This window comes from Streptomyces phaeochromogenes (assembly GCF_001418655.1).
Classification (GTDB): Bacteria; Actinomycetota; Actinomycetes; order Streptomycetales; family Streptomycetaceae; genus Streptomyces; species Streptomyces phaeochromogenes.
The window spans coordinates 1-57,671 of the sequence record NZ_LIQZ01000117.1 but is presented as its reverse complement, the minus strand read 5'-3'; the positions used below and the strand labels follow the sequence as shown (position 1 = coordinate 57,671).

Here is a 57,671-nt window from a genome sequence, read left to right as displayed (position 1 = left end):
GGTCCGGGCAGGCGCCGTAGCCGAGGGAGAAGCGGGCGCCGCGGTACTTGAGCGCGAACATGTCCTCGACGGCGGCCGGGTCCTCCCCCGCGAAGCCGAGTTCGGAACGCACGCGCGCGTGCCAGTACTCGGCGAGTGCCTCGGCCAACTGCACGGACAGGCCGTGCAGTTCGAGGTAGTCGCGGTAGGAGTTCGCCTCGAAGAGCTTGGCCGTCTCCTCGCCGATCCGGGAGCCGACGGTGACCACCTGGAGCCCGACGACGTCCGTCTCGCCGGACTCCTCCGGCCGGAAGAAGTCGGCGAGGCACAGCCGGCGTCCGCGGCGCTGGCGCGGGAAGGTGAAGCGGGTGCGCTCGTTGCCCTGCTCGTCCAGGAGGATCAGGTCGTCGTCCTTGGACACGCACGGGAAGTAGCCGTAGACGACGGCCGCCTCCAGCAGGTTCCCGGTCTGCAGCTGGTCCAGGAGCCCGCGCAGCCGCGGCCGGCCCTCGGTCTCCACCAGCTCCTCGTACGTCGGCCCGTCGCCCGTACGCGCCTGCTTGAGGCCCCACTGGCCCTTGAACAGCGCGCCCTCGTCGAGCCAGGAGGCGTACTCCTTGAGCTGGATGCCCTTGATGACACGGGTGCCCCAGAACGGCGGCTCGGGGATCGGGTTGTCGATGGACACGTCGGAGCGGACCGAGCCCTCCTCGGGGCGCTCCTCGACGACCGTCTGGGCGGTGGCCCTGACCCGGCGCTGCTTCAGCTCGGGCAGGCTCGCGCCGGGCACGCCTCGCTTGACCGCGATCAGCGCGTCCATCAGGCGCAGGCCCTCGAACGCGTCGCGGGCGTAGCGGACTTCGCCCTCGTAGATCTCGTGCAGGTCCTGCTCCACGTACGCCCTGGTGAGGGCCGCGCCGCCGAGGATGACCGGGTAGTCGGCGGCCAGCTTGCGCTGGTTGAGCTCCTCCAGGTTCTCCTTCATGATCACCGTGGACTTGACCAGCAGGCCCGACATGCCGATGACGTCGGCGCGGTGCTCCTCGGCGGCCTCCAGGATCGCGGAGACGGGCTGCTTGATGCCGAGGTTGACGACGGTGTAGCCGTTGTTGGACAGGATGATGTCGACGAGGTTCTTGCCGATGTCGTGGACGTCGCCGCGGACGGTGGCCAGCACGATGGTGCCCTTGCCCTCGTCGTCGGTCTTCTCCATGTGCGGTTCGAGATGGGCCACGGCGGTCTTCATGACCTCGGCCGACTGGAGCACGAACGGCAACTGCATCTGGCCGGAACCGAACAGCTCGCCGACGACCTTCATGCCGTCCAGGAGTGTCTCGTTGACGATGTCGAGGGCCGGGCGGGTCTGGAGTGCCTCGTCGAGGTCGGCCTCCAGGCCGTTCTTCTCGCCGTCGATGATGCGCCGCTTGAGCCGCTCGTCCAGGGGCAGCGCGGCCAGTTCCTCGGCCCGGCCGGCCTTCAGGGACTTGGTGGTGGCGCCCTCGAACAGTGCCATCAGCTTCTGCAGCGGGTCGTAGCCCTCCGCGCGCCGGTCGTAGATCAGGTCGAGGGCCGTGTTGACCTGCTCGTCGTCGAAGCGGGCGATCGGCAGGATCTTCGACGCGTGGACGATCGCCGAGTCGAGGCCCGCCTTGACGCACTCGTCGAGGAAGACGGAGTTGAGCAGGACACGGGCTGCCGGGTTGAGGCCGAAGGAGATGTTCGACAGACCGAGGGTGGTCTGCACGTCCGGGTGACGCCGCTTCAGTTCGCGGATCGCCCCGATCGTGGCGATACCGTCGCCCCGGGACTCCTCCTGGCCCGTGCAGATCGTGAAGGTCAGGGTGTCGATGAGGATGTCCGACTCGTGGATGCCCCAGTTCTCCGTGAGGTCCTCGATCAGCCGCTCGGCGATGGCGACCTTGTGCTCGACGGTGCGGGCCTGGCCCTCCTCGTCGATGGTCAGCGCGATCAGCGCGGCGCCGTGCTCCTGGGCGAGCGTGGTGACCTTCGCGAAGCGGGACTCCGGGCCGTCGCCGTCCTCGTAGTTGACGGAGTTGATGACCGCACGGCCGCCGAGCTTCTCCAGGCCGGCCCGGATGACGGGGACCTCGGTGGAGTCGAGCACGATCGGCAGGGTGGAGGCGGTGGCGAAGCGGCCGGCCAGCTCCTCCATGTCGGCGACGCCGTCGCGGCCCACGTAGTCGACGCACAGGTCCAGCATGTGCGCGCCCTCGCGGATCTGGTCGCGGGCCATCTCCACGCAGTCGTCCCAGCGGCCGTCCAGCATGGCCTCGCGGAACTTCTTCGAGCCGTTGGCGTTCGTCCGCTCGCCGATCGCCATGTACGCGGTGTCCTGGCGGAACGGCACGGTCTGGTAGAGCGAGGCGGCGCCGGGCTCGGGGCGCGGGTCGCGCACGGCCGGCGTCAGGTCGCGTACCCGCTCGACGACCTGGCGCAGGTGCTCCGGGGTCGTGCCGCAGCAGCCGCCGATCAGGGAGAGGCCGTACTCGCGTACGAAGGTCTCCTGGGCGTCGGCCAGCTCGGGGGCCGTCAGCGGGTAGTGGGCGCCGTTCTTGCCGAGGACGGGGAGGCCCGCGTTCGGCATGCAGGACAGCGGGATGCGGGAGTGGCGGGCCAGATAGCGCAGGTGCTCGCTCATCTCGGCGGGCCCGGTGGCGCAGTTCAGGCCGATCATGTCGATGCCGAGCGGCTCCAGCGCGGTGAGCGCGGCGCCGATCTCCGAGCCGAGCAGCATGGTGCCGGTGGTCTCGACGGTCACCGAGACGATCAGCGGCAGGTCGACGCCGAGGGCGTCCAGGGCCTTGCGGGCACCGATGACCGACGCCTTGGTCTGCAGCAGGTCCTGGGTGGTCTCCACGAGCAGCGCGTCGGCGCCGCCGGCGATCATGCCCTCCGCGTTCCGCTGGTAGGCGTCGCGCAGCAGGGTGTACGGGGCGTGGCCGAGGGTCGGCAGCTTGGTGCCGGGGCCCATGGAGCCGAGCACCCAGCGCTGCTGACCGGTCGAGGCGGTGAACTCGTCGGCGACCTCGCGGGCGATGCGGGCACCCGACTCGGAGAGCTCGAAGACGCGCTCGGCGATGTCGTACTCGGCGAGGGCCGCGTGGTTGGCGCCGAAGGTGTTGGTCTCGACGCAGTCGACGCCCACGGCGAAGTATTCCTCGTGGACGGAGCGGACGATGTCCGGCCGCGTGAGGTTCAGGATCTCGTTGCAGCCTTCGAGATTCTCGAAGTCCTCCATCGTCGGGTCCTGTGCCTGCAGCATCGTGCCCATCGCACCGTCGGCCACCACCACGCGGGTGGCGAGTGCCTCGCGGAGGGCATCGGTTCGGGTCCTGCTGTAGGCGGAGGAGGACGAGAGGGACGGGTTTGGCGACGAGGCCATGGAAGATGCTCCCTGAAGTGCGACGGCTGTCGGCTTTGCGCTTCTCATGGAAGGCGCACGCCGCAAGGGTAGCCCGCGACGGCCCGCCGGGTCAGGGGAGTCCACGGGGCGGACGGGCGACACTCACGCGACCTGCGGTGGGGATCGCGTGATCTGTGGTGGGGATGCGGCCCGGCGGCACCGGGGGTGTTGCGGCCGCAACACATCACTGCAACTCATCCCGCACACCCATTAGCGGGACGTCGACGACGACCGGTAGTGTTCGACATTGCCGAACGGTGGCAGCGAAGCGCCGACCGACGGTCCAAGGGGACGGAGGGCAGGACGGCGATGGCACGGAACATCCAGTCGCTCGAACGGGCGGCCGCGATGCTGCGGCTGCTCGCGGGCGGCGAGCGACGGCTCGGTCTGTCGGACATCGCCTCGTCGCTCGGCCTGGCCAAGGGTACGGCCCACGGCATTCTGCGCACGCTGCAGCAGGAGGGCTTCGTCGAGCAGGACGCGGCGTCCGGGCGCTACCAGCTGGGCGCCGAACTGCTGCGCCTGGGCACCACGTATCTCGACGTCCACGAGCTGCGGGCGCGCGCCCTGGTGTGGACCGACGACCTGGCCCGGTCGAGCGGCGAGAGCGTCTACCTGGGCGTCCTTCACCAGCAGGGCGTACTGATCGTGCACCACGTCTTCCGGCCCGACGACAGCCGGCAGGTGCTGGAGGTCGGCGCCATGCAGCCGCTGCACTCCACGGCGCTTGGCAAGGTCCTGTCGGCCTACGACCCGGTGGCACACAGTGAGGTCCTGGAGGCCGAGCGCAAGGAGTTCACGGTCCGCACGATAAGCGCGGCGGACGCGTTCGAGACCGTCCTCGACCTGACGCGCGCGCGGGGGTACGCGGCCGATGTCGAGGAGACCTGGACGGGCGTGGCCTCGGTGGCCGCGCCGATCCACAACCAGCGGCGGATGCCGGTCGGCGCGGTGGGTGTCACGGGGGCGGTGGAGCGCGTCTGCAAGGACGGCGAGCTGCGCCCCGAGCTGATCGCGGCGGTCCGCGACTGCGCCCGCGCGGTCTCCCGCGACCTGGGCGCCGGGCGGTTCTGAGGTTCACGGGGACGCGGGCTGAGGTTCGCGGGGACCTCGCACGGAAACAAGGCCGGTACGTCGACGACGTACCGGCCCTTTTTCATGCCCTCGCGACCACGGAACGTGCCAGCTCGCACGCGGTGCGCGGCCTTCCCAAGATCGATGTTTCGCGGCAATGAATAACGATCGCGTTTTCGACAACGGAAGCCTTGACGGGGTGGTAACGGGAGAGCGAGACTCGCGTCCATCGGTCGGCATTGTCGAACACCTACCGGCAATACGCGTTAGAGTGTGACAACGCCAAGGGCCGCAACGACCTCACCTGAGGTCGCGAACCACCGGAGGGACCCGGGGTTCGGCTTCCCCTGGACGAAGGACAAAGGAGTCGCGGGTGTCCAGCTCCGACATCTTCATCGGCGAGACCATCGGTACCGCCATACTCATCCTGCTCGGCGGCGGTGTCTGTGCCGCCGTCACGCTGAAGGCCTCCAAGGCACGCAACGCCGGGTGGCTCGCCATCACCTTCGGGTGGGGTTTCGCGGTACTGACCGCCGTGTACACCTCGGCGCCTCTCTCCGGTGCCCATCTGAACCCGGCAGTGACTCTCGCGATCGCCATCAAGGACGACGCCTGGAGCAACGTCCTGACCTACTGGTCGGGCCAGCTCCTCGGCGCCATGATCGGCGCGGCGCTGGTGTGGGTCGCCTACTACGGACAGTTCCACGCGCACCTCACCGACCGCGAGATCGTGGGCGGTCCCGGTGCGCAGGACACCAAGTCCGTGGAGGCCCGGGAGGCCAAGGCCGGCCCGGTGCTCGGCATCTTCTCCACCGGCCCGGAGGTCCGGGTCGCGTGGCAGAACCTCGCCACGGAGATCATCGGCACGGTCGTGCTGGTGCTCGCGATCCTCACGCAAGGGCTCAACGACAGCGGCAAGGGTCTCGGCACCCTGGGCGCGCTGATCACCGCCCTCGTGGTCGTCAGCATCGGCCTCTCCCTCGGTGGTCCGACGGGGTACGCCATCAACCCGGCCCGTGACCTCGGTCCGCGTATCGTGCACGCCCTCCTGCCCCTGCCCAACAAGGGCGGGTCCGACTGGAGCTATGCCTGGATCCCGGTCGTCGGTCCGCTGATCGGCGGAGCGATCGCCGCAGGCCTCTACAACGTCGCTTTTGCTTAGAGCCGTACGTCCGCTCGGGGTCGATGTCCGTCCGGTACGGGACGGACGTCGGCTCGGAGCCGAGAGCAATACGCCGTAAGCCAGCCCCTTATCCACGGACTTTCAGGAGCACACCGTGACCGACGCGCACACCGCCGCCACGCATTCCCACGGCGCAGGGCCGTTCATCGCAGCCATCGACCAGGGCACCACCTCCAGCCGCTGCATCGTCTTCGACCGCGACGGGCGCATCGTCTCCGTCGACCAGAAGGAGCACGAGCAGATCTTCCCGAAGCCGGGCTGGGTCGAGCACAACGCCACCGAGATCTGGACCAACGTCGAGGAGGTCGTCGCCTCGGCCATCGCGAAGGCCGGCATCACCCGCGACGACATCAAGGCCATCGGCATCACCAACCAGCGCGAGACGACGCTGCTGTGGGACAAGAACACCGGTGAGCCCGTCCACAACGCGCTCGTCTGGCAGGACACCCGCACCGACGCGCTCTGCAAGGAGCTCGGCCGCAACGTCGGCCAGGACCGCTTCCGCCGCGAGACGGGCCTGCCGCTCGCGTCGTACTTCGCCGGTCCGAAGGCCCGCTGGCTGCTCGACAACGTCGAGGGCCTGCGCGAGCGTGCCGAGGCCGGCGACATCCTCTTCGGCACCATGGACAGCTGGGTCATCTGGAACCTGACGGGCGGTGTGAACGGCGGCCGGCACGTCACCGACGTCACCAACGCCTCCCGCACCATGCTGATGAACCTGCACACCATGCAGTGGGACCCGAAGATCGCCGAGTCCATCGGCGTTCCGCTGGCGATGCTGCCCGAGATCCGCTCCTCCGCCGAGGTCTACGGCGAGATCACCGGCGGCAAGCTGGGCGACCTGCTCGGCGGCATCCCGGTCGCCTCCGCGCTCGGCGACCAGCAGGCGGCCCTCTTCGGCCAGACCTGTTTCTCCGAGGGCGAGGCCAAGTCCACGTACGGCACCGGCACGTTCATGCTGATGAACACCGGTGACAAGCTCATCAACTCCTACAGCGGGCTGCTGACCACCGTCGGCTACCAGATCGGCGAGCAGAAGCCGGTCTACGCCCTTGAGGGTTCGATCGCCGTCACCGGCTCGCTCGTCCAGTGGATGCGCGACCAGATGGGCCTGATCAAGTCCGCCGCCGAGATCGAGACGCTCGCGCTGTCGGTCGAGGACAACGGCGGCGCGTACTTCGTGCCGGCCTTCTCCGGTCTGTTCGCCCCGTACTGGCGTCCCGACGCCCGCGGTGTGATCGCCGGTCTGACCCGGTACGTCACCAAGGCGCACATCGCGCGCGCCGTCCTGGAGGCCACGGCCTGGCAGACCCGTGAGATCAGCGACGCCATGACGAAGGACTCCGGCGTCGAGCTCACGGCCCTCAAGGTCGACGGCGGCATGACCTCCAACAACCTGCTGATGCAGACCCTGGCCGACGTCCTGGACGCCCCCGTGGTGCGCCCGATGGTCGCCGAGACCACCTGCCTCGGCGCCGCCTACGCCGCCGGTCTCGCCGTCGGCTTCTGGAACAACACCGAGGACCTGCGCGCCAACTGGCGCAGGGCCGCCGAGTGGACCCCGAACATGGCCGCGGAGACCCGCGACCGTGAGTACAAGAGCTGGCTCAAGGCCGTCGAGCGGACCATGGGCTGGCTCGAAGACGACGCTGACGAGGAGTAATTCGCAATGACCACCCTGCAGAGTGTCCCGGCTCTTGGGACGCGCCCGGCCAACGGCTCCGCCGCCTACGGTTTCAAGGCAGTGAGCCGTGCCGAGACCCGGGAGCAGCTGTCCAAGGCGACATATGACCTCCTGGTGATCGGTGGCGGGATTCTGGGCATCTCCACCGCCTGGCATGCCGCACAGTCGGGCCTGCGGGTGGCCCTGGTCGACGCCGGCGACTTCGCCGGCGCGACCTCCTCCGCCTCCTCCAAGCTGCTCCACGGCGGTCTGCGCTATCTGCAGACCGGCGCGGTGAAGCTGGTGGCGGAGAACCACTTCGAGCGCCGTGCGGTCTCCCGTCAGGTGGCCCCCCACCTGGCGAATCCGCTCACGTTCTACCTCCCCGTGTACAAGGGCGGGCCGCACGGCGCGGCGAAGCTGGGCGCGGGTGTCTTCGCGTACTCGGCGCTGTCGGCCTTCGGTGACGGCGTGGGGCATCTGCTCTCGCCGTCGAAGGCCGCTCAGGACGTGCCCGAGCTGCGTACGGACAACCTCAAGGCCGTGGCCGTGTACGGCGACGACCAGATGAACGACTCCCGGATGGCGCTGATGACGGTCCGCGGGGCCGTCGAGTCCGGTGCCACCGTGCTCAACCACGCCGCGGTCACCGGCCTGCGCTTCACCCGGGGCCGGGTGACCGGCGCGGAGCTGAAGGACACGCTCTCCGGTGACGAGTTCGGCGTGTCGGCCCGCCTGGTGCTGAACGCGACCGGGCCGTGGGTCGACCACCTGCGGAAGATGGAGGACGAGCACGCGGCGCCGTCCATCCGCCTGTCGAAGGGCGCGCACCTGGTCCTCAAGCGCACCTCCCCCTGGAAGGCCGCGCTGGCGACCCCGATCGACAAGTACCGCATCACCTTCGCCCTCCCCTGGGAGGACATGCTGCTGCTCGGCACGACCGACGAGGAGTACGAGGGGGACCCGGCGGACGTCGCGGTCACCGAGAAGGACATATCCCAGATCCTGGACGAGGCCGCGTTCTCCATCCGCGACCAGCAGTTGTCCCGTGACCTGATCACGTACTCCTTCGCGGGTCTGCGGGTGCTGCCGGGCGGTCCCGGCAGCACGTCGAAGGCCAAGCGGGAGACGGTCGTCACCGAGGGCCGGGGCGGCATGCTGTCCGTCGCGGGCGGCAAGTGGACGACCTTCCGGCACATCGGCCGTACGGTGATGAAGAAGCTGGAGTCGCTGCCGGGCCGTCCGCTCGGCGAGGACTTCGAGCCGATCTCCGAGCTGCCGAAGAAGCTGCCGCTGCCAGGTGTCGCCAACCCGCGCGCGGTCGCGCACCGGCTCCTGGTCGACGGTCCGGCACCCGGCCCGCGGATGGGCGCCGACACCGCCAGGCACCTCTCCACGCACTACGGCTCGCTGGCCTTCGACATCGCGCGGCTGGCCAACGACAACCCGGAGCTGGCCGAGCGCGTCCACCCGGACGCCCCCGAGATCTGGGCGCAGGTCGTGTACGCGCGTGACAACGAGTGGGCCGAGACGGCGGACGACGTACTGCGCCGCCGTACGACGCTGACGATCCGCGGTCTCGCGACGGACGAGGTACGGGGCAAGGTGCAGGACCTGCTCGACGAGAAGTAGCCGCACTGCCGCACCACGTCCGAAGGGCGGCTCCCACGGGGGGAGCCGCCCTTCGGCCTGTCCGTCTCGGCCTGTCCGTCTCGGCCCGGCCGGTCAGCGGGCCAGTTCCTCGATGTCCTCCGTACGGGTCAACTCGGCCCTCCGCACGATGAGTTCGCGCCCGAGCAGCAGTGCACTGCGTGAGGCCGGCACCGGGTCGGGCAGGGTCGTCAGGTCGGTGAGGTGGGCGAAGCCGATGACGCGGCGGACGATCTCGGTGCCGGCGAAGCCCGCCGAGTCGCTCCGGACCCGGGCCAGGAAGCGGTCGAGATACGCGTCGTCGAAGAAGGTGTCGACGCGGGCCGGCCAGAGGCGGCGGAACTCCGTCTCGAACCCCTCCCAGGTGAGCCGGAGTTGGGCCGCGTGGTCGGTGACCGTGCCGAGAGCCCGCGCCCGTGCCTGGGCGACGAGGACGTTCGCCCAGTACAGGCCGAGGTCGTAGCCGATCGGGCCGACGAAGGAGAACTCGGGGTCGAAGACCCGTACGACGGGGGCGTCTTCGCGTTCGCCGACCATGATGCTGCCGGTGTGCAGGTCGCCGTGGAGCAGTGCCTGGGCGGAGGTCATGAAGGTGTGGCGGAGGTCGGCGACCTCGGTGCGCAGACGGGTGTCGGCGCGGAACTCGGCGGCCAGGGCGTCGAGTCCGGGGTGCCAGTGGTTGTGCTCGTGCTCGACGTACGGCTCGGAGAGGACGACGTCCTCGGTGATCCTGCACAGCTCGGGGCTGACCGAGGCGGCGATCAGGGCCTTGCGTTCGGCCGACTCCATGCCGAAGTCACTGGTGGCGAAGGTGAGTTGGGCGACGAACTCACCGATGCGGCGCGAGGTGTCCGGGCCGTAGGAGCCGCCCTCGTTGAGGACCGTGCGCAGCACCTGGAGGTCGGACATGTCCTCCATGACGAGGGCGTAGTTGTCGGCGTCGTAGCCGTGGACCGCCGGGATCTTGTCCGGGGCGACCCTGGCGACCTGCTCGTAGGCGCGGGCCTCGGCGTCGGCGCGCTCGGGGCTCATCGGCCAGGAGGGGCCCGCGACGCGGACCCAGGGCAGGGCCTGCTTGACGGCGAGGCCGCGGGTGCCGTCACCGTTCGAGGCGAGGAACACGCGGTTCATGTTGCCGTCGGAGACCTCGCGGACACGGATGTCGTCCGTGTCGTCCCAGTGGCCGCGCTCGCGCAGGTACGCGGGCACGTCCTCGGTCTCCAGAATGCGGTAGCCCATGGGTGAACTCCCTTATGCGGTGCGGCGCTTGGACAGGGTGAAGCTGAAGACCAGGGCGAGGATGAGGACCGCGCCCTCGACGACGTCCTGTGTGTAGTAGGGCAGGCCCTTGATGGTCAGACCGGTGGTGATGATGCCGATCAGGACGGCGCCCAGGGCCGTGCCCCACACGTTCGGGCGGCCACGGCCGAGGACGGAGGTGCCGACCAGGGCCACCGCCACCGCTTCCAGCAGCTGGGACGTACCGGCCGAGACGTCGCCCTGGCCGATGCGGGACGCCAGGATCAGCCCGCCGATCGACGCGAGGACGCCGGACAGCACGTACGCCAGGGCCCGGTACGCGCCCACGCGGATGCCGGCCAGCCGGGAGGCCTCGGGGTTGGCGCCGATCGCGTAGAGGACACGGCCCCAGCGGGTGCGGGCGAGGAACACCCAGGCGACGACCGTGAGCGCGCCGAAGATCAGCACCGAGACGGGGACGCCGAGGACCGTGCCGCGGTCGATGCGCAGGAAGCCATCGGTGAACTTGCCGGGCGCGGTGGTGCCGTCGGACTGGGTCATGCCCGGGGTGATGGACTGGCCGTCGACCAGGATGAGTTTGGTGCCCTGGATCACGAACATGGTGCCGAGCGTGGCCAGCATGTCGGGGATCTTCAGGACGACGATCAGCAGCGCGTTGAGCAGTCCGGCCAGTGCGCCCGCCGCGACGACGGCGAGGATCGCGACCACGCCGACCTGGTTGTACGTGACCATCGTCTTGGCGGCGACCGTCACGCCGAGCCCGGCCACCGCGCCGACGGACATGTCCATTCCGCCGACGGCCATGGTGAGGGTGACGCCGAGGCCGAGGATCGCGGCGACCGAGACGTACCGGAGGGTGTCGAGGAGTGTCGCCGAGTCGCGGAAGGACGGCTCGCTCAGCGCGAAGTACGTGAAGAGCGTGACGGTGACGAAGATGAAGCCGTACTTGATGACGGCGCTCTGGACGCGCAGGCCGGTGGAGGTCGCGGGTGGGAGCGCCGCCTTGGTCGGCACCTCGGTGCTCTGGGTGGTGGTCATGGCGTGCTTCCTGGTGTGGCGTGCTGAGTGGCCGGCATCAGACGGACGCCGAGATGGACTGGATCACGCGGTCGCGCTCCGCGTCGTCGCCGTACGCGTCGAGGCGGATCTCGCCCGCGGTGAGGACGAGGACCCGGTCGGCGACCTCCAGGACCTCGTCCACGTCGGCCGACAGGACGAGGACCGCGGCTCCTTCGGCGGCCAGGGCGCGGGCCCGGCGGCCGATGTCGCGACGGGCGCCGATGTCCACGCCCCGGAACGGCTCGTCCAGGATGAGGACTCGGGGGCGTTCGGCGAGCCAGCGGCCGACGACGACCTTCTGCTGGTTGCCGCCGGACAGTTCCTCGACGGTGCTGTGCTCGTCGCGGGCGACCACGCCGAGCCGCTCGATGGTGGCGCGGCCGAGGGCGTCCTCCTTGGAGCGGTTCACCAGTCCGGCCGCGGACAAGGGGGCGAGGGACCTGAGGAACGGCAGGGAGATGTTCTGGGCCAGCGACCAGCCGGGGACGAGGGCGTCCGCGTGCCGGTCCTCGGGCACCAGGTGGACGCCGCTGCGGATGGCGTCGGCGGGGCGGCGCGGCGCGTAGGGCCTGCCGTCCAGTTCGAGGGCGCCCGCCGGGAACGGCTCGGCGCCGAAGAGGCCGCGGGCGAGTTCCGTCTTGCCCGCGCCCAACAGGCCGACGACGCCGGTGACTTCGCCCGCCCGGATGTCGAGGTCCTGCGGGGGATGGCCGTCGAACAGCGGCACCCCGCGCAGGGAGAGCGCGATCTCGCCCTGGTCCCCGGCCCGTTGGGGCCGTGCGGCCGTCGCCTCCTGGGCCTGGGCGAGCATCGCGCGCAGGGCGCTGTCCCAGTCGAAGGGCCTGGCCTGGTCCTCGGTGAGAAGGCCGTCCCGCAGGACGACCAGCCGGTCGGCGAGCGCGTCGATCTCGCCGAGCCGGTGGGAGACGTACAGCACCGCGATGCCGTCGTCCCGCATCCGCTCGACGAGCGCGAACAGGCGCTTGGCCTCGGCTGCGGAGAGCGCCGAGGTCGGCTCGTCGAGGACCAGCAGCCGGGGGCGGGTCGCCAGGGCTCGGGCCAGGATCAGCAACTGCCGGTCGGAGACGCCGAGTTCGGTGACATCGCGCCTGAGCACGGAGTCGCTCCAGTTGAGGTCGAGCGCCGACTGGATCTCGCGGGCCCGGGCGAGGAGGCGGCGCCCGTTGAGGAAGGGGTTGCCTCGTGCCTGGGCCAGTTCCTCGAAGACGAGGTTCTCGGCGACCGTGAGCCCGGGCACGATGCCCTCGCCGATGCGCTGGTGGACCGTCTGGATGCCCAACTGGCGGGCGGCGAGGGGCGACTGGAGCGCGGCGAGTGAGCCGTTCACCCGGACCTCACCGCCGTGGTCCGTGTGCACCCCGGACAGGATCTTGATCAGCGTGGACTTGCCTGCGCCGTTGGCACCGAGCAGCGCGACGACGCTGCCCGCGGCGATGTCCAGGGAGACGGAGGCGAGCACCGTCTTCCCGCCGAAGGCCATGCTGACGTCCCGCAGACCCACCGCGGGAATCGGCTCGGACGGCCTCACCGCGGGAGCCGGCTCAGTGGGCGACATTCGCGATCCAGTCCGCGGTGCTGACCTTGGAGAGGTTGAGCGCCGGCAGGGCCTTCCGCAGCTGGTCCATGTTCTCGATGCCCTTGCTCTTCAGGAAGTCCTGGGTGATGGCGACCGCCGGGAACTCCACGGAGGACTTGTTCAGCTGACCGGCGAGCTCCAGGGCGGTCGTACGGACGACGGCGGCACCGACCGCGGACGGGTCCGTGCCCGCCGTGGCCACCCACGGGCTGCCCTTCGCGGTCATGTTCTGGATGTCGGCGTTGGAGACGTCCGCGCCGAAGACCTTCACCTTGTCCTGGAGCTTCTTGTTCTGGACGGCGAGGACGGTGCCCTTGGCGAGTTCGTCGTACGGGGCGAAGACGCCGGCCACGTCGGAGTGCTGGGTGAGCGCGGCGCTGACCAGGGGCACGTTGTCGGTGGCCGTGGAGTCGGTCACCTTGCCGACCTTGAACTCCTGCTTCCAGCCGTTGGCGTCGGCCGTCTTCTTCCAGACGCTGTCGCGCTTGTCGAGGGCGGCGTACCCGGCGACGTTGACGTAGCCGACCTTCGCGTCCTTGCCGAGCTGGTCGCCCATCACGTCGAGGACGGCCTGGGCCATGCTGGCGTCGTCCTGCTTGGTGCTGATCACCGACTTGTTCGTCGTCTCGACGTCGTAGACGACGACCTTGATGCCCTTCTTCACGGCCTTGTCGATCTCCGGCTGGATCGTGGCGGGGAAGCCGTGGTCGACGATGATCGCCTTCGCCCCGGAGTTGATGGCCGCGGACAGGTCGGTGGCCTGCTTGGCGTTGTCCGCCTGGGCGTCGTACACGGTCAGGTCGATGCCGAGGGCCTTCGCCTGCGCCTTGGCGCCGTTGCCCCACTGCTCGAAGTAGTCGCCGGCGCCGCTCTGCCGGACCAGGGCGACCTTCACCTTGCCCTTGCTGAAGGGCGCGGGCTTCGTGCCGGTGGCCGCGGCGGCGGGGGCTGCCTTGTCGCCCGCGGCCTTGGAGGCGTCCGAGGACTGCGAGCAGCCCGCGAGGAGGAGCGCGGAGGCGGAGGCCAGGGAGAGCGCGGCCAGGGGCAGACGGGCACGGGACATGAGGGGCTCCAGGGGTGGCGCGGGAAGGGAGGAAAGGGAGGGGTGAGGAGGGCGTGCGGAGCCCGGAGCGCCGGGGCAAGAATCAGGCCATCGCCGCGCGGGGGTACGCCTCACCGGTCCCGGTGGAACTCGCGGTGGGCGCAGGCGCGGAGGGCACTCCGGGTCAGGTCAGCGACAGCGGGCTGTGGTCGACCGGAGCAAGTCCACGTACAGCCGCCGCACGAGCAGCAGCGTCTTCATACGCAGATCATGAGAACGTTTCCAGCCAGCCGTCAAAGCAGAGGAAGCGGTTTCTCAGGGGTTGAGACAACGACTTCGTCACACTCGGCCGATCACCGGCGTGGAGTTACCATCAGCGAACGACCCGGGACAGCGAGGCTTCCGATGACGACACCATGCGCGACAGCGACACGACGCTGTACCGGCGCGGCGTGTCGCGGCTGACCACAGGTTCTCCCGCCTCCCTCGCCCCGTGGGGCGCCGCCTTTCGCCCGGCTCGACACCCGGTCCCGATGCCCGTCTCGGTATCCGGACTCCCCTTTCACTCACTGGAGTTGCTCCCATGACCCTGCTGACGACGTGGCCGGAGTCCGGTCCCGAGACCACCGTGCGTCGCACCTCCGACCCCGCCGAGATCGCCGCCGCGCTCGCGCCGCTCGGGGTGCGCTACGAGCAGTGGCCCGTCCGCGAGGACGTCCCCGCGGACGCCGACAGCGACACGGTCTTCGCCGCGTACGGGCCGGAGATCGACCGGCTCAACGCCGAAGAGGGCTTCACCACCGTCGACGTCCTCGGGCTGCACCCGAGCGACGACCCGGAGTACCCCGTGAAGGCGAAGGCCGCGCGGGAGAAGTTCCTCCAGGAGCACACGCACGACGACGATGACGAGGTCCGGTTCTTCGTCTCGGGCTCCGGGATCTTCTATCTGCACGTGAACGGCGAGGTGCACGCCGTGTTCTGCGAGAAGGGCGACCTGCTGGGCGTGCCGCGCGGGACGACGCACTGGTTCGACATGGGGACGACGCCGGGCTTCACCGCCATCCGGTTCTTCCACGAGGAGGACGGCTGGATCGGCTCCTTCACCGGTTCCACCATCGCCGGGCGCTTCCCCGACTACGACACCATCGCGGCGGGATACGAGCGGGACCGGGCCGCGGCGTGAGCCTGCGGTTCGACGTGGACGCCGTGGTGCTCGACATCGAGGGCACCACGAGCGCCACGGGGTTCGTCGTCGACGTGCTGTACCCGTACTCGCGCTCCCGTTTCGGAGCGGTACTCTCGGAGCGGAGCACCGATCCGGACGTCGTGCGGGCGGTCTCCCAGGTACGGGACCTGCTCGGCGAGCCCGACGCCGACGCCGTACGCGTCGAGAAGGCACTGCACGAGTGGCTCGACGCCGACGTGAAGGCCACCCCGCTGAAGACACTTCAGGGCCTCATCTGGTCCGAGGGGTTCGCCCGCGGCGACCTGGTCTCCCACTTCTACGACGACGTGGTTCCGGTGCTGCGCCGCTGGCACGGCGACGGCGTACGGCTGCACGTGTACTCGTCCGGGTCCGTGGCCGCGCAGCGCGCGTGGTTCGCGAGCAGCCCGGACGGGGACCTGCTGCCGCTCGTCTCGGGCCTGTACGACACCGAGAACGCGGGGCCCAAGCAGGAGCCGGACTCCTACCGCCGTATCGCCGGGTCGACCGGTGTGGAGGCAGGCCGTCTCCTCTTCCTCTCCGACCGGCCGGGCGAACTGGACGCGGCCCGCGCGGCCGGCTGGCACGCGGTCGGGATCCGGCGGCCCGGGGAGCCGTACTACGAGCAGGGCGTCGGCGACCACGCGCAGGCGGGGACGTTCGACGAGATCACCATCAGCACTTCCGGGAGCACCACGTGACCACCGACATCAGCACATTCGACCTGGAGGAGGCGGGGGCCGTCCTCGCCGCCGAGTCCGCCCGCTTCGCCTCCTTCGGCTGGATGCGGGGCACCTCCGGAAACCTGTCCGTGGTGGTCTCCCGCGATCCCCTGCGGCTCGCGGTCACCGCCAGCGGCCACGACAAGGGCGAACTGACGCCCTCGGACGTCGTGCTGGTCGACGGCAAGGGCGCCGCGGTGAACGGCGGCAAGCCGTCCGCCGAGGCCGAACTGCACGCCCGCGTGGCCGCGTTGACCGGCGCCGGTGCCGTGGTGCACGTCCACACGGTGGCGTCCGTGGCGATGGGCCGACGGGTGCCGGGCGGCATCCTCTTCAAGGACCTGGAGATGCTCAAGGGCATCGGCCAGCCCGCCCACGACGTCGAGGTCCTCCTCCCCGTCATCGCCAACAGCCAGGACATGGAGGTCCTCGGCGACCGCCTGGAGGCGGCCCGCGACCCACGCATGCCCGCGGTGGTCGTGGCGGGCCACGGCCTCTACGTCTGGGGCGACACACCCCGCCAGGCCCGCCACCACACGGAGATCGTGGAGTGGCTCCTGGAACTGGAACTGACGGGCGACTGAGCCGAGTTGCACGAAAGAAGGAGGGCCGAGGCAGAGACGCCTCGGCCCTCCTTCTTGCCTGCGCCGGAGCGCCCCTGAAAGGGGCGCGGGGAACTGCGCGGCCGGCCCCGACTCGCCCGCACCCAACAAACCGGCCTACTTCAACCGGTCCCCCGGCAACTCCCCCGCGGACACCTCCAACACCCCCCGCTCGGTCACGAGCCCCGTGACCAACCGCCCGGGCGTGACATCGAATGCGGGGTTGTGCCCACGTGACTCGGCAGGGGCGGTCCGAACCCCCGCCCACTCCAACACCTCGCTCTCACCCCGCAGTTCGATGTGAATGTCGGCCCCGGTGGCCGTGGAGAGATCGACCGTCGTCGTGGGCGCAGCCACCAGGAACGGCACCCCGGCATCGGCGCACGCCAGTGCGACCCCCACGGTGCCCACCTTGTTCGCCGTGTCCCCGTTGGCGGCGATCCGGTCGGCGCCGACGATCGCCGCGTCCACCTCGCCCCGCAGAATCGTGCCCGCGGCGGCCCCGTCCGCCTGGACGAAGTGCGGAATCCCCTCCTGCACCAACTCCCAGGCGGTCAGCCGCGATCCCTGCAGCAGAGGCCGCGTCTCATCGGCGTACACGACCTCAAGGCGCCCACGGGCGTGCAGTTCACGTATGACGCCGAGCGCGGTGCCCCACCCCGCCGTGGCCAACGCCCCGGTGTTGCAGTGGGTCAGCACCCGCAGCGGCCGGTCCACGTCGACCCGCTTGAGCAGCCAGTCCGCCCCGAACACACCCATGGCCCGGTTGGCCGCGACATCCTCCCGCTGCACCTCCGCCGCCTCGGCGAGCACCGCGTCGAGCCCGTCGTCGAACCGCGTCAGCACCCGGTCGACGCACACCATGAGGTTCACCGCGGTGGGCCGCGCCGCACGGATCCGCGCGACGGCCGCGAGTATCTCCTCCCGCGACCACCCCTCGCGCCGCCCCTGGAGCATCGCGAGGGCGACCCCGTACGCACCCGCGGCACCGATCGCGGGCGCCCCGCGCACCACGAGCCGCTGGATCGCGTCCACCAGGTCGTCCACATCGCGGATCCGGCGGGTCTCGGTGCGGTGCGGGAGGACGGTCTGGTCGATGAGCGCGAGGCTGTTTCCGGTCCAGTCGACAGCGCGCAGTTCCTGGGGCATAGCGGGGCACTCCTGATGTTCCGAAGATGCGCGACACCGTACATGACCTCGAAGAACCACAGTTCGAGACAGTCGAGCGGGTGTCCGGAAACCGGTGTTACAGTCCAGCACCCGCAGCCGGAAGGCCTACGCGAAGGAGGACGTGTGCTGCTGACGATGCGCCGCTTCCTCGACTACGGCCGGTGCGCCAGCGACTGCTGTCGGCGCTGACAGCCGCGACGCCGGACCCCCACCGGGCGTCCACCCTGTTCTCCCCTGGCTCCACCCTCTGCTCGCAGCCTTCATCTCTCAGCGTTTCCCGCTTGAGCGCGCGCCGCCGCACGCACCTTCCCGGAAGGGCAGTCCCATGCCTCGTAGACCCCGTTCGTCCCGTCTCGCCGCCGTCGCGGCCGGCACTGCGCTCCTCGCCACGGCGGCCACCGGCTGCAACGCCGCCGCGAAGAACGACGATTCCGCAGCCGCCGAGAGCGGCGGCAAGAGCTTCACCCTGGTGACGCCGGACCCGGTCGGGCAGAACGAGTTCCTCAAGCTGGCGGTCGACGGAGTGAAGGCCGCGGCCAAGGCTCACGACGGGACGCAGAAGGTCTACCAGTCCTCCGACACCGCCTCGCAGCAGCAGAACGTGCAGGCAGCGGTCGACACCTCGCCGGACGTCATCGTGCTGGTGGGCTTCGAGTTCGCCGACGTGGTCGCGCAGCAGGCCGAGGCGCACCCCGAGCAGCAGTTCCTCGTGATCGACGCGTGCACGACGAAGACGTTCAAGAACGTCAGCTGCGCCGTCTTCCGTGAGCACGAGGGCGTCTATCTGGCGGGCGCCGAGGCCGGACTGCTCAGCAAGAGCGGCAAGGTAGGCGCGGTCGACGTCCTCGACACCCCGCAGTTCCGGCGCTACAGCGACCCGTTCGCGGCCGGTGCCAAGGAGGTCGCCGCGAAGACGTCCGCGAGCACCCGGTTCGTCGGCGGCCAGTCGCCGTTCGACGACTCGGCGCGCGCCAAGGAGCAGGCCAACTCGCTGCTCGCCAAGGGGGCCGACCAGATCATGGCGGCGGCAGCGGCCGGCAACTACGGCGTCTTCGAGGCGGCCAAGGCGAAGGGCGCGTACGCGTACGGCGTGGACGTCAACCAGTGCACGGCCGCGCCCGGCACGGTCGTCGACAACGTGATCAAGAAGACGGACGTCGCCGTGCGGGAGGGCGTCGAGCAGGTCCTCGCCGGCAAGGGCGGCAAGACGATCTCGTACGGCCTCAAGGAGGGCGGCATCAGCCTCACGGGCCTGGAGGACGGCGTGGAGTCCTCCAAGTGCGTGATCGCCGAGCACGAGGACGTACTGAAGAAGGTCGAGGCGCTGCGCGACCGGATCGTGTCCGGAGAGCTGACGGTCGATGACCCGGCGACCAAGTGACGGACCGGCCGCGGGCGTCGACACCTCCGGTGACGCGCCCGCGGTCGACTCACCTCCAGTTGAGGCGCCCGCTGTCGTCGAGCTGCGCGGTATCACCAAGCGTTTCCCCGGCACCCTCGCCAACGACTCGGTCGACCTGACCGTCCGGCGCGGTGAGATCCACGCCCTGATGGGCGAGAACGGCGCGGGCAAGTCCACGCTGATGTCCGTCCTGTACGGGATGGAGCGGCCGGACGCGGGCTCGATACGGATCGAAGGGCGCGAGGTGTCCTTCGGGAGCCCGGGCACCGCGATGGCCGCCGGGCTCGGCATGGTCCACCAGAGCTTCAAGCTGTTCGACTCGCTGACGGTCGCCGAGAACGTCGTCTACCGGGCCGAGCCGCGCCGCTTCGGACTGCTGGACCGGGCGGCGGCGCGGCGCCGGGTACGTGAACTCGCCGAGGAGCACGGCCTCGCCGTCGATCCGGACGCCCGGGTCGGCGACCTGCCGGTCGGACTGCGGCAGCGGGTGGAGATCCTGAAGCTGCTGCACCGCGGCGCCCGTACCCTCATCCTCGACGAGCCGACGGCAGTGCTCACGCCGGCCGAGGCCGACGCCCTGTTCGCGGTCCTCCGGTCGCTGACCGCGCAGGGCCGCACGGTGATCCTTGTCACGCACAAACTGCGTGAGGTGCTCGAAGGCAGCGACAACGTCACGGTCCTGCGGGACGGGCGGGTCGTCGCGCGGCTGCGCACGGCCGACACGACCGCCGCCGAGATCGCGACCGCGATGACCGGCCGCGCGGTCGACCTGGACCGGGTCCACCCGGAGGGCAGTCCCGGCGAGGTCGTGCTGGACGTCGAGGGGCTGAGCACGGCGGGTGTTCGAGAGCTCCGACTCACGGTCCGTGCCGGGGAGATCGTCGGCATCGCGGGGGTCGCGGGCAACGGACAGAGCGAACTCGTCGAGGCGCTCGCCGGACTGCGGCCGGTCACCGCAGGGCGGGTCGGGCTGCGGGGCGAGGACATCACGCACGCCTCGGCGACCGAGCGGCGCGCGAAGGGCCTCGCGTACGTACCGGAGGACCGCCACGCGGTCGGCACCGCGCCCGCGGCGACCGTCGCGGACAACCTCGCGATGGGCCACCACCGCACCACGCTCGCCTCACCGCGCGGTCTGCTGCCGCCGTCGGCGGTACGCGCCCACGCGCGCGCCCTCGTCGAACGCTTCGGCATCAAGGCGTCCACGCCCGACGTGCCGGCCTCCGCGCTGTCCGGCGGCAATCTCCAGAAGCTTCTGATCGGCCGCGAACTCGCCCACGGGGCACCGCTGTTGCTGGTGGAACAGCCCACCCGCGGCGTGGACATCGGCGCGATCCAGGCCATCCACGACGAGCTCGTCGCCTACCGCGACGCGGGCCACGCCGTCCTCCTCGTCTCCGCCGAACTCAGCGAGATCCGCGGCCTCGCCGACCGGGTCCTGGTGATGTACGAGGGCCGGGTGACGGCTTCGTACGCCAAGTCGGACGCGGACGAGGCGACGCTCGGCCTGGCGATGGCGGGCGGCACCGCCGAGCCCGTGGCCGCGACCGCAACCGCCGCAGCAACCGCCGTCGCGACACCGGCCCCGACGGCCGCCGCGCCCAACACCCCCGCGCCGGACGGAGACTGACATGGCCCGCCCATCGACGGACCGCATCACGCGGGCGCTCCGCTCCCCCGTCACCTTCTCCGTGCTCGCCGGGCTCGTCATCGGCGCGCTGTTCCTGGTGGGCACGGGGGCCGATCCGTTCGCCGCGTACGGGGCCGTCGTCACCGGCTCGCTCGGGGCCGACGGGATCGGCGCGACGCTCAGTACCGTGACCAGCGTGCTGGGGATGGCGCTCGCGCTGGCGATTCCGCTGCGCGCCGGGCTCATCAACCTCGGCGGGGACGGGCAGATGGTGCTCGGCGGGATCGCCGCGGCCGTCACCGGGCTGTACTCGCCGCTGCCCGCGCCGCTCACCGTCGTGCTCGCGCTCCTCGCCGGGATCACGGCAGGTGCCGGGTACGCCGCGCTGGCCGCGCTCTGCGAGAACCGGTTCGGTGTGCCGCTGCTGGTGAGCAGCCTGTTGCTCAGCTACCCGGCGACCTCGCTCGCCTCCTATCTGGTGCGGTATCCGCTCAAGGAGCCCGGATCCAGCCTGCCCCAGACGCGGCGGCTCCCGGAGGGTGTGGCGCTGCCCGCCTTCGGCACGTCGACCGTGACGTTCGGGCTGGTTCTCGTCGTGCTCGCGGCGACCGCGTACTGGTTCGCCGACCGGCGCACGGCCATCGGCTACGAGATCCGTATGACCGGCCTCAATCCTCGCTTCGCCGCGTACGCGGGTGTCGAACGCAAGGGGCTCACGCTCCGGCTGATGGCCACCTCCGGCGCGATCGCGGGGCTGGTCGGCGCGATCGGCGTGCTGAGCTTCCCGTACCGCTTCCTCGACGGTTCGCTGACGGCGCCCGGCTACACCTGGACGGGGCTGACCGCGGCGCTGCTCGCGGCGGCGGCACCGCTGGGCACCGTGCTGGCGTCGTTCTTCTTCGCCGTACTGCAGGTCGGCGGGCTCTCCATGGAGCGCACCACGGAGGTGCCGCGCGAGCTGACGCAGGTGTTGCAGGCCATCGTCATCGTGTTCCTGGCGGCCCGGCCGAGCTTCTCGCGCAGGCGACGCAAGACGGTCCAAGAGCCCATCGCGCAGGGGGAGTTCGCCTGATGTTCTTCGACTCCGATCTCCTGATGTCGGCGCTGCGCGCGCTGACCCCGATCCTGCTCGCCGCGCTCGGTGGCGCCGTGTGCGAGCGTGCGGGGGTCTTCAACATCGGCCTGGAAGGCATGATGCTGATGGGCTGCTTCACGGCCGTGGCCACCAGCTGGTTCACCGGCAGCCCATGGCTCGGCGTCCTGGCGGCAGCGCTCGCCGCCGCCGCGTACTCGCTGATCCTGGCCGTGGGCACGGTCACGCTGCGCGGCGACGCGGTGGTCCTCGGCGTCGCGATGAACCTCCTCGCCGTGGGTCTGACCAGCTTCCTGCTGCGTACGATCTTCGGTGTGCAGGGCACTTTTGACGATCCGTCACTCGCCGGGCTCCCGTTGGTCGGTGGCTTCTCGCCGCTCGCGTATCTGGCATGGGCCGCGGTCGCCGTGGCGGCCCTGATGCTGTCGCGGCACGTGTGGGGGCTGCGGCTGCGCGGGGTCGGCGAGGCACCGGAGGCCGCGGCCACACTGGGGGTGAGCCCGGCCCGGTACAAGTACGCGGCGGTGCTCGTGTCCGGTGTGCTGTGCGGGCTCGCCGGGGCCCAACTGGCCCTGGGGAACGTCACGTTGTTCTCCGAGAACATGACGGCGGGCCGCGGCTGGATCGCCGTCGTCGCGGTCATGCTCGGGCGCGCCCTGCCCTTCGGTGTCCTGCTCGCCGCCCTGCTCTTCGGTGTCGCCGAGGCCGCGGGCTTCCGACTGCAGGGCCTCGGCCTGCCCCAGCAGGCGACCGACGCCGCGCCGTACGTCGTCACGCTCGGCGCCCTCTTCCTCAGCACGGCGCAGCGCCGCCGCCGCACCGGCCGTACGACTGGAGTCGCTTCATGACGCAGGACCTGCTGCCCATCACCCGGATACCCCGCACCGGGCTGCCCCCGCACGCCGTCGTGGTCGGCGACCCGGCGCGCGCCGCGGCCGTCGCCGCGCTGCTCGACGGGGCCGAGGAGGTGTCGTACCACCGCGAATACCGTGTGTTCAGCGGGAGTTGGAAGGGACTGCCGGTCGTCGTCGCCTCGCACGGTGTCGGCGGGCCCGGTGCGATCCTGCTCTTCCAGGAGCTGGCCGACGCGGGGGTGCGCACGATCCTGCGGTTCGGCACGGCGGGCGCGATGCGGCCCGGCATCCGTGACGGCGATCTGGTCATAGCGGAGGCGGCCGTACGCGACGACGGGGTGACCCAGCAGCTGCTGCCGCCCGAGTATCCGGCGGTGGCCGCGCCCGAGGCGGTGCTCGCGCTGCAGCGGGCGGCGCGCGAGCAGGGCGCCCCGCACCACCGGGGCTTCGTATGGACGCGGGCCGCCTTCCAGCCGGGGCTGATACCCCTGCCCTCGTACGACGGGGCAGGGCTCGCCGCCATCGAGATGGAGCTGTCGGCGCTGCTCGTCACGGCCTCGCTGCGCGGCTTGACCGCGGGCGGTGTCCTCGTGATCGACGGCGCGAACGCCGACGAACTCGTCGACGAGGGCGCGACCGGCGGCTACAACCCGCACCGCGAGGTCGTCGCCGCGGGCGTCGAGCGCGGCAGTGTGGTCTCCCTCGAAGCCCTGCGCCTGCTCGCGGAAGGGGAAGCGCTGTGAGCATTCCCGCCCAACGGACCGCCCCCGCCGACCTGTTGGTCCACGGCGGCGACATCCTCACCGTCGACGCGGCCGGCACGGTCGTACCCGACGGAGCCGTGGCGATCCGCGACGGCGAGATCCTCGCGGTCGGACCGGCCGCGGACCTGCGGGCCCGCTACACGGCCGCCGACGACCTCGACGCGACCGGCTGTCTGGTGCTCCCCGGCCTGGTCAACGCGCACACCCACCTTGCGATGACGCTGCTGCGAGGCCGCGCCGACGACGTGACGCTGCAGGGCTTCCTGGAGCGGGTGATCCGCTGGGAGAGCGAGCTGCTGTCGGCGGAGAACGTCGCGGCGGCGATCCGGGTCGCGATCGCCGAGAGCGTACGGGCCGGGGTGACCTCGGCGCTCGACATGTACTGGTTCCACGAGGCGGCCGAGCAGGTCGCGCACGAGGCGGGCTGGCGGCTGCACACGGGGCCGACCTTCATGGACGTACCGACCCCGCCCGACGGCATGGCGTACGGGGACCGGCTGGAGTGGGCGCGCCGGGACCTGGCCGGCCGCACCGGCCTGCCCGGCACGCGTCCCGTGCTCTTCGCGCACTCCGCCTACACCCTCTCCCCCGCCCAGCTGACCGAAATCGCAGCGCTGGCAAGGGAGTTCGGCGCGCTGCTGCACATCCACGCGGCGGAGAACACCGCCGAGGTCGCGACCGTCGAGGAGCGTTACGGCAAGCGCCCGGTGGAGCTGCTCGACTCGCTCGGGCTGCTCGGCCCCGATCTGCTGCTGGCCCACGCCGTGGACCTGACCGGCCCCGAGATCGCGGCGCTCGCCCGGACCGGCACCTCGGTCGCCCACTGCCCGGTGTCCAACCTCAAGCTGGGCTGCGGCATCGCCCCGGTGCCCCGGCTCCTGGACGCGGGCGTGACCGTCGGTCTCGGCACGGACGGCGCGGTCAGCTCCAACACGCTGGACGTCCTGCGGGCGCTGGGCACGGCCGCCCTGGTGCACAAGGCGGCCGGCGATCCGACCGCGGTCGGCGCCGAGCAGGCCGTGCGCATGGCCACCGTCGAGGGCGCCCGCGCACTGGGCCTGGACGCCCACCTGGGTTCGCTGGAGGCGGGCAAGCGGGCCGACCTGATCGTCCTGGACCTGGGCGGTCCGCATCTCGCTCCCCGCCACGATCCGTGGTCGACACTGGCGTACTCCGCGCGGGCCTCGGACGTACGGGACACGGTCGTCGACGGGCGGATCCTGATGCGTGACCGTACGCTCACGACGCTCGACGAGGCCGCCGCGCTTGCGGACCTGGCGGCCCTCGTGTCAACGTCCGACCTTGTGTGATCGTGATCGTCACTGAGGGGCTCTCCGGGGCGACGGAAGCCGCATAATGAGACATCGGATGTCTGAGCGACATATCTGATCGACAGGGAGGCCCCCGCCATGGCAGTCACCGATGAGGCGATCGAGAAGATCAAGGGAATGATCGTCTCCGGCGCACTGCGCCCCGGCGACCGGCTCCCCAAGGAGAGCGAGCTCGCCGCCGATCTCGGCCTGTCCCGGAACTCCCTGCGGGAGGCGGTGCGGGCGCTCTCCCTCATCCGCATCCTGGACGTGCGGCAGGGCGACGGCACGTACGTCACGAGCCTGGACCCGCAGCTCCTCCTCGAAGCGCTGAGCTTCGTCGTGGACTTCCACCGCGACGACACGGTCCTGGAGTTCCTCGCGGTACGCCGCATCCTGGAGCCGGCCGCGACGGCGATGGCGGCGCTGCGGATCAGCGAGCAGCAACTGGACGCCCTCGGCGCCCAGCTGAACGCGCTCGGCGCCGCGCCCTCGGTGGAGGAACTCGTCGCCTGCGACCTGGAGTTCCACCGGGGCATCGTCCAGTCCTCCGGCAACTCGGTGCTCTGCTCCCTCCTCGACGGCCTGTCCGGTCCCACGACCCGCGCCCGTATCTGGCGCGGTCTGACCCAGGAGGACGCGGTCAGCCGCACCCTCCACGAGCACCGCGCCATCCTCAGCGCGCTCCGCGACCGCGACGCGGAGGCCGCCCGCTCCTGGGCGACCGTGCACATCGCGAGCGTGGAGCAGTGGCTGCGCTCGACGTTGTGACCGGCCGGTCGGCGACGGCGCCCGTCTCCTCCGCTCCGGCTCGCCGGACCTGGGGACGGTTCGGACATCCGACCTCTGTCGATCATCCGACGCAGGGCGCCACCTCGAAACAACGTCCGGGCCCGCCGTGGAAGTTGACCGGGGACAGCTCGGACGGCTGTGGGGTGTTCGGGAGTGACGAATGGGGCAGTGATGCGGTCACTCCCCCATACAAGGGGGCTGCGGGCGCTCCCCGCGCAAGCCGTAAGGTTGGGGCGTACGCGAGGGCACGTCGGAAGGAGGCGCTGGGTGATCGAGCTCGAGGGGGTTCCCGAGCTGGTCGACCCGGTCATGGTGGCCGCGTTCGAAGGCTGGAACGACGCCGGCGACGCCGCCTCCACCGCGGTCGCACATCTGGACAGGGAGTGGAAGGGCGAGGTGTTCGCGGCGCTCGACGCCGAGGACTACTACGACTTCCAGGTGAACCGCCCGACCGTGTGGCTGGACGGCGGGGTCCGCAAGATCACCTGGCCGACGACAAGGTTGTCGGTGGTACGGGTCGGCGGCGAGAAGCCGCGTGACCTGGTGCTGGTGAGGGGCATCGAGCCGTCGATGCGCTGGCGCTCGTTCTGCAACGAGCTGCTGGGCTTCGCCCATGAGCTGGGCGTCGAGCTGGTCGTCATCCTGGGCGCCCTGCTCGGCGACACCCCGCACACCCGTCCGGTCCCGGTCAGCGGCGTCACGTCCGACCCGGACCTGGCCCGCACGATGGACCTGGAGGAGACCAAGTACGAGGGCCCCACGGGCATCGTCGGCATCCTCCAGGAGGCGTGCACGCACGCGGGCGTACCGGCGGTCTCACTGTGGGCGGCCGTGCCGCACTACGTCTCGCAGCCGCCCAACCCGAAGGCGACGCTGGCCCTCCTCAACCGCCTCGAGGACCTCATCGACATGCGCATCCCGCTGGGCGAACTGCCCGAGGACGCGCGGGCCTGGCAGCTGGGCGTGGACCAGCTGGCCGCCGAGGACAGCGAGGTCGCGGAGTACGTGCAGACGCTGGAGGAGGCCCGGGACACCGCCGAGCTGCCGGAGGCGTCGGGCGAGGCGATCGCCCGCGAGTTCGAGCGGTATCTGCGCAGACGGGACGGGGGCGGTCCGGGTTCGCCGCCCGGCTCCCATGCCACGGAGAGCGGGGATCCCGCCTCGTACCTCAAGGACGGCCCGGGTGGCCGTGTCTGGCCACCGAAGCCGCAGCGGCCGGAGGCCACGGACGAGGCAACCGAGGACGACACATCCGATTCCTCGGACTCCTCGAACCTCTCCGAGGGCGACGCGTCGGGGACGTCCGGTACGAAGGGGACTCCCGACGCCAAGGGGAAGTCCGGCTCCTCGGAGTCTTCGGACGCCGAATCGCCGGGCTCCGAATCCTCCGGTTCCTCAGGTTCCAGCTCCCCAGGATCAGGATCCTCGGACTCCGGTTCGTCGGATTCCTCGGAGGACTGACCGAGCGAGACGGCCGGAGCAAGACGGCCGGAGCGAGACTGCCCTGGCGATATCGGCCGGGCGAAGGGGCGGCGCGCGTCGGGCGCGCCGCCCCTCGCGCGTCAGACCTGACGCACCGCCACCACGTCGTACTCCGTGTCGGGCGTCGGCTCGACATCGAAGCGCGCGTTCGGCAGATAGAGACGGTCGCCCCACGCCGCGGCCGTCGTCGGGATCCGGAAGCGCGGGTCGGTGATCCGGGTGATCACCGTGCCCTTGGTGCCGGCGGAGTTCAGCCGGAACACGTCGATCGCGTTCTGCTGTTGCTGCACGACGTAGAGAGTCCGGCCCAGGAGCAACAGCCCGTCACCGTTGGGGATCCTGGCCGCGCCGAGGTCGACCGCGGTCGCGGCTCCGGTGCGCGGGTCGACCCGCATCAGCGTGCCGCCGCCGGCGAAGGCGTTCACCACCAGGAGCGCGCTGCCGTCCGGTGTGCGCTCGATCCCGTTGGCGGTGAAGTCCGTGCCCTGCTGCCAGTCTCCGCCGAGCGGCACGGTCCTGACGGCCCCGGGCCTGCCGTGCCGACCGAGCGCGAGCCGGTAGAGCTGAGGCGCGAAGGAGTCGGTGAACCAGGCGGCGCCCGGCGTGAGGATCACGTCGTTCACGAACGTGCCCCCGACGGCGTACGACTTCTCGATCTCTCCCGTACGGATGTCGACGGTACGCAGATCGCCGCCGGCCCCTCCGCTGACGAACAGCCGGCCGTGCCGGTCGGTCTTCAGTCCCACGCTGGGATGTCCGGCGCCAGGGCCCTTGCTGATGACGGAGCCGCGCCCGGTGGCGAGGCTCGCGCGGTAGATGTCGCCGTTGGCCAGCGACCCGAAGTACGCGAACGGGGCGGAGCCGATGGCTATGCCCTCCGGCTGGAAGCCGTTGGGCAGTGGGAACCGGTCCGGCCGGCGCTTCTCCGGACCCTGCTGCGGTCCCTTCTGCGATCCCTTCTCCGGTGATTCGGCCGCGTGCGCCGTGCCGCCCAGGAGTGCCGCTCCTCCCAGGGCGGCGGCCGTGGTGAGGAGTCTTCGACGTGCGAAGGAACGGTCTGCGAGTGCCACTGTGCGTCCTTCCACGAGAGGGCCGACGCGGGGCCGGCCCGACGGTCAACAGACGCTGTCACCCCATCACATGACAACCGTCTCCGCTGTCTTTGGCCGGATTGTGGCGTGACATCTGTTTCAGGACGGATTGCGCACGGTACCCAATTCAACTTGTTCTCAAACGCAGTTGGCGAACTCGGGGGTGGACGAGTCGGTCCGGGAGGAGCAAGGTGTGCCCCGGAGGACACCGACGGAGGCACGACTCTCGACAACTCCAGCACCCGCACAAGCACTTGCACGGACCGAAGGGAGCGGCACGCGATGACCGACCAGGCACAGCCCGCGCAGGGCCCGGGAGCGTCCGGGCCAGGGCCCGACGGAGCGGGATTCACCTACCGAGGAGCCGAGCAGGAACTGATCGTCGTCGCACGGCCCGAGGCCCGGCTGCGCGCCGAGGCCGAAGGGGTCCGTTCGGCGGCCGGCGCCGACGTGTCGGCGCTGAACATGTTCCTCAGCGACGAACAGCTCGCCCTGCAACCGCTGTTCGGCAGCGAGGAGCGGCTGCAGTCGGCGGCCCAGCCCTCGGCCGCGGGCGCCGAGACACTGCCCGACCTCGGACTCTTCTACCGGGTACGCGGCGTCGAGAGCCGCGCCCAGGAGCTGCGTTCGCGGATCGCGGCACTGCCCGAGATCGCCACGGCGTATGTGAAGCCGGGTGCCGTACCGGCCTCGGTGGGGTCCGTGGGACACAGCACCGACGAGAGCCGGCGGCGCAAGGAAGGCGCCCCCGTCACACCCGACTTCACCAGCCGCCAGGGCTATCTGCGCCCCGCGCCCGAGGGCGTGGACGCGCACTGGGCCTGGCAGCGGCCCGGCGGTTCCGGCCAGGGCGTCACCGTGATCGACGTGGAGGGCGCCTGGCAGCTCGGCCACGAGGACCTGGCGGCCAAGCTCGCGGGCGTCGTGGTCGGCACCCCGATCCAGGACCTGGCCTGGCGCAACCACGGCACGGCCGTCATCGGTGTGATCGGCGGCGACCGCAACGAGTACGGGATCACCGGCATCGTGCCGGACGCGGTGACCGCCGCCGCGTCGTTCCACGGCATCGGCTCGGCAGCAGCGATCCACGCGGCGGCCGACCGGCTGAACGCCGGCGACATCATCCTGGTCGAACTGCACAGTCCTGGACCGCGGTTCGACTTCGCGGTGCGCGACGACCAGCGCGGCTACGTCGCGCTGGAATGGTGGCCGGACGACTTCGCGGCCATCCGGTACGCGACCGCCAAGGGCGTCCTGGTGGTGGAGGCCGCGGGCAACGGCGGGGAGTCCCTGGACGACGCGGTGTACGAGCGTCGGCCCGACGAGTTCCCGGAGTGGTGGCGCAACCCGTTCAACCCGTCCAATCAGTCCTCCGGCGCGATCGTGGTCGGCGCGGGCGCTCCGCCGCCCGGTACCCACGGCCGCGACCACGGCCCGGACCGCTCACGTCTGGCGTTCTCCAACTACGGGGCGCGGGTGGACGCGCAGGGCTGGGGCCGTGAGGTCACCACGACCGGCGGCTTCTGGGACAAGCCCGGTGATCTGCAGGGCGGCGCCGAGGAGATCGCCTGGTTCACCGACACGTTCTCCGGGACCTCGTCCGCCTCCCCGCTGGTGGTGGGCGCCCTGGCCGCGCTGCAGGGCATGCTCAGGGCCGTCGGCCAGGAACCGATGGACCCGGAGCGGGCGCGCAGGCTGCTGCGGGCCACGGGCTCCCCGCAGCAGGACGCGCCGGGCCGGCCCGCGTCGCAGCGGATCGGCAACCGGCCCGACATCAAGGCGGCGGTCGCCCATCTGCTGCCTGAGGCGGTCGGCTCGGGCCAGGCCGAGCGGTACTGGGACGAGTTGCTCCCGTACCCCCGCGAACTCCCGCCCAGGCTCCGGCTGTTCGTGGCCGGTGACTGGCGGAGCCTGAACAACCCGTCCGCCGAGATCCGCCAGGCGGTGCACTCCGCCTTCGCGGGCGGACGGCCCGACGTGCGCGTCTGGTTCTCGGACGACGAGATCGTCGGCCTGGTCGTCACGGGCTGACGAGACCGGCCGTTCCTCGGACCGGCCGTCCCGCGCAGGACCGACCATCGCGCAACGACCAACACTCAACGACCAACCATCGCTCGACAATTGAGGGAAGGTGGCACCCGCATGAGCACCACCCCGCAGATGAGCCAACAGGGCCAGCAGCAGGGCCAGAACCAGGGCCAGCAGGGTCAGCAGCAGGGCCCGAGCACGGCTCCCCCGCAGCAGCAGGGGCAGCAGGGCCAGCAGAGCTACGGCCAGCAGATGCCGTTCGGGCAGCAGCAACAGCAGCCCTTCGGACAGCAGATGCAGCAGCCGTTCGGCCCGCAGGGCATGGGTCAGCAGCAGCCCTTCGGCCAGCAGGGCATCGGTCAGCAGGGCATGGGCCGGCAGCAGATTCCGCAGCACCCCCAGCACCAGCTTCCGCAGCACCTGCAGCAGCAGCTCCAGCAGCTCGGCCAGCAGCAGCCGTTCCAGCAGCTGCTTCACCAGCTCGGCGGGCAGCAGCAACAGCAGGAGCAGGGCCAGGGCCAGCCGTTGATCATGCGCAGCGCGGTCGAGGCCGCGGCGCTGACGAGTGGTGTGGCCGAGCACTTCTGGGACGTCGTCACGCCGCTGCCGGGCCAGCCGTCGATCCTCTACCTGTACATCAACCAGGGCTGGCGTCCGCTGGTCAACCCGAACCAGGTGACGCACGACGAGGTCCAGGAGGCCTTCGCCTTCGGCCAGCAGGTCATCGGGATCTACGACTCCACGAGCAACACGATCCAGGCCGTCATCGTGAACAAGTAGGCCTTCATCGTGAACAACTGGGCCCCGTCGTGAGCAGGTAGCACGACGGACCCACCGCACAGAGGGCGCCGGACGGGCAACGACCCGTCCGGCGCCCGGCGTTGCTAGAGGGCCACGCCCAACAGGGCGTCCACGGCCCGCGATACGACGCCGGGGGCGCCCTCATCGGTCCCGCCGCTCTCTGCCTGGAGCGCGGCCCAGCGGTCGACGGCGGCGAGCGCGGCCGGCGCGTCCAGGTCGTTCGCGAGGGCCTCGCGGATCTCCTCGACGAGCGCCTCGGCGGACGGGCCGTCGGGCCGCGACACGGCGGCCCGCCAGCGCTCCAGGCGCGCGAGGGCGTCCTGGAGAACCTGGTCGGTCCACTCCCAGTCGGCACGGTAGTGGTGCGAGAGCAGGGCGAGCCGGATGGCCGCCGGGTCGACACCGTCACGCCGGAGCGTGGACACGAAGACGAGATTGCCCTTGGACTTGGACATCTTCTCGCCGTCGAGCGCGACCATGCCTGCGTGCACGTACGCCTTGGCCATCGGGAACTCGCCGGTCAGCGCCTGCGCGTGGGAGGCGCCCATCTCGTGGTGCGGGAAGGCGAGGTCGGAGCCGCCGCCCTGCACGTCGAAGCCCATGCCCAGGTGGTCGAGGGCGATCGCGACGCACTCGATGTGCCAGCCGGGCCGGCCCTGCCCGAGCGAGGCGCCGTCCCAGCTCGGCTCGCCCTCGCGGGCGGCCATCCACAGCATCGGGTCGAGGGGGTTCTTCTTGCCCGGACGGTCCGGGTCGCCGCCGCGCTCGGCGGACAGCAGCCGCATCGCCGCCGCGTCCAGGTTGGACACCTGGCCGAAGTGCGGGTCGGACTCGACGGAGAAGTAGACGTCCCCTTCGAGCTCGTACGCCGCACCCGCGTCCCGCAGCCGCTCGACCAGCGGGACGATCCCGGGTATGGCCTCGACGGCGCCGATGTAGTGCTTGGGGGGCAGCATCCGCAGGGCGGTCATGTCCTCGCGGAAGAGGGTGGTCTCCTTCTCGGCGAGGGAGACCCAGTCGACGTTGTCCCGCGCGGCGCGCTCCAGCAGCGGATCGTCGACGTCCGTCACGTTCTGGACGTAGTGAACCTGCCGCTTGGTGTCGAGCCACACGCGCTGCACGAGGTCGAACGCGTTGTAGGTCGCCGCGTGACCCAGATGGGTCGCGTCGTACGGAGTGATGCCGCAGACGTAGATACGGGCGACGGGACCGGGGTCGAGGGTCACAAGACCGTCGGTCGCGGTGTCGTGGATCCGGAGGTCGCGGCCCTTGCCGGGCAGGGCAGGGACGTCGGAAGCGGGCCAGGCATGCATGTCATGAGCCTAACCGGACGGATGTTCCGTATACGAACCGGACCAGGCCAGATGGCCGGGAAGGCCTTCTTGCGTACGGATCCGGGGTGTGCAGCCCCGACTAGACGGGCGGCCACGGGATCGCGGGCCACTCCCCCGAGGGCTCCGGATGCCGCCCGGAGGCGAGCAGACCGGCGACACGCGCGCGCGTGGCGTCCAGTTCGGCCGTGGTGATCAGCTCCCCCAGGCGCACGCCCAGCGTCCCGTCCAGGGCACCCCTGAGCCGCTCCAGGACCTCTACGGCCTCGGGGGTGAGCTTCTCCCCCGCCCAGCCCCACAGCAGCGTCCGCAGCTTGTTCTCGGCGTTGAAGGTGACCCCGTGGTCGATCCCGAACAGCCGGCCCCCGGGCGCGGGCAGCAGATGCCCGCCCTTGCGGTCGCCGTTGTTGATCACCACGTCGAGGACGGCCAGCCTGCGCAGCCGCTCGTCGTCGGCGTGCACGAGCAGCGCGGTGCGCCCCTCGCCGACCTCCGCGAATCCGACGGCCTTCCAGCCGTCGCCGGGCTCCTCGCCGTCGACGAGCGCGAGCAGCTCCGAGCCCTCGGACACCGCGTCGATCCACAGCTGGCACATGCCCTCGCCGTACGGCCCGTCGCGCAGGACCGTGGTCGGGACGAGCCCCCAGCCGGTCGCCTCGGACACCTCGTGGGCGGCGACCTCCCGCCGGGCGAGGTTCCCGTCGGGGAAGTCCCACAGCGGGCGCTCGCCGGCCACCGGCTTGTAGACGCAGGAAGCCTTCTGTCCCTCGTACGTCACATCGCACAGCAGCACCGCGTTGGAGGCCTCACGGATGCGTCCGCGCACGGTCAGCTCGCCCTCGGCGAGCAGCTCGGCCGTGGTCACGCTTCGCGGCGGTATCCGTTCTGGCGCGGACATACGTGTCCTTCCGGGTCTAGCGGGAGACTGCACAGCGGGCAGGGCGGCCGGCCGGCGTTGACGACATCGAGGGCGCGCTTGGCGAAGGCACGGGCCTGGGCGCCGGTGAGGCGGACCCGTAGCATCGGCGGACCGTTCTCCTCGTCCTGCAGGAGCCTTTCCTCCGCCTCGGCGAGGTCCTCCTCCGAATCGGCGTCCAGCTCCACGAGCGCCTGGGCCTCGACGATCATGCGCTGCTCGTCACCGTCCCAGGCCAGGGCCATGGTGCCGACCCGGAACTCCTCCTCGACGGGAGCTTCGAGCGGGGCGGTGTCGGAGACCTCCGTCGGGGCCATCGCCGGGACGGGGGCGCTGCCCCCGGTACGCCGTACGACCTCGTCGAGGAGCTCGTCCATCCGTTCGGCGAGCGCCGCGACCTGCGTCTTCTCCAGGGCCACACTGGTCACCCGGGGTCCTGAGGAGGCCTGCAGGAAGAAGGTACGGCGCCCTGGCAGCCCGACCGTGCCGGCCACGAAACGGTCCGGCGGGTCGTAGAGGAACACCTGACGGGACACGTCCTGTCTCCATTGGATCGATCGACTGCTTCTGCCGTCGACTGCGTCTGCTGCTGACAACTGCTGCGCTTCTTCGACCGCTTCACCCTACTGCGGCCGACGATCACGGTGCGCCCGCACCGCCCCCGACCGTGGCGTCACCTGCCGGGGGTTCCTCGCGCGGCGCGAGCGACGTGAAATCGCCGGTGTCGCCGAGGCGAACGAGAAACGGCCGCAGTCGTGTGTAACGGATCGCGGTGATGGAACACGGTTCTACGGAGATCCGTTGGAAGAGGTCGAGATGAAGACCGAGCGCGTCCGCTACAAGAGACTTGATGATGTCGCCGTGCGAGCACATGAGATATACCGCGTCACCGCCGTGATCGCGCTCCACACGCGCGTTCCACTCCCGTACCGCCTCGGCGGCCCGGGTCTGCATGGCGCGCATCGACTCGCCGCCCGGGAACGCGGCGGCGGAGGGGTGCGCCTGCACGACCTCCATCAGCGGCTCGCCCGACAGTTCGGCGAGCTTGCGCCCGGACCAGTCGCCGTAGTGGGCCTCCCCGATCCGGTCGTCGGAGTGGACCCGCAGCTCGGGGCGGGCGTCGAGGAGCGGCTGAATCGTTTCCTGGCAGCGTTGCAGGGGGCTGCTGACGACCTCGGCGATCGGCAGTTCCGCGAGCCGCCCGGGCAGCGCGGCGGCCTGCGCGGCCCCTCGCTCGTCGAGGGCCACGCCGGGCGTCCACCCGGCGAGCAGTCCCGCGGTGTTGGCGGTGGAACGTCCGTGCCGGACGAGGATCAAGGTGGGCATGCGGCCCAGCCTAGGGCGTGTCGCGAAAGTCCCGTCGTCCGCCCGAAGGGCGGCCTCGCGGCGTCTGGTGCGTGCTCTGGGGGTCCCCCCGGCCGGAGGCTGGGGGAGTGCCGGGCGGAAGCCCTCGTACTGGACGTACTCGGGTTTTCGCCCGGTGCGGCGAGAGTGCGTGCCAGGCGTCGCGAGGCTGGGGGCACCTCCCGGCCGAAGGCTGGGGGAGGGACTTTCGCAACACGCCCTCGGCTGCGGCCCGAGTGCGCCGGGTCCCTGGCGGCGGGAGAATACGCTCCGTGATCGTCGACTCTGCCATCTATCGCGACGGGCACCGGACGGAGGGCCCGGAGGACCTCTCGGACGCCCTGGACGCCGCGCGTGCCTCGGGAAACGCGTTCGTGTGGATCGGGCTGTACGAGCCGACCGAGCGGGAGTTCGATCTCGTCACCGAGGAGTTCGGGCTGCACCCGCTGGCGGTGGAGGACGCCCTGAAGGCGCACCAGCGGCCCAAGCTGGAGGTGTACGACGACTCCCTGTTCGTGGTGCTCAAGCCGGTGACGTACGAGCCGGACAGCGACGCCGTCTCCTCCGGGGAGCTCATGATCTTCCTGGGCGACTCCTTCGTGGTGACCGTGCGGCACGGTGAGGGCTCGCCGCTCAAGGCCGTACGACACCGTCTGGAGCAGAACCCGGACATGATGCGCCTCGGCCCGACGGCGGTGCTCTACTCGATCGCCGACGACACCGTCGACCACTATCTGGAGGTGGCGACCGAGCTGCAGACCGACCTGGAGGAGGTCGAGGCGGAGGTGTTCTCGCCGAACGACGGCGGCTCCCGGCACACCGCGTCCCGGATCTACACCTTCAAGCGGCAGGTCCTGGAGTTCCGCAGGGCCACCGGACCGCTGTCCGTGCCGCTGTCCCGCCTCGCGGGCTCGGGCGTCTCCGGCCCGGGGGTGCCGTTCGTCCACGACAAGGCACAGCCCTTCTTCCGTGACGTCAGCGACCACCTGGCCCGGGTGAACGATTCCGTGGAGGGACTGGACCGGCTGGTCTCGGACGTCCTGTCGGCACATCTCGCGCAGATGAGCGTCCGGCAGAACGACGACATGCGGAAGATCTCCGCGTGGGCGGCCATGGCCGCGGTCCCCACGATGATCGCGGGGATCTACGGCATGAACTTCGACCACATGCCGGAGCTGCACTGGGTGTGGGCCTATCCGGCGGTCATCCTGCTGATGGCGGTGCTGGAGGTGCTCCTGTTCCGGCTGTTCAAGCGGCGCGGCTGGCTGTAGTCGCGCTCGTCGGGCTCCACGCGCGCGTGCCGCGTACGAGGCAGCACGCGCGCGTGGGCCACGCTCACGCGAACTCGGGTGCCGCCGACGCCGGGCCGCCCAGGGCGTCGCGCCGCTCCGGCACGGCCAGCGAGACCATGCGCCGCCAGCCGAAGCCCCGCTCGTACAGGTACATGGCGTGGATGCCCGCGGCGAGCGCCGACGCCTTGGGCTTCGGCCAGCCGAGGATGCGCCCCATGTGGCCCATCACGGCGAGGCTGACGTCCCGGTAGATGCGGATCTCGGCGAGCGCGCACTCGCGCAGGGTCTGCTGGATGGCCGGGCCGTGGCCGGCGGCGGCGAAGCGCAGCAGCTCCTCATGGCAGTACGCGAGGTGGTTGTCCTCGTCGTTGGAGATCATCCGCACGGCCTTGCCGATCTCCGGGTGGTCACCGAAGTCCTTGCGCAGCATCACCATCTGGTCCGCGGCGCGCTGCTCGGTGACCCTGCTGTGGGAGAGGTAGGTGACGATGTCCTGCACGGTGAGCGGCTCGTCGCGCTTGAGCTTGTCGTGCGCGAGGCCGATGCCGTTCTTCTCCAGGAGCATCGTGTAGTCGGTCTCGGGCGGGATCTCGACGGGTGTCACGCCCCGCTTCTTCATCAGCGCGTTGAAGATCCGCCCGTGCTTGTCCTCGTCGGCGCCGTGCCGGGTGATCTTGGGTGCGAGGGCGCGCTGGCTCTCCGGGACGAGGGCAGCGATCCGCGCGTTCTCCCAGCCTCCCTGGGTCTCCCCGCTGGCGGCGATGGAACAGAACAGCCGGAACGACTCGTCGTTGTCGACGATCTCCTGGAAAAGACTCTTGGCCGAAAGCATGTGTGCCACCTCCATGCGGGCTCCCACCTCCGTGCGGGACTCCGCAAAGAACGAGTCAAATGGGCAGCCAGGGGCGCGGCAACACCTGTGTCGGACAATTCCGCCGAACGGTGGACGCGGGGGGTATGAGAGGCGCGTAACCGAGCGGGCGGTGGCGCGTTGTTCTCCGTGACGGCCGTGGCGGGGAAGACCCCCCGAGCCCCCACCACGGCCGCAGAACCTCTCCCGTCCCGCTGTGGACGGTGTTATGCGAGTCCGGCCCGCTCCAGGGCGTCGGTACCGGCCCGGAGCGAGGCGATCCGGTCGTCCAGCGTGAAGCCCGCGGGGGCCAGCGTGAGCGTGGTGACCCCGGCAGCCGCGTAGGCCTTCATCCGGTCCGCGATGCGGTCCACGGAGCCGAGCAGCGTGGTCTGGTCGATGAGCTGCTGCGGAATGGCGGCAGCCGCGCCCTCCTTGTCGCCGGCCAGGTACTTGTCCTGGATCTCGGCGGCCTCCTTCTCGTAACCCATGCGCTGCGCGAGCTGGTTGTAGAAGTTCTGCTTGCGGCTGCCCATGCCGCCCACGTAGAGCGCGGTGTACGGGCGGAACATGTCGGCCAGGGCCGGTACGTCCTTGTCCTCGCCGAGTGCCAGCGGCAGCGTCGGGCAGACGTCGAAGCCGTCCATGGTCAGCCCGGCCTTCTCGCGGCCCGCGCGCAGGTGCTTGATCGCGGTGTCCTCCAGGTGGTCGGCGGACGGGAAGATCAGCAGGGCGCCGTCGGCGATCTCGCCGGTCTGCTCCAGGTTCTTCGGGCCGATCGCGGCGATGTAGAGCGGGATGTGCTCGCGCTCCGGGTGCACGGTCAGCTTGAGCGGCTTGCCGGGGCCGCCCGGCAGCGGGAGGGTCCAGTGCGTGCCCTCGTACGACAGGCGCTCGCGGGTCATGGCCTTGCGGATGATCTCGACGTACTCGCGGGTGCGGGCCAGCGGCTTGTCGAACTTGACGCCGTACCAGCCCTCGGAGACCTGCGGTCCGGAGACGCCGAGGCCCAGGCGGAAGCGCCCGCCGGAGAGCGAGTCGAGGGTGGCGGCGGTCATCGCGGTCATCGCGGGCTGGCGGGCCGGGATCTGGAAGATGGCCGAGCCGACGTCGATGCGCTCGGTCTGGGCGGCGACCCAGGTGAGCACGGTGGCCGCGTCCGATCCGTACGCCTCGGCGGCCCAGCAGACCGCGTAGCCCAGCCGGTCGGCCTCCTTGGCCACGGCGAGGTTGTCCGCGTCCATTCCGGCACCCCAGTAGCCGAGGTTGATCCCGAGCTGCATGGCCGATTCCCCTTACTGATCAGTAACGTCCCTTATGCGGCACCCTAGCGCGCCGGTGGGCCCAGTGGCAGGGACCGGGTTGGGGATCACGGGATCCTGGTTGTCCACAGGGCCCCACACACCGACTTCTGGCCAGTAATCTCAGCCCACATGGAGCAGAGGCATCTCGGCCGTACCGGCCTTCGCGTGTCCCGCATCGGACTCGGCACCCTCACCTGGGGCAGGGACACCGACGAGCACGACGCCGCGGACCTGTTGAAGGGGTTCTGGGAAGCGGGCGGGACGCTCGTCGACACGGCCGATGTGTACGGGGACGGGGAGGCCGAGTACCTCCTCGGGCAGCTCATGGAGGGGCTGGTGCCCCGCCGGGATCTGGTGATCTCGACGAAGGCGGGGAGCGTGCCGGATCCGGACCGGCGCTTCGACGGCTCGCGGGGGCATCTGCTGTCCGCTCTCGACGCCTCGCTGGCACGGCTCGGCACGGACTACGTGGACCTGTGGCAGATCCACGCCTTCGACCCCGAGGCGCCGCTGGAGGAGACCCTGCAGGCTCTCGACATCGCTGTCAGCAGCGGTCGCGCACGGTATGCCGGGGTCTCCAACTTCTGCGGCTGGCAGCTCGCCAAGGCGGCCACCTGGCAGCTCGCGGCGCCCGGGATCCGCACACGGCTGGCCAGTACGCAGATGGAGTACTCGCTGCTGCAGCGCGGTGTCGAGCGCGAGGTGCTGCCCGCGGCGCTGGACCTGGGCATCGGTCTGCTGCCGTCCTCTCCCCTGGGCCGGGGTGTGCTGACGGGCAAGTACCGGCACGCGACGCCCGCGGACTCGCGGGGCGCGTCGGAACAGCTGGCGCCGTTCGTCGCGCCGTACCTGGACGACGCGGCGAGCAGCATCGTGGACGCGGTCGCGACGGCCGCGGACGGCCTCGCCGTGACGCCGCTCCAGGTGGCCCTCGCCTGGGTCCGCGACCGGCCCGGAGTGGCCGCCCCGATCATAGGCGCGCGCAACGCGCTGCAGCTCACGGCCGCGTTGTCAGTGGAGACCCTTAGTCTTCCTGACGAGATCTGCCGAGCGCTCGACGATGTGTCAGCGCCCGTACACCACTATCCCGATCACGACTGGAGCACGCTGTGACCACGGATCCCGCTGCCGCGGAGGAAACCGAGCCGGTGACCGGCCCGGAGCCCGGGGGGCCCGGGGCCGGACCGGGGGCCGATGACGACGGAGGTTCCGCGGACGGAAGCCGCGCGCCTGCCGGCCCCGACGACGAAGCCGCCGCAGGTGCGACGGACGCGACGGACACGGACAGCGGTGAAGGCGGGGCGTCGGAGTCGGAGCCGGAATCTGAGTCGGAAGGTCCCGCCGCGGACGGCACTTCCGGTGACGGCACCGCCGCCGCCGACACCACGGCCCAGCTGTCCGAGGCCGAGGCCGAGTTGGCCGCGCAGCGGGAGTTGCGGGAGCGGATCGAGCGGCGGAAGGCGGAGAAGGTGGGGCCGGTCCAGGCCGGGGCGCGCCTGAGCGGCAAGGCCGCCGATCTGCTCGCCGCCGTACGGGCGGTGGAGAGCGGGGGGAAGCCCCCGGCGAGCGTCTTCACCGAGCCGGAGCCCGCACCGCGCAGGTCCGCGCCGGAGCCGGTTCGGCAGCCCCAGGTCATGCCCTCCGCCACACCCGCGCCGGTGGCCTCCGAGGCCGTCGACACCGTTCGGGCCGTGCTGGTCGAGGGCGGCGCCCCGGAGGCGTTGGCCGCGCAGGTCGCCGCCGTCCTCGGCGAGGGGGCGGACGCGCAACTGCGGGAGAACCCCTGGCAGTTGCTGCGCGTGGCCGGGGTCAGGCCCGAGCAGGCCGACGGGTTCGCCCGGGCACTGCTCGGCGCGGAGTGCGGTCCCGACGACGAGCGGCGGGGCGGAGCGGTCACGGTCTGGCTCCTGGAGCAGGCGGCCCTCGCCGGGCACACGGCCCTGGAGGCCCCGGCACTCCACGCGGCGCTCGCCCAGCGCTCGGTGCCGGATCCCGATGCCGCCGTGCAGAGCGCCCTCGCCGAGGGCGACGCCCTGGTCTTCCAGGACGCGCTGGACGAGCCGGGCGCGCCGCCGGCTCCCTCACCCTCCGAGGACGACGGCGAGGGCGAAGAGGGCGAGGCCGAGCGTCCGGTCCGCGTCCTCATCGGTCTGGAGCGGTACGCGCTCGCCGAGGAGAGCCTCGCCGACGGTCTCGCCCGGGTGGTCAACTCCCTGCCCAAGGAGGACAGTTCGGCCGCGGACTGGGAGTCGGCAGCGACCGGGTCCGCCGCCGAGCTGATCCGCGCGGTCGCGGGCCACGGCCTCGTCCTGCACACCGGCGGCGAGGCGTCCCGCGCGGAACCGGCGGCCCTGGCCGCGACCGCCCGGTCCCTCGGCCTGCGGGTGTGCGCAGCCGCCCACACCCCGGACGGCCGCCGCCGCTTCGCCGCGCTGCTGGCCTCCGCGGAGAGAGCGGGGCAAGGCGCGGCCTCGGGTGCAGACCCGTTGTCGGCCCCCGGCTTCGGCGCGGAGGACGAGACGGGCGCACCGGACGGACCGCGCCACGGAACCGGCGAGGCCGGGACCGATGAGACCGTGACCACCGTCGCCGGACTGCTCGCGGGTACCGAGGGCCCGGGGCGGGACACGGACGGCATGCTGCGGACCGACCTCCTCGTCGTGCTCGACGCGCCGCAGCTCGACGTGGAGAGCGCGGCGATGCTCGCGGAGTCCCTGCCCGACGGGGCCCGGCTCGTGCTGAGCGGGGATCACGGGGTGCTGTGGTCGGCGGGCCCCGGCCGGGTCTTCGCGGATCTGCTCGCCGCGCGCGCGTGCCCACAGGTCGCCTCGCGGACCCCGGACCCCGGCCCCATCGGCGAGCTGGTCTCGGGCATCGGCATCGGCGAGCTGAACCAGGTGGCGGCCCCCGGCAAGGAAGTCGTGATCGTCCCGGTGCGCGACGCCGGAGAGGCGGTCCACCGGACCGTGCAGCTGATCGCGGACTCGGTGCCGCGGGCCATCGGGATCCCGGCCGAGCAGACCCAGGTGATCACCCCGGGCCACGGCGGCGCGGTGGGCACACGCGCGCTCAACACCGCGCTGAAGGAGCGGCTCAACCCCGGCCCGGGCCGCTTCGGCGGCTTCGACCCGGGTGACCGGATCGCGTACTCCCCCACGCCGGGCCGCACGGTCCCGGGCCAGGTGGTGAAGGCCGACGCCGACGGGCTGCACCTGGAGTGCGCGGGCGCCGCCGTCGTCGTACCGAAGGAGCGGGTGGAGCAGACCGTGCGGCACGGCTGGGCGCTCACCGCGCACCAGGCGGTCGGCGCCCGGTGGCCCGCCGCGGTCGTGGTCCTGCCCGGGGACGCCGCCCAGGCGCTCACCCGGCCCTGGATCTACACCGCGTTCGGCCGCGCCGAGCAGCACCTCTCCGTGGTCCACGGCGTGGATCAGGCACTGCCGCGCGCGGTGGCCGAGGTCGCCGCGAAGCCGCGTACGACCCGGCTGCCGGCCCTGCTCAGGGCCCAGGTCCCGGCGGCCGGCTGACGCCCGCTCCGGGGCCCGGCACTCGACCGCCGGGCCCCGGACACACCGGTGGCGGTCACCGGGCTCCCCGCCCGACGACCGCCACCGTATGAGCCAGTACGGACCGCTACGAACCAATACGAAGCAGTACGAACCGGCGGGAGCCTCAGCGCTCCGCGTCGAGCGGCTCCAGGTCCTCGTCCTCGTCGAGCTCCGGCTCGACGGCGTCCTCGATGTCGTCGTCGAGGTCCGCCCCGGCCTCCTCGTCGAAGACGGCGCTGACGTCGAAGCGGCACAACACCTGATGCGGATCGGCGTGGTCGAACGGCGCCTCCAGCCACTCGCCGGCCTCGGCGGGTTCGTCCGCGGCGGTGACCCACAGCGTGGAGTCGCCCTCCTCCAGACCGAACTCCTTGTGCCGGGAGGCGATCTCGTCGGGCTCGAACTCGCCGAAGAGGACGCCCAGGGCACCGTGCACGGTCCCCGAAGCGGCGTCGAAGCCCGCAGCCGCGGCCCCGGACTCCTCCACGGCCTCCACCCGCTGCGCCTGCGCCAGCAGCCGCTGCGGTTCCACCACCGTGTAGTCCCGGCGGATCAGCACGCTCAGCGCGTTGGGCTCCTCCGGCCCGGTGTACGGCAGCGCGTCCTCGGTGCCGGGGATCTCGAAGGGAGTGACCTCGTCGTAGCGGTCGTAGAGGAGCTCGTCGTACTCCTCGGCCGCCGCGGCCAGCTCGTTGAACGCCTCGTAGACGGCCGGGTCGTCCTCACCCGTCCTGCGCTCGACCGCCGCCAGGTGACGGTCGAGCGCGGCCTTGACCGCCTCGGCGGCGGCGCGTACCTCGGCAGCGGTGGGCTGCGCAGCATCAGACATAGTGCAGACGCTATCCGTACACGGCCTCCACACGCACAATAGATGCGATGCCGGAATACGAATTTGTCGACGTGTACGTGCCGCGCGGGGTCTCCCGCAAGGAAGCGACACGACTACTGACGGACCATGCCGAGTACGGACACTGGGAGTTGGACCGCCTCAGCCTCCACCGCGACGGCAGCCGCAGGGTGCGGTTGCGCCGGCGGATCATCCGCCAGGTGCGTGCCACGTGGTGACGAGGGACGGCTGAAACGGAGCGGGCCCCGCGCGTGCGGGGCCCGCTCCGTCGACCCCCGCGGGGCGTGTTCGCCTGCCCCTGGGGGCCTTTGTGGTGCCATGACACTGTTCGTCTGGCCTCATGGCACTGTTTGTCCGGTGCCATGACGCCGTTTGTCGTGTCATGGCGTCGTCTCACGCGGAGGCGCGTGCCTTGCGGTAGAGCACGGCGCCCACCAGCAGCGCGCCCGCGCCCACCGGCAGCGCGAGACCGAGCGGCAGCTCACTGCCGGTCTGCGCCAGCTGCTCGGAGCCCTTGGGCTGCGAGACGGCCTGGGCGCCCGGGTCGTTCGGGTTCGAGGAGCCCAGGTCCACGCCACCGGACCGGCCGGGTCCACCGTCGCCGCCGGGTCCACCGGGCTGACCCGGGTCACCGGGGTTGCCAGGGTCCCCGGGCTGACCCGGTTTACCGGGCTCCCCCGGCTTGCCCGGCCGGCCCGGGTCCCCGGGGTCACCCGGCTGACCGGGCTTTCCCGGAGGGTTGGGCTCGCCGTACCCGGGAGGCGTCGAGCCGTGCCCGCCGCCGGTGTTCGAGCAGTCGTTGCCCGTGGCCGCGTTTCCGACACCACCGACGGAGACGCTGTTGCCGCAGACGTTGACCGGCACGTCCACCGGAACCTGGACGTGGTTGCCCGAGCCCACGCCGGGCGAGTTGCTCGTGTGCCCCCCGGCGTGCGATCCGCCCCCTGCGTGCGATCCGCCGCCGTTGTGGTGGCGCCCGGAGCCGCCGCCCTTGTTGGCGCACTTGTTGCCCACCGCCGGGTTGAGCACCCCGACCACGTTCACGGTGTTGCCGCAGACGTTGACCGGCGCGTGCACCGGCGCCTGCACCGAGTTGCCCGAGAGCACGCCCGGGGAGTCCGAGGCGCTGCCGTGCGCCCCCGAGTCGGCCTGCGCGTAACCGCCGGTGGCGGCGAGGACGCCGGTCGCCGCCGCCACCGTCATCAGGCCTTTGCGGGTGACCTGTCGCATAGCTTTTCCCTGCCTTGTGATCCTTGTAAGCCGTGCGGCTTCAGGAACGCGCACGCGCCGGGATGCGCGGGCGCGGAATTGCGGAATTCTGAACACGGAATGTCGGCGGCCCCGGAGCGCATGGCGTGCGCTCCGGGGCCGCGGACTCAGACCCTCATGGGTTTTCAGGCCTTCATGGGGTGCAGGCCCTCATGAGGTGGGCACAACGTCAGACGTTGGTGCAGGTGTTGCCGAAGGCAGGGTTCAGCAGCCCGATCACGGAGACCGTGTTGCCGCAGACGTTCACCGGCACGTGGATGGGCGCCTGGATGACGTTGCCCGAGAGCACACCGGGAGAGTGCACGGCAGCACCCTGAGCACCGGAGTCGGCAGCCGCGATACCCGCACCGGCGAGAACGATGCCACCAGTGGCAGCAGCAGCGGCGACGATCTTCTTGATCATTATTCCTCCTTGTTGGCAATGCGATCCCAGCCGCGGATCGCATCACCTGTAACGAGGAGGGAGTAATAGGGCTACGAGCTTATGAGCCCATTCACTCTTCTCAGTCGACTCCGTACGCGCTGGCGATTATTGGAGTGTCGTTTCAGCGGGTTAATTCAGGACGCTTCACGGCAGCGGCGGTTCAGGACGCCTCGATGAAGCGGTCCAGGACCCGCACCCCGAACTTGAGGGCATCCACCGGGACCCGCTCGTCGACACCGTGGAACATCCCGGCGAAGTCCAGCTCCGGCGGCAGCTTCAGCGGGGCGAAGCCGAAGCAGCGGATGCCGAGGTCGTCGAAGGACTTGGCGTCGGTGCCCGCGGAGAGCATGTACGGGACGGCCCGGGCGATCGGGTCCTCGGCGGACAGCGCGGTCTGCATGGCGTCCACCAGCGCCCCGTCGAAGGTGGTCTCCAGCGCCTTGTCGGCGTGCACGTCCTCGCGCTTCACGTTCGGGCCGAGGATGCGGTCCAGGTCGGCGAGGAACTCCTCCTCGTAGCCCGGCAGATAGCGGGCGTCGACATGCGCGGTCGCCTGGCCCGGGATCACGTTCACCTTGTAACCGGCGCCCAGCTGGGTCGGGTTGGCGGTGTTCTGGAGCGAGGCGCCGATGAGCTTGGCGATACCGCCGAGCTTGGCGAGCGTCGCGTCCATGTTCTCGGGGTCCAGTTCGGTACCCAGCGCGTCGCCGAGTTCGTCGAGGAAGTGCCGGAGCGTCTTGGTGACGCGGACCGGGAACTTGTGGCGGCCCAGGCGTCCGACGGCCTCCGACAGCTCGGTGATCGCGTTGTCCTTGTGGATCATCGAACCGTGTCCGGCGGTGCCGTCCACGGTCAGCTTCATCCAGTGCATGCCCTTCTGGGCGGTCTCCACGAGATACAGCCGCAGGTTCTCGTTGACCGTGAAGGAGAACCCGCCGACCTCGCCGATCGCCTCGGTCACGCCCTCGAAGAGGTCCGGGTGCTTGGTGACGAGGTGCTTGGCGCCGAACTTGCCGCCCGCCTCCTCGTCCGCCAGGAAGGCCAGCACGAGGTCCCGGGGCGGCTTGCGACCGCTGCGCATCCGGTCGCGGACGACCGCGAGGGTCATCGCGTCCATGTCCTTCATGTCGACCGCGCCGCGGCCCCACACACAGCCGTCGGCGATCTCGCCGGAGAACGGGTGGTGCGTCCAGTCCGCCGCGTTGGCCGGTACGACGTCGGTGTGGCCGTGGATGAGCAGCCCGGGTCGCGAGCGGTCCTCGCCCTCGATCCTGACCACCGTGGAGGCGCGGCCCTGGTGCGACTCGAAGATCTGCGGTTCGAGTCCCACCTCGGCGAGCTTCTCCGCGACGTACTCGGCGGCCTTGCGCTCACCCGGGCCCGAGTGGTCGCCGTAGTTGCTGGTGTCGATCTGGATCAGCTCGCGGCAGAGGTCGACGACCTCGTCCTCACCCGTGACGTTCCTGGTCGTGTCCGGCTCACTCACGCTGCTTCCTCCCACGCTGCCTGCCGGCGGTGTTCCCGTCGGCGGTCTCTCCATCCTCCCTCTCCGACCCTGCCCACCCCAAGGGCGGACCAGGCCCGTCACACGTCGTTCACGCCCGCCCACCCGTGATCGGGGGCCCTCGAAAGCCTGGTAATGTTTCCTCCGTCGCCGCGAGGGAAACCCGCGCGACAGACACCTTGTCCGGGTGGCGGAATGGCAGACGCGCTAGCTTGAGGTGCTAGTGCCCTTTATCGGGCGTGGGGGTTCAAGTCCCCCCTCGGACACACGAGATGAGTGAGGGCCGCGACCAACTGGTCGCGGCCCTCACTCGTTGTCTACGCCCCGTTGTCTACGCCCCCTGGCTCGACGGTGTTACGGCCATGTGTGGGGCAGATCTCGTCAGGATGACATACCCCCACGTCAGAGCGTTGGGGCAAGCGCTCTCCACCCCCTCCTGGGGCCTCCTCACATGGCTGAGCCGCAGGTCCGGAGCTAGCGTCGTACTAAAATTACACGCTTGTTTGGAGCTGACCGGAATATCCCCAGGCATACCTGCGGGCCCGCCGGCTCCCCCGGACGTCCCGGGAACCACACGTGAGGACCCGATGGCAGCCCTCGAGCAAGGACCCGCACTCGCGCTGTTCGACGAAGAGGTGCGCGCGGAGTTCGGCGACCCGGCCCGCTTCACCGCCGCTTCCGCCGCCTCGCCCCGCACCCTCGTCGACATCCTCGACGCGTCCGTACGGGCCTACCCCGACGAGCCCGCGCTGGACGACGGTCACCGCTGCCTGAACTACCGCGCCCTGGCCATAGAGGTCGAGGCCCTGAGGCGGCGGCTGAGCGCCGCCGGGGTGGGCCTCGGGGACCGCGTGGGCGTCCGGGTCCCGTCGGGGACCAACGAGCTGTACGTGGCGATCCTGGCCGTCCTCGCGGCGGGCGCCGCCTATGTGCCGGTGGACGCCGAGGACCCGGACGAGCGCGCCGAGCTGGTCTTCGGCGAGGCCGGGGTGCGGGCCGTCGTCGGCGCCGGGCACGAGCTGACCGTCGACGGGCGCAGCGAGGCGCCTGCCGCGCGGCCCGGTGTCGAGCACGACGCCTGGATCATCTTCACCTCCGGTTCGACCGGGAAGCCCAAGGGCGTGGCCGTCAGCCACCGCAGCGCCGCCGCCTTCGTGGACGCCGAGGCCGAGCTGTTCCTGACCGACGACCCGATCGGCCCGGGTGACAGGGTCATGGCGGGTCTCTCCGTCGCCTTCGACGCCTCCTGCGAGGAGATGTGGCTGGCCTGGCGGTACGGGGCCTGCCTGGTGCCCGTGCCGCGCTCCCAGGTGCGCAGCGGCGCCGATCTGGGGTCCTGGCTGGTCGAGCAGGAGATCACCGTCGTCTCCACCGTGCCGACGCTGGCCTCCCTGTGGGAGCCGGAGGCTCTCAACGAGGTCCGGCTGCTGATCTTCGGCGGTGAGGCCTGCCCGCCCGAGCTGGTGCAGCGGCTGGTCACCGAGGGCCGCGAGGTCTGGAACACGTACGGGCCGACCGAGGCCACCGTCGTCGCCTGTGCCTCCCTGATGACCGGCGAGGAGCCGATCCGTATCGGGCTGCCGCTCAACGGCTGGGAGCTGGCCGTCGTCGACGAGTCCGGCGAGCCGGTGCCCATGGGCGGCAGCGGTCAGCTCGTGATCGGCGGAGTGGGCCTGGCCCGCTACCTCGACCCCGAGAAGGACGCCGAGAAGTACGCCCCGCTGGAGTCACTCGGCTGGGAGCGCGCCTACCGCAGCGGTGACCTCGTCAAGGCCGAGCCGGAAGGGCTGGTCTTCCTCGGGCGCGCCGACGAGCAGATCAAGCTCGGCGGCCGTCGGATCGAGCTGGGCGAGGTGGACACCGCGCTCCAGGGACTGCCCGGTGTCGCGGGCGCCGCGGCGGCCGTCCGTACCGCCCGCAGCGGCAACCAGCTGCTCGTCGGCTATGTGGTCACCCAGGAAGGCTGGGACCACGCGACGGCCGTCGAGAAGCTGCGCGCCGAGCTGCCCGCCGCCCTGGTCCCGCTGCTCGCGCCGGTCGCCGACCTGCCGACCCGGACCTCGGGCAAGGTCGACCGGAACGCCCTCCCGTGGCCCCTGGAGGGGCTGGAGACCGGTGGTCCCGCCGAGCAGCTGTACGGCACCGAGGCCTGGCTCGCCGAGCAGTGGAGCGAGGTGCTCGGCATCCCCGTCGGTTCGGCGCGGGACGACTTCTTCGCGATCGGCGGCAGCAGTCTCGCCGCCGCCCAGCTCACCACCCGGCTGCGCACCCGCTACCCCAGCGCCGCCGTCGTCGACATCTACCAGCAGCCGGTGCTGCGCAAGCTGGCCCGGCATCTGGAGAAGTCCGCTCAAAGCGACGGGGCCACCCGCGAGATCACGCCGGTGCCCCTGCGCGCCAAGGTCGTCCAACTGCTGGTGCTCGTCCCGCTGTTCACCCTGCTCGGGCTGCGCTGGACCGTGGCGCTGGCCGCGCTGGGCAACGTACTGCACTGGTTCGGTCCGTATCCGTGGGTGCCGACCGCCTCGTGGTGGGTCGTCGCGGCGGGGGCCGGGCTGCTCTTCAGTCCGCCGGGGCGGCTCGCGATCGCGGCCGGTGGTGCGCGGCTGCTGCTGCGCGGTCTGAAGCCCGGGCGGTATCCGCGGGGAGGGAGCGTGCATCTGCGGCTGTGGACGGCCGAGCGGCTGGCCGAGTTCAGCGGGGCGACCTCGCTGACGGGGTCGTGGCTGGAGCGGTACGCGCGTGCGCTCGGCGCCAAGGTCGGGTCCGACGTGGACCTGCACTCGCTGCCGCCGGTGACCGGCATGCTCAAGCTCGGCCGGGGTGCCGCCGTGGAGTCCGAGGTGGACCTGTCCGGGCACTGGCTGGACGGCGACCGGCTGGAGATCGGCCCGGTCAAGGTCGGCGCGCACGCCGTGGTCGGCACCCGCAGCATCCTCTTCCCGGGCGTCCGGGTGGGCAAGCGGTCCGAGGTGGCCCCCGGTTCGGCCGTGGCCGGACACATCCCCACCAGTCAGCGGTGGGCCGGAGCTCCCGCGGCCAAGCTCGGCAAGGCCAAGCGGGACTGGCCCAAGGAGCGCCCGCAGAAGGGCACGTACTGGCGCGTGATGTACGGCGCCACCGGCTTCGCGCTCTCCGCGTTGCCGCTGGTCGCGGGCCTGGCCGCGGTGCTCGTGGCGAGCGTCTTCGTCTCGCCGGACGCCGGGCTCGGCGAGGCGCTGCGGGGTGCCGCGGTCGCGCTGGTGCCGGCGACGCTGGCCTTCGGTCTCACGTACGCGCTGATTCTGCTGGTCAACGTGCGGCTGCTCAGTCTCGGGCTGCGGCCCGGTACGCATCCGACGCACAGCAGGATCGGCTGGCAGGCCTGGACGGTCACGCAGCTGATGGACCGCTCCCGCGAGACGCTGTTCCCGCTGTACGCCGGGCTGGCCACGCCGGTGTGGCTGCGGCTGCTCGGCATGCGGATCGGGCGGGGCGCGGAGGTGTCGACGGTGCTCGCGCTGCCGAGCCTGACGACGGTCGGCGAGGGCGCGTTCCTGGCCGACGACACGCTGACCGCGCCGTACGAGCTCGGGGGCGGCTGGATGCGGATCGGGCGGGCCGAGATCGGGCGCCGCGCCTTCCTCGGGAACTCCGGGATGACCGCGCCGGGCCGTTCCGTGCCGGACGGCGGTCTGGTCGGTGTGCTGTCCGCGACGCCGAAGAAGGCCAAGAAGGGCAGCTCCTACCTGGGGCTGCCGCCGGTCAAGCTGCCCCGCTCGACGCAGGGCGGCGACCAGAGCCGTACGTACGATCCGCCGGCGCGGCTGCTGTTGGCGCGCGGGCTTGTCGAGCTGTGCCGGATCGTGCCCGTCTTCTGCTCGGCCGCGCTGGCCGTGCTGACGATCGCCGCGCTGAGCGCGCTCGGGGCCTGGGCCTGGGCGCTCGCCGGGGTCGTACTGCTGGGCGCCGGGGCCGCCGCCGGGCTGCTTTCCGTGATCGCCAAGTGGCTGCTCGTGGGGCGGCACCGGACCGGTGAGCACCCGCTGTGGAGCGGTTTCGTGTGGCGCAACGAGCTGGCCGACACCTTCGTCGAGGTCGTCGCCGTGCCGTGGTTGGCCGGGTCCGTGCCGGGTACTCCCGTCATGAACCTGTGGCTCCGCGGCCTCGGCGCCCATATCGGCAAGGGTGTGTGGGTGGAGAGCTACTGGCTGCCCGAGACGGACCTGGTGACGCTGGAGGACGCGGCGACGGTGAACCGTGGCTGTGTGCTGCAGACCCACCTCTTCCACGACCGGATCTTGCGGACGGATACTGTGGTCCTCCGTGAGGGCGCCACCCTGGGCCCGGGCGGAATCGTTCTGCCCGGCAGCACCGTCGGGGCGCGCAGCACACTGGGACCCGCGTCCCTCGTCATGGCGGCGGAATCCGTTCCCGACGACACCCGTTGGCTGGGCAACCCGATCGAGGCATGGCGTCCCTAGGCGCGGCCCGTACGGCGCCCGGGGAGGGAAGGCCGGCACGCCGTACGAGCACAGCGCAGGGAGCAGACACTTCAGTGGTTCAGCAGACAGTGGGAGCGGATCCGTACTTCCCGGCGAACGGTGATCCCCGTTACCGGGTGCATCGGTACGAACTCGCCCTGGACTACCGTCCGGGACCCAACCGGCTGTCCGGCACCGCGCGCCTGAACGCCATAGCGGGCCGGTCGCCGGTCGCCGAGTTCCAGCTGAACCTCGCCGACTTCCGGATCGGCCGGGTCAGGGTCGACGGGCGGACGACGCACTACACGCACCGCGGCGGCAGGCTGCGGATCCGCCCGCCGAAGCCGGTCCGGGCCGGTGCCGCGTTCACGGTGGAGGTGCACTGGTCGGGGAACCCCAAGCCGGTGCGCAGCCCGTGGGGCGGGCTCGGCTGGGAGGAGCTGGAGGACGGGGCTCTGGTGGCCAGCCAGCCGGTCGGGGCGCCGTCCTGGTACCCGTGCAACGACCGGCCCGCGGACAAGGCCTCGTACCAGATCTCGATCACCACGCCGTCGGCGTACTCGGTGGTGGCGGGCGGCCGGCTGCTGACCCGTACGACGAAGGCGTCCACCACGACATGGGTGTACGAGCAGTCGGCGCCCACGTCCAGCTATCTGGTCGGGCTGTCGATCGGGAAGTACCAGACCGTGCTGCTCGGCGATCCGGGTCTCGGCGGTGTCCCGCAGGCCGGGCACATTCCGGCGCACCTGCTCACCGAGTTCTCCCGGGACTTCGCGCGGCAGCCTTCGATGATGCAGCTCTTCGAGGAGCTCTTCGGCCCGTACCCGTTCGGCGAGTACGCGGTGGTCGTCACCGAGGAGGAGCTGGACGTCCCTGTGGAGGCACAGGGGCTGTCCCTGTTCGGCGCCAACCACGTGGACGGGGCGCGGAGTTCGGAGCGGCTGGTGGCGCACGAGCTGGCCCACCAGTGGTTCGGCAACAGTGTGAGCATCGCCGACTGGCGGCACATCTGGCTGAACGAGGGGTTCGCGAAGTACGCGGAGTGGCTGTGGTCGGAGCGGTCCGGTGGGCGCAACGCCCAGGCGCTCGCGGGCCTCGCGCACCGCAAGCTGTCCGCGCTGCCGCAGGACCTCAGGCTGTCCGACCCGGGCCGCAAGCTGATGTTCGACGACCGGCTCTACGAGCGTGGCGGGCTGCTGCTGCACGCGGTGCGGTGTGCGCTGGGGGACGACGCGTTCTTCCGGATGCTGCGCGGATGGGCGTCGGTGCACCGGGGTGGCACGGTCACCACGGCGGCCTTCACGACGCATGTGGCCCGGTTCGCGACCGAGCCGTTGGACGACCTGTTCCGGTCGTGGCTGCACGAGACGGCGCTGCCGCCGTTGCCGTCCCCCTCGGCGGCGATTCCGGCTCGGCCGCCGTATCCGCCCTCGAACGCCGACTCCGCGTAGCGCCGGGCGGGCTCCGGCCCGCCGCCCTGGCAAGGGGCGCCGGGAGACACGGGTGTCATCATGGACGGTGTTCACGGTGCCGCAGCGAAGTCACGGGGGTCGTGCGATGGGCAGTGAGAGCGGGGCTGTTGCCGGTGGTCTTGCCGAGACGATCGAGGCGTTGCGGGCCGAGTTGACGGCCGCGATGGCGCGCGGCAGCGGTGAGCCGCTGCAGTTCGAACTCGGGCAGGTGGACGTCGAGTTGGCGCTCGCCATCACGCGCGAGGGTTCTGGCAGCGGCGGACTGAGCTTCGGAGTGGTGTCGTTCGGGGCGGCGGGGAAGGCCGCGTCGGAGACGACCCACCGGCTGTCCCTCACGCTCAACCCGGTGGCGGCGGGCGGGGACGGTCCCGTGCGGGTGACCGCCGACGTCGACGGCGAGCCGCGCTGAGGAGGCCCTGGACGTGCCGTTGACCGCTCAGCGTGTCGCGGAGGTGTTCAACCCCCGGGCCGGCGTGGTGGGTTCGGGGTGGTTCGTCACGCCGCAGCTCGTACTCACGGTGTGGCACGCAGCCGAGGGCACGGCACCTGTCGGCGAGGCCGCTCCCGGTGCCCCGCCGCCTCGCCGCTCCCTGTCGCCGGCGGCGCTGGACGAGCTGGCCGACGGCCGCGAGCCGTGCCGGGTACGGGCGTTGGCGGACGCCTCAGCCGGGCGGCCGTTCCGGAACGCGGTGACGGTGTGGTGGCGGCCCGAGTGCGATGTGGCGCTGCTGCTGGTCACCGAGGACGCCGACCAGGCGACGCCGACGGCCGGGTGGTCGACGACGTACTGGGCCGATCTCGTCTCCGCCGACCCGGTCGAGGTCACCGCCGTCGGCTTCCCCGACCACGATGTGGTGGACAGGGTGCGCGAGTCCCGGCAGTTCGGCGGGGTCCTGCACCCGCTGTCGGGGGTGCGGTCCGGGCACTGGGTCATCACGACCGGCGCGCTCGCCCGGCCGACGCCCGGCAGCGGCTGGGCGGGGATGTCGGGGGCCGCGCTGTTCGCCGGGGACCGGCTGGTGGGACTCGTCACCGCCGACGCCGGTGGCGGTTCCGGACCCGTCGCCGAGCTGCGGGCCGTGCCCGCGCGGACGTTCGCGGACGATCCGCTGCTGGCGGAGTGGATCCGGTGGGCCGGCGGAGCGGGCGCGTGGGCGTACGGGCGGAGCGAGCGGCCGGAGCGGGATCCGGGGCGGACCGGCTCCGGTGACGGCACGCGGCGCCAGGGCACGGACGGTCGCCGGAGCGCCTCGCCGAAGCAGCCGGGCACCACGGGACGGTTCTGGCGCCGGGGCCACCGTCCGCTGCTGCCGCCCGAGTTGCTCGCCGCCGCTCCCGCGCCCGACGCGGTACGGGACCGGGGCGGTCTCACCTACCGGGCCGCCGAACCCGGCGAACTCGCCCGCGTCTACACCCAGCAGCGGCTCGACACCACCGCCGACCGGGACGCCCAGGCCCCGGCCGGGCCTCTCCGGGTCACCGGGCAGCCGGTGTCCGTCGAGCGGCTCCTCGCCGATCCGACCGTCCGCCACATCGTCGTCACCGGGGAGGCGGGGGTCGGCAAGTCCAGCCTGCTGGAGTACGTGGAGGCCACGGCCTGGCGGTGGTGGCGGGACGCGACGCGGGCGGACAGGCCGGACGGGGCGCCGTTCGGGCCGCTGCTCCCGCTGCGGATCGCCGCGCGCGAGCTCGTGGGGCACGACTCGATCGCGTCGGCCGCGGGGCCGGGGGCGCGGGCGTTGCTGGACGCGGGGCCGCCGGTGCCGGGCGCGCGGGTGCTGGTGATGGTGGACGCGCTCGACGAGGTGACCGGGCCCGAGGACTGGCGGCAGGTCATGGAGGTCCTGCTCGCCGCGGCCCGGGAGAGCGCGAGCGGGCCCGGCATGGAGCGCCGTCTGCTGCTGTCCGCGCGCAGCCTGCACGACAGCGCCTGGCGCGGCCTGGCCGGCGCCGGAGCCACGGAGTTCCGGCTGCAGCCGTTCACCGACGAGCAGTTGCGCCGATTCGTGATGGCCCATCAGACGGGCGGCGCCGAACGGCTGTTGGACCCCGAGGTCCACGCCCGGGCCGCGGCCCGGGCGGCGGAGTTCCTGGCGTACGTACGGGGCAACGGCATGCTCGACCTGGTGCGGTTGCCGCTGCTCGCGCATCTCGCGGTGGGGCAGTACTTCGACCCGGGCGGCGAACCGCGCGTGCAGACCCGCAGGGTCGACCTGTACGCCCGCGCGGTGGCGGAGTTCCTCGGCCGCTTCCCGCAGCGGCAGAGCCCGTACGAACCCCATCTGCGGGACCGGATCGAGGAGTTGCTGGGCAGGCTGCGCGAGCGGCACGCGCGGGAGGCCCCGCGGCACGCCGCCGTCACCGTCGCGCTGCGCGGCTTCCTCGGCGACCTCGCCGACACGTATCTGCGGCACGGCACACCGATCGTCGGCGCCGCCACGGGACTGCTGGCCGATCCGGCCGACCCCGTCGAACCCGCCGACGGCGACCCGTACCGGCGTCGGGCGGTGACCGCGCTGCTCGAAGCCACCGGGGTGGTCGTCGACGTCCATACGGCTCATCCCCGTTTCCTGCACCGCACGTTCGCCGAGTACCTGGCCGCCGACCACCTCCGGGACCGCTACGGCACCGACCCCGCCACCTGGGGCGACGCCCTCTCCGACGCCGACACCCGGGTCGCCGCGCTGTTCGCCTTCGACCGTCATCCGCCCGACGTGCGGCGCGGGATCACGAGCGAGCTGGCCGCCGATCCCGAACGGGTCGAGCAGGCGGCGTCGCTGCTGGCGGAGGGCATGTGCGACGAGGACACCCGCGGCCGGATCCTCGAACTCCTGTGGCGCCGCACCGACGAGCAGGAGCGCGATACGGCCCCGGTCGTCCGGAACTGGCGCGGGACCCACTCCTCGCTCGCGCATCTGCCGCAGCAGCAGCGCCGGCTGCACGACATGGCGACCGATCCCCGCTCCGTGCCCGTGGACCGGATCAACGCCGCCGGGGCCCTGGCCGGTCACGACCCACGCGGCACCGACCTGCTGCGGACCTTCGCGCACGACGGCTCGTACCCCCTGGACCTGCGGATCGCCGCGGCGTGGTACCTGGCCCACATCGACCGGGAGGCGGGCACGGAGCTGCTCGCCCGGTTCGCGGACGACGCGCCGTCCCGCCACTGCGCCGTGGCCGCCGCCCGGCTGGCCGACCACGACACCTCCGCGGGTACGTCCCGGCTGCACGCCCTGGTCGCGGACCCGCGCTGCCCCGACGTGGCCAAGGTCGACGCGGCCATCGCGCTGTGCGCCCACGACCCGACGGCCGGGACCGACTGTCTGCGGCGGTTCGCCGCCGACGGGCGGTTCTTCGCGGACAGCCGGGTGTACGCGGCCGACGCGCTCGCCTCGTCGGCCGAGGACGACGGCCGGACCCGGACCGAGGCGACCCTGCTCCTGGAACGCATCGCCCGCGACGAACGGGTCGACGCCGGCTACCGCGTCGAAGCGGCACACCGCCTCGCCCGTTACCGGACGGACGCGGGCACGCTCCTCCTGCGCGACTTCGCCGACGGTGCCCTGCACGGCCGATACGGCTGCGACGCCGCGGTGCTTCTCGCGCAGCACGACCACGCGGAGGGGGCTCGCGCCCTGGACGCCATCGCCCGCGCCGCCGGCCAGGAACCCCGGCACCGGCTGCGCGCGGCACTTGAGCTCGCCCACTACGAACCGGCCGACGGGGAGGCCCGGTTGGCCGCGCTCGCCCGGGAGCCGGGCTGGGACGACGGCCCGCGCATCCGGGCCGCCGCGCTGCTCGCCGAACGCAACCGGGAGGCCGGGCTGCCTCTTCTGCGGTCGTACGCCGTCGGGTCGACCGACGAGGTCCGGGTGGTCGCCGCGCACGCCCTGGCGGAAGTGGACCGTGAGGAGGGGCTGCGGCTGCTGCGGGAGCTGGCCGAGTCGCCGGAGGCCGGCCGCTCCGTACAGGTCCGTGCGGCCAACGCCATGGGCGACTTCGACCCGCGGCTGAAGGACGCGACGCTGCGCCGGCTCGGGGTGGACATCAAGCCGGGCGGCTGGTTCTCCACCTGACGACGTGCCGGTTGCCGGTTGCTCGTTTCTGGCTGCTGGTTGCTCGTTGCTGGTTCTCCACGTTCCCCACGTGACAACACGCTGGCTCTCGCCGTGACACCTGCGACAGAATGTGTCCGCACGGTGACCAGGGGTGGAAGCTCACCAACGGGGAGGCGGCACACGGTGATCCCGCGCATCGACGGTGGTCCGGATCCGATCGGTATGGCGCGCAAAGTGGCACGCAAGGGCGACTGGCGCACCCTGTGGTGGCTGATCCTCTCCCTGCCGCTGCCCCAGGCCGCAGGAGCGGCGGCCCATCTGAGACGCCGCAAGTGGGACCCGCCGTCCGAGGCCGACGCCCGTTTGGCGGACGTGCTCACCGGGCTCCCGCACAGGGAGGTGACCAGGCTCGGGGCGGAGCTGTTCGACCGTACGACCCACAGGCTGTCCGACACGCTGGGCTTCGCCAGTCCGGTGGGGTTCTCCGTGCGTCATCCGGTCGTGGCGCTGGACCTCAAGGGCCGCGACGCGCACACCTCGCGCGTCGTCACCGTCGACCGGACGGGTGTGCGGTCGACGCTGTACGAGGGGCCCGCGCAGCACTGGTCGCTGTGCGCCATCGACAGCGAAACGGTCGTGGCCCGGCGGGAGTTCGACAGCGGGGGCTATCGCGGCGACACGGAGGTCGTCGAGTACACACCCGGGCGGGAGGCCGTACTGGCCCAGGGCAGCGGCCTGTTGGACGCGGTGGTGGAGGCGACCGCGACGGGGTTCGTGATGGGCACGAAGCTGAACGGCGTCGCCTTCGCCCTCGCGGACGGCGAGCAGGAGCAGCTCAATCTGCGGGAGTTCGGCCTCCGGCGTGCCGACCTGTTCGCCGTGGACGCCACCGGCACCCGGATCGCCTTCGCGGACGACACCCGGATCCTCGTCACCGACAGCCGACTCCAGCCGATGCACGACATCGTCGTGGAGTCCCTGCGGCACGGCTCAATCAACGCGATCACCTTCACCGAGGACTCCATAGTCACGGCAGGCTACGACGGGGGCCTGTACCGCTGGCAGGTCATCGGCGGCCGTCTCCGCGGACTGCACGACGGCTGGCACTCGTCACCGCGTACGTTCTTCCGGCTCAACCCGGTGGCCCCGTGGAACCTCCTGGTGGCGGAGGGCGGCAACGTCAACTACCACTACGACATCGCCACCCTAGAACGCTCCCCGGCCCCGCCCTTCCTGGTGCAGGCGGGGCCCGACAGCAAGGACGACGATCTGGCGCTCCCGCGCGCCGTCGGGAAGTTCGCCTCGTCGCCGTACGGACGGCTGGCGGTGTACGAGGGCATGCTCGCGCTTTCCACGAGGAACTCGTCGACGGACTTCTACTCGACGGTCGTCCAGGACCTGGAGCACCCGCTCAACCTGCTGATGAAACCGCTCTCCACCCTCACCGCCGCCGACGCGGACCGGGTCCGCCCGCACCTGGACGCGCCGTCCGGCACGCCGGACGCGTACGCCCTCACCGCCACCGAGCGGGCCGTGCTGGCGGCGGCGGTCGAGGCGTGCGCGTGGGCGCCCAAGGTGACCGGCGGCTGACCCCCGGCCGGGTCCGCGGCCCGTTCGCGGCCCCGGCGCGGCGGCGGGCCGCCGGTCAGTCGCCCGAGCTGGGCACCTTCAGCGCGTCCCACGTGACCTTGCCCGGGATGCCGTCCGCGTCCTTGCCCTTGAAGCCCCGCTTCTGTTGCCAGGCCGCGTAGGACTTGCGGTCGGCCTCGGTCCAGTCGGGGCCGGGGCCGCTCTCGTAGCGACCGCAGCCCTCGGCGACGAGACGGCGGCCCATGGCCGTGATCACGGCTGACTTCTGGCCGATGTGGAAGAACCCACCGCCCGGGAAGGGCTCGTACGAGGGCTTGGGTGCGGGCTTCGGGTCGGGGGCGGGTTTGCCGCTGTCGCCCTTGCCGCGCAGCCGCTCTGCTATGCGCTTGCGCATGCCGTCCATCGTGAAGCCGCGCGGGTCCGTCTTGCCGGGCTGCCACTCCTTGTGGCCGATGACGGAGCGCTCGGTCCAGCCGTGGGCGCGGCAGATCGCGGCGGAGACCTTCTCGATTGCCTCCTTCTGGGCCTCGGGCCAGGGGTCCTTGCCGTTGCCGAGGTTGATGCACTCGAAGCCGTAGAAGTG

The 57,671-nt window shown here is 71.5% G+C and carries 44 protein-coding genes and 1 tRNA gene (1 of these 45 running past the window's edge); 27 read left to right on the top strand and 18 right to left on the bottom strand.

Translation table 11 applies throughout. The features are described 5' to 3' along the window. Nucleotides 1-3,382, bottom strand: partial view of a methionine synthase gene (gene metH, locus AOK17_RS17135; protein ID WP_055613348.1) — the 5' portion only. The gene continues 146 nt to the left of window position 1, outside the view; the window shows 3,382 of its 3,528 coding nt (coding positions 1-3,382); its start codon is at nt 3,380-3,382; the stop codon falls past the left edge of the window. A 330-nt stretch (nt 3,383-3,712) separates the two neighbouring features. Between metH and AOK17_RS17130 the strand changes: the two genes are divergently transcribed. From AOK17_RS17130 to AOK17_RS17115, 4 genes are all read left to right on the top strand, one after another. Continuing rightward, the gene (locus tag AOK17_RS17130) at nt 3,713-4,477 is read left to right on the top strand and encodes an IclR family transcriptional regulator (RefSeq protein ID WP_055613347.1); all 765 of its coding nucleotides are present in this window, start codon (nt 3,713-3,715) and stop codon (nt 4,475-4,477) included. Between the two features lie 373 nt (nt 4,478-4,850). Beyond that, nucleotides 4,851-5,639, top strand: coding sequence for an MIP/aquaporin family protein (locus tag AOK17_RS17125; RefSeq protein ID WP_055613346.1), 789 nt, complete (start codon nt 4,851-4,853; stop codon nt 5,637-5,639). A 115-nt stretch (nt 5,640-5,754) separates the two neighbouring features. Next, nucleotides 5,755-7,323 (top strand): glycerol kinase GlpK, encoded by a 1,569-nt coding sequence (glpK, locus tag AOK17_RS17120; RefSeq protein WP_055613345.1) that lies wholly within the window; start codon nt 5,755-5,757, stop codon nt 7,321-7,323. Nucleotides 7,324-7,329: 6 nt separating this feature from the next. Next, nucleotides 7,330-8,955 (top strand): glycerol-3-phosphate dehydrogenase/oxidase, encoded by a 1,626-nt coding sequence (locus AOK17_RS17115; RefSeq protein WP_055613344.1) that lies wholly within the window; start codon nt 7,330-7,332, stop codon nt 8,953-8,955. 93 nt (nt 8,956-9,048) lie between these two features. On the opposite strand, the gene mtnK is transcribed toward AOK17_RS17115, so the two are convergent. Genes mtnK through AOK17_RS17095 form a run of 4 tightly spaced genes read right to left on the bottom strand, consistent with a single transcriptional unit; the run spans nt 9,049 to nt 13,952 of the window. Further along, nucleotides 9,049-10,212, bottom strand: a complete 1,164-nt coding sequence (gene mtnK, locus AOK17_RS17110; protein ID WP_055613343.1) for an S-methyl-5-thioribose kinase — start codon at nt 10,210-10,212, stop codon at nt 9,049-9,051. Between the two features lie 12 nt (nt 10,213-10,224). Further along, entirely contained in the window at nt 10,225-11,271 is a 1,047-nt protein-coding gene (locus AOK17_RS17105) for an ABC transporter permease (RefSeq protein ID WP_055613342.1), read from the bottom strand. 37 nt (nt 11,272-11,308) lie between these two features. Next, nucleotides 11,309-12,868: a sugar ABC transporter ATP-binding protein gene (locus tag AOK17_RS17100; protein ID WP_055613341.1), complete on the bottom strand. Its 1,560-nt coding sequence runs from the start codon at nt 12,866-12,868 to the stop codon at nt 11,309-11,311. Then, entirely contained in the window at nt 12,855-13,952 is a 1,098-nt protein-coding gene (locus AOK17_RS17095) for a substrate-binding domain-containing protein (RefSeq protein WP_055613340.1), read from the bottom strand. The genes AOK17_RS17100 and AOK17_RS17095 overlap by 14 nt, the downstream gene beginning before the upstream one ends. 562 nt (nt 13,953-14,514) lie before the next feature. Here AOK17_RS17095 and AOK17_RS17090 point away from each other — a divergent pair. From AOK17_RS17090 to mtnB, 3 genes are read left to right on the top strand one after another with little or no spacing between them, the layout of a single operon-like run. Then, on the top strand, nt 14,515-15,114 hold the full coding sequence (locus AOK17_RS17090; RefSeq protein WP_055613339.1) for a 1,2-dihydroxy-3-keto-5-methylthiopentene dioxygenase: 600 nt from the start codon (nt 14,515-14,517) through the stop codon (nt 15,112-15,114). Continuing rightward, nucleotides 15,111-15,836 (top strand): acireductone synthase, encoded by a 726-nt coding sequence (mtnC, locus tag AOK17_RS17085; protein WP_055613338.1) that lies wholly within the window; start codon nt 15,111-15,113, stop codon nt 15,834-15,836. Before AOK17_RS17090 ends, mtnC begins: the two co-directional genes overlap by 4 nt. Beyond that, nucleotides 15,833-16,441 (top strand): methylthioribulose 1-phosphate dehydratase, encoded by a 609-nt coding sequence (gene mtnB, locus AOK17_RS17080; RefSeq protein WP_055613337.1) that lies wholly within the window; start codon nt 15,833-15,835, stop codon nt 16,439-16,441. The genes mtnC and mtnB overlap by 4 nt, the downstream gene beginning before the upstream one ends. A 135-nt stretch (nt 16,442-16,576) precedes the next feature. Here mtnB and mtnA read toward each other — a convergent pair whose 3' ends face one another. Continuing rightward, entirely contained in the window at nt 16,577-17,608 is a 1,032-nt protein-coding gene (gene mtnA, locus AOK17_RS17075) for an S-methyl-5-thioribose-1-phosphate isomerase (RefSeq protein WP_055613336.1), read from the bottom strand. Between the two features lie 346 nt (nt 17,609-17,954). On the opposite strand from mtnA, the gene AOK17_RS17070 reads away from it, so the two are divergent. The 8 genes from AOK17_RS17070 to AOK17_RS17035 all read left to right on the top strand — a co-directional run bounded on the left by AOK17_RS17070 (nt 17,955) and on the right by AOK17_RS17035 (nt 26,935). Continuing rightward, complete coding sequence (locus AOK17_RS17070; protein WP_055613335.1) at nt 17,955-19,010, top strand: BMP family ABC transporter substrate-binding protein; 1,056 nt, start codon at nt 17,955-17,957, stop codon at nt 19,008-19,010. Further along, the gene (locus tag AOK17_RS17065; protein ID WP_079053072.1) at nt 18,991-20,661 is read left to right on the top strand and encodes an ABC transporter ATP-binding protein; all 1,671 of its coding nucleotides are present in this window, start codon (nt 18,991-18,993) and stop codon (nt 20,659-20,661) included. Before AOK17_RS17070 ends, AOK17_RS17065 begins: the two co-directional genes overlap by 20 nt. Before the next feature lies 1 nt (nt 20,662). Continuing rightward, complete coding sequence (locus AOK17_RS17060; RefSeq protein ID WP_055613334.1) at nt 20,663-21,733, top strand: ABC transporter permease; 1,071 nt, start codon at nt 20,663-20,665, stop codon at nt 21,731-21,733. Continuing rightward, the gene (locus AOK17_RS17055) at nt 21,733-22,602 is read left to right on the top strand and encodes an ABC transporter permease (protein ID WP_055613333.1); all 870 of its coding nucleotides are present in this window, start codon (nt 21,733-21,735) and stop codon (nt 22,600-22,602) included. The genes AOK17_RS17060 and AOK17_RS17055 overlap by 1 nt, the downstream gene beginning before the upstream one ends. After that, nucleotides 22,599-23,351, top strand: coding sequence for a nucleoside phosphorylase (locus AOK17_RS17050; RefSeq protein ID WP_055613332.1), 753 nt, complete (start codon nt 22,599-22,601; stop codon nt 23,349-23,351). Before AOK17_RS17055 ends, AOK17_RS17050 begins: the two co-directional genes overlap by 4 nt. Continuing rightward, nucleotides 23,348-24,682, top strand: a complete 1,335-nt coding sequence (locus AOK17_RS17045) for an amidohydrolase (RefSeq protein WP_245697202.1) — start codon at nt 23,348-23,350, stop codon at nt 24,680-24,682. The genes AOK17_RS17050 and AOK17_RS17045 overlap by 4 nt, the downstream gene beginning before the upstream one ends. Nucleotides 24,683-24,781: 99 nt before the next feature. Continuing rightward, a complete protein-coding gene (locus tag AOK17_RS17040; protein ID WP_055613331.1) occupies nt 24,782-25,453 on the top strand; it encodes a FadR/GntR family transcriptional regulator in 672 nt (223 codons plus the stop codon). A gap of 288 nt (nt 25,454-25,741) precedes the next feature. Beyond that, nucleotides 25,742-26,935 carry a PAC2 family protein gene (locus AOK17_RS17035; protein ID WP_079053071.1) on the top strand — a complete coding sequence of 398 codons (1,194 nt, stop codon included), beginning with the start codon at nt 25,742-25,744 and terminating at the stop codon, nt 26,933-26,935. Between the two features lie 101 nt (nt 26,936-27,036). Here AOK17_RS17035 and AOK17_RS17030 read toward each other — a convergent pair whose 3' ends face one another. Then, a complete protein-coding gene (locus tag AOK17_RS17030) occupies nt 27,037-28,026 on the bottom strand; it encodes an SMP-30/gluconolactonase/LRE family protein (RefSeq protein ID WP_055613330.1) in 990 nt (329 codons plus the stop codon). 303 nt (nt 28,027-28,329) lie between these two features. Here AOK17_RS17030 and AOK17_RS17025 point away from each other — a divergent pair, with 303 nt between their 5' ends. Together AOK17_RS17025 and AOK17_RS17020 are read left to right on the top strand one after the other, a co-directional pair. Next, complete coding sequence (locus tag AOK17_RS17025) at nt 28,330-30,078, top strand: S8 family peptidase (RefSeq protein WP_055613329.1); 1,749 nt, start codon at nt 28,330-28,332, stop codon at nt 30,076-30,078. A gap of 111 nt (nt 30,079-30,189) precedes the next feature. Continuing rightward, nucleotides 30,190-30,855, top strand: coding sequence for a hypothetical protein (locus AOK17_RS17020; RefSeq protein ID WP_063997239.1), 666 nt, complete (start codon nt 30,190-30,192; stop codon nt 30,853-30,855). Nucleotides 30,856-30,959: 104 nt separating this feature from the next. Here the strand turns inward: AOK17_RS17020 and mshC are convergent, their stop codons facing one another. The 4 genes from mshC to AOK17_RS17000 all read right to left on the bottom strand — a co-directional run bounded on the left by mshC (nt 30,960) and on the right by AOK17_RS17000 (nt 34,449). Further along, nucleotides 30,960-32,189 (bottom strand): cysteine--1-D-myo-inosityl 2-amino-2-deoxy-alpha-D-glucopyranoside ligase, encoded by a 1,230-nt coding sequence (gene mshC / locus AOK17_RS17015; RefSeq protein ID WP_055613327.1) that lies wholly within the window; start codon nt 32,187-32,189, stop codon nt 30,960-30,962. 100 nt (nt 32,190-32,289) lie between these two features. Continuing rightward, nucleotides 32,290-33,105 (bottom strand): SCO1664 family protein, encoded by an 816-nt coding sequence (locus tag AOK17_RS17010; RefSeq protein ID WP_206190775.1) that lies wholly within the window; start codon nt 33,103-33,105, stop codon nt 32,290-32,292. Beyond that, entirely contained in the window at nt 33,069-33,659 is a 591-nt protein-coding gene (locus AOK17_RS17005) for a DUF3090 domain-containing protein (protein ID WP_055613325.1), read from the bottom strand. Before AOK17_RS17005 ends, AOK17_RS17010 begins: the two co-directional genes overlap by 37 nt. Nucleotides 33,660-33,762: 103 nt before the next feature. Next, nucleotides 33,763-34,449: a histidine phosphatase family protein gene (locus tag AOK17_RS17000; RefSeq protein WP_055613324.1), complete on the bottom strand. Its 687-nt coding sequence runs from the start codon at nt 34,447-34,449 to the stop codon at nt 33,763-33,765. A gap of 290 nt (nt 34,450-34,739) precedes the next feature. Here AOK17_RS17000 and corA point away from each other — a divergent pair, with 290 nt between their 5' ends. Beyond that, nucleotides 34,740-35,738: a magnesium/cobalt transporter CorA gene (gene corA, locus AOK17_RS16995; RefSeq protein WP_055613323.1), complete on the top strand. Its 999-nt coding sequence runs from the start codon at nt 34,740-34,742 to the stop codon at nt 35,736-35,738. Nucleotides 35,739-35,802: 64 nt separating this feature from the next. On the opposite strand, the gene AOK17_RS16990 is transcribed toward corA, so the two are convergent. After that, nucleotides 35,803-36,591 carry a ferritin-like domain-containing protein gene (locus AOK17_RS16990; protein WP_055613354.1) on the bottom strand — a complete coding sequence of 263 codons (789 nt, stop codon included), beginning with the start codon at nt 36,589-36,591 and terminating at the stop codon, nt 35,803-35,805. Between the two features lie 245 nt (nt 36,592-36,836). After that, nucleotides 36,837-37,892: an LLM class F420-dependent oxidoreductase gene (locus AOK17_RS16985; protein WP_055613322.1), complete on the bottom strand. Its 1,056-nt coding sequence runs from the start codon at nt 37,890-37,892 to the stop codon at nt 36,837-36,839. A gap of 150 nt (nt 37,893-38,042) precedes the next feature. On the opposite strand from AOK17_RS16985, the gene AOK17_RS16980 reads away from it, so the two are divergent. Both AOK17_RS16980 and AOK17_RS16975 read left to right on the top strand, forming a co-directional pair. Continuing rightward, the gene (locus AOK17_RS16980) at nt 38,043-39,026 is read left to right on the top strand and encodes an aldo/keto reductase (RefSeq protein WP_055613321.1); all 984 of its coding nucleotides are present in this window, start codon (nt 38,043-38,045) and stop codon (nt 39,024-39,026) included. Next, complete coding sequence (locus AOK17_RS16975) at nt 39,023-41,440, top strand: helix-hairpin-helix domain-containing protein (protein WP_055613320.1); 2,418 nt, start codon at nt 39,023-39,025, stop codon at nt 41,438-41,440. Before AOK17_RS16980 ends, AOK17_RS16975 begins: the two co-directional genes overlap by 4 nt. Nucleotides 41,441-41,585: 145 nt before the next feature. On the opposite strand, the gene AOK17_RS16970 is transcribed toward AOK17_RS16975, so the two are convergent. Next, nucleotides 41,586-42,290, bottom strand: coding sequence for a hypothetical protein (locus tag AOK17_RS16970; RefSeq protein WP_055613319.1), 705 nt, complete (start codon nt 42,288-42,290; stop codon nt 41,586-41,588). A gap of 47 nt (nt 42,291-42,337) precedes the next feature. Between AOK17_RS16970 and AOK17_RS16965 the strand changes: the two genes are divergently transcribed. Continuing rightward, entirely contained in the window at nt 42,338-42,526 is a 189-nt protein-coding gene (locus AOK17_RS16965; protein ID WP_005319466.1) for a DUF5703 family protein, read from the top strand. Between the two features lie 175 nt (nt 42,527-42,701). Here AOK17_RS16965 and AOK17_RS16960 read toward each other — a convergent pair whose 3' ends face one another. From AOK17_RS16960 to AOK17_RS16950, 3 genes are all read right to left on the bottom strand, one after another. Further along, the gene (locus tag AOK17_RS16960) at nt 42,702-43,538 is read right to left on the bottom strand and encodes a chaplin (protein WP_055613318.1); all 837 of its coding nucleotides are present in this window, start codon (nt 43,536-43,538) and stop codon (nt 42,702-42,704) included. A gap of 208 nt (nt 43,539-43,746) precedes the next feature. After that, nucleotides 43,747-43,980, bottom strand: a complete 234-nt coding sequence (gene chpH, locus AOK17_RS16955) for a chaplin ChpH (RefSeq protein WP_055613317.1) — start codon at nt 43,978-43,980, stop codon at nt 43,747-43,749. Between the two features lie 181 nt (nt 43,981-44,161). Next, on the bottom strand, nt 44,162-45,487 hold the full coding sequence (locus AOK17_RS16950) for a M20/M25/M40 family metallo-hydrolase (RefSeq protein WP_055613316.1): 1,326 nt from the start codon (nt 45,485-45,487) through the stop codon (nt 44,162-44,164). A gap of 199 nt (nt 45,488-45,686) precedes the next feature. Between AOK17_RS16950 and AOK17_RS16945 the strand changes: the two genes are divergently transcribed. The 6 genes from AOK17_RS16945 to AOK17_RS16920 all read left to right on the top strand — a co-directional run bounded on the left by AOK17_RS16945 (nt 45,687) and on the right by AOK17_RS16920 (nt 57,088). Further along, nucleotides 45,687-45,771: transfer RNA gene (locus tag AOK17_RS16945), tRNA-Leu, on the top strand. A 321-nt stretch (nt 45,772-46,092) separates the two neighbouring features. Then, nucleotides 46,093-49,968: a Pls/PosA family non-ribosomal peptide synthetase gene (locus tag AOK17_RS16940; RefSeq protein WP_055613315.1), complete on the top strand. Its 3,876-nt coding sequence runs from the start codon at nt 46,093-46,095 to the stop codon at nt 49,966-49,968. Continuing rightward, nucleotides 49,956-51,419, top strand: a complete 1,464-nt coding sequence (locus tag AOK17_RS16935; protein WP_079053070.1) for a M1 family metallopeptidase — start codon at nt 49,956-49,958, stop codon at nt 51,417-51,419. Before AOK17_RS16940 ends, AOK17_RS16935 begins: the two co-directional genes overlap by 13 nt. A 106-nt stretch (nt 51,420-51,525) precedes the next feature. Next, complete coding sequence (locus AOK17_RS16930) at nt 51,526-51,849, top strand: trypco2 family protein (protein ID WP_055613313.1); 324 nt, start codon at nt 51,526-51,528, stop codon at nt 51,847-51,849. A gap of 13 nt (nt 51,850-51,862) precedes the next feature. After that, entirely contained in the window at nt 51,863-55,516 is a 3,654-nt protein-coding gene (locus AOK17_RS16925; RefSeq protein WP_055613312.1) for an NACHT domain-containing protein, read from the top strand. 165 nt (nt 55,517-55,681) lie between these two features. Next, complete coding sequence (locus tag AOK17_RS16920) at nt 55,682-57,088, top strand: hypothetical protein (protein ID WP_055613311.1); 1,407 nt, start codon at nt 55,682-55,684, stop codon at nt 57,086-57,088. 55 nt (nt 57,089-57,143) lie between these two features. Here AOK17_RS16920 and AOK17_RS16915 read toward each other — a convergent pair. Continuing rightward, the coding region (locus tag AOK17_RS16915) for a peptidoglycan-binding protein (protein ID WP_169801932.1) at nt 57,144-57,671 on the bottom strand (528 nt) is incomplete at its 5' end.

Coding starts and splice junctions, on each gene's coding strand:
- AOK17_RS17130 (WP_055613347.1), top strand. CDS start 3,713: ATGGCACGGAACATCCAGTCGCTCGAACGGGCGGCCGCGATGCTGCGG.
- AOK17_RS17115 (WP_055613344.1), top strand. CDS start 7,330: ATGACCACCCTGCAGAGTGTCCCGGCTCTTGGGACGCGCCCGGCCAAC.
- mtnK (WP_055613343.1), bottom strand. CDS start 10,212: ATGGGCTACCGCATTCTGGAGACCGAGGACGTGCCCGCGTACCTGCGC.
- AOK17_RS17105 (WP_055613342.1), bottom strand. CDS start 11,271: ATGACCACCACCCAGAGCACCGAGGTGCCGACCAAGGCGGCGCTCCCA.
- AOK17_RS17100 (WP_055613341.1), bottom strand. CDS start 12,868: ATGTCGCCCACTGAGCCGGCTCCCGCGGTGAGGCCGTCCGAGCCGATT.
- AOK17_RS17095 (WP_055613340.1), bottom strand. CDS start 13,952: ATGTCCCGTGCCCGTCTGCCCCTGGCCGCGCTCTCCCTGGCCTCCGCC.
- AOK17_RS17090 (WP_055613339.1), top strand. CDS start 14,515: ATGACCCTGCTGACGACGTGGCCGGAGTCCGGTCCCGAGACCACCGTG.
- mtnA (WP_055613336.1), bottom strand. CDS start 17,608: ATGCCCCAGGAACTGCGCGCTGTCGACTGGACCGGAAACAGCCTCGCG.
- AOK17_RS17070 (WP_055613335.1), top strand. CDS start 17,955: ATGCCTCGTAGACCCCGTTCGTCCCGTCTCGCCGCCGTCGCGGCCGGC.
- AOK17_RS17065 (WP_079053072.1), top strand. CDS start 18,991: ATGACCCGGCGACCAAGTGACGGACCGGCCGCGGGCGTCGACACCTCC.
- AOK17_RS17060 (WP_055613334.1), top strand. CDS start 20,663: ATGGCCCGCCCATCGACGGACCGCATCACGCGGGCGCTCCGCTCCCCC.
- AOK17_RS17055 (WP_055613333.1), top strand. CDS start 21,733: ATGTTCTTCGACTCCGATCTCCTGATGTCGGCGCTGCGCGCGCTGACC.
- AOK17_RS17050 (WP_055613332.1), top strand. CDS start 22,599: ATGACGCAGGACCTGCTGCCCATCACCCGGATACCCCGCACCGGGCTG.
- AOK17_RS17040 (WP_055613331.1), top strand. CDS start 24,782: ATGGCAGTCACCGATGAGGCGATCGAGAAGATCAAGGGAATGATCGTC.
- AOK17_RS17025 (WP_055613329.1), top strand. CDS start 28,330: ATGACCGACCAGGCACAGCCCGCGCAGGGCCCGGGAGCGTCCGGGCCA.
- AOK17_RS17020 (WP_063997239.1), top strand. CDS start 30,190: ATGAGCACCACCCCGCAGATGAGCCAACAGGGCCAGCAGCAGGGCCAG.
- mshC (WP_055613327.1), bottom strand. CDS start 32,189: ATGCATGCCTGGCCCGCTTCCGACGTCCCTGCCCTGCCCGGCAAGGGC.
- AOK17_RS17010 (WP_206190775.1), bottom strand. CDS start 33,105: ATGTCCGCGCCAGAACGGATACCGCCGCGAAGCGTGACCACGGCCGAG.
- AOK17_RS17000 (WP_055613324.1), bottom strand. CDS start 34,449: ATGCCCACCTTGATCCTCGTCCGGCACGGACGTTCCACCGCCAACACC.
- AOK17_RS16990 (WP_055613354.1), bottom strand. CDS start 36,591: ATGCTTTCGGCCAAGAGTCTTTTCCAGGAGATCGTCGACAACGACGAG.
- AOK17_RS16985 (WP_055613322.1), bottom strand. CDS start 37,892: ATGCAGCTCGGGATCAACCTCGGCTACTGGGGTGCCGGAATGGACGCG.
- AOK17_RS16980 (WP_055613321.1), top strand. CDS start 38,043: ATGGAGCAGAGGCATCTCGGCCGTACCGGCCTTCGCGTGTCCCGCATC.
- AOK17_RS16970 (WP_055613319.1), bottom strand. CDS start 42,290: ATGTCTGATGCTGCGCAGCCCACCGCTGCCGAGGTACGCGCCGCCGCC.
- AOK17_RS16965 (WP_005319466.1), top strand. CDS start 42,338: ATGCCGGAATACGAATTTGTCGACGTGTACGTGCCGCGCGGGGTCTCC.
- AOK17_RS16960 (WP_055613318.1), bottom strand. CDS start 43,538: ATGCGACAGGTCACCCGCAAAGGCCTGATGACGGTGGCGGCGGCGACC.
- chpH (WP_055613317.1), bottom strand. CDS start 43,980: ATGATCAAGAAGATCGTCGCCGCTGCTGCTGCCACTGGTGGCATCGTT.
- AOK17_RS16940 (WP_055613315.1), top strand. CDS start 46,093: ATGGCAGCCCTCGAGCAAGGACCCGCACTCGCGCTGTTCGACGAAGAG.
- AOK17_RS16935 (WP_079053070.1), top strand. CDS start 49,956: ATGGCGTCCCTAGGCGCGGCCCGTACGGCGCCCGGGGAGGGAAGGCCG.
- AOK17_RS16930 (WP_055613313.1), top strand. CDS start 51,526: ATGGGCAGTGAGAGCGGGGCTGTTGCCGGTGGTCTTGCCGAGACGATC.